The sequence below is a fragment of the Streptomyces sp. NPDC006925 genome (assembly GCF_042869575.1).
In the GTDB taxonomy this organism is placed as follows: domain Bacteria; phylum Actinomycetota; class Actinomycetes; order Streptomycetales; family Streptomycetaceae; genus Streptomyces.
This window is the reverse complement of the sequence record NZ_JBIAGB010000026.1, coordinates 53,949-100,939: the sequence shown is the minus strand read 5'-3', so window position 1 is coordinate 100,939 and position 46,991 is coordinate 53,949. Positions and strand designations below refer to the sequence as shown.

46 protein-coding genes and 1 rRNA gene (1 of these 47 only partly in view) are annotated in these 46,991 nt (G+C 71.7%); 17 read left to right on the top strand and 30 right to left on the bottom strand.

Going from position 1 to position 46,991, the window contains the following annotated elements; translation table 11 throughout:
* Positions 1-95, top strand: a 5S ribosomal RNA gene (gene rrf, locus ACFYNS_RS27145); the annotation flags it as partial.
* Positions 96-363: 268 nt separating this feature from the next.
* On the opposite strand, the gene ACFYNS_RS27140 is transcribed toward rrf, so the two are convergent.
* The 7 genes from ACFYNS_RS27140 to ACFYNS_RS27110 form a co-directional block, all read right to left on the bottom strand.
* A complete protein-coding gene (locus tag ACFYNS_RS27140; RefSeq protein WP_388605498.1) occupies positions 364-1,965 on the bottom strand; it encodes a hypothetical protein in 1,602 nt (533 codons plus the stop codon).
* A 122-nt stretch (positions 1,966-2,087) separates the two neighbouring features.
* Positions 2,088-3,533 (bottom strand): ATP-binding protein, encoded by a 1,446-nt coding sequence (locus tag ACFYNS_RS27135; RefSeq protein ID WP_388605497.1) that lies wholly within the window; start codon positions 3,531-3,533, stop codon positions 2,088-2,090.
* A gap of 171 nt (positions 3,534-3,704) precedes the next feature.
* A complete protein-coding gene (locus tag ACFYNS_RS27130) occupies positions 3,705-5,270 on the bottom strand; it encodes an SCO6880 family protein (RefSeq protein WP_360303218.1) in 1,566 nt (521 codons plus the stop codon).
* Positions 5,270-6,598, bottom strand: coding sequence for a hypothetical protein (locus ACFYNS_RS27125; RefSeq protein WP_388605496.1), 1,329 nt, complete (start codon positions 6,596-6,598; stop codon positions 5,270-5,272). Before ACFYNS_RS27125 ends, ACFYNS_RS27130 begins: the two co-directional genes overlap by 1 nt.
* Positions 6,588-7,460: a hypothetical protein gene (locus tag ACFYNS_RS27120; RefSeq protein ID WP_388605495.1), complete on the bottom strand. Its 873-nt coding sequence runs from the start codon at positions 7,458-7,460 to the stop codon at positions 6,588-6,590. Before ACFYNS_RS27120 ends, ACFYNS_RS27125 begins: the two co-directional genes overlap by 11 nt.
* A 280-nt stretch (positions 7,461-7,740) precedes the next feature.
* On the bottom strand, positions 7,741-8,391 hold the full coding sequence (locus ACFYNS_RS27115; protein WP_360303079.1) for an O-methyltransferase: 651 nt from the start codon (positions 8,389-8,391) through the stop codon (positions 7,741-7,743).
* Positions 8,392-8,487: 96 nt separating this feature from the next.
* Entirely contained in the window at positions 8,488-8,796 is a 309-nt protein-coding gene (locus ACFYNS_RS27110) for a hypothetical protein (protein WP_016472248.1), read from the bottom strand.
* 343 nt (positions 8,797-9,139) lie between these two features.
* On the opposite strand from ACFYNS_RS27110, the gene ACFYNS_RS27105 reads away from it, so the two are divergent.
* Together ACFYNS_RS27105 and ACFYNS_RS27100 are read left to right on the top strand one after the other, a co-directional pair.
* Positions 9,140-10,117 (top strand): NlpC/P60 family protein, encoded by a 978-nt coding sequence (locus tag ACFYNS_RS27105; RefSeq protein ID WP_388605494.1) that lies wholly within the window; start codon positions 9,140-9,142, stop codon positions 10,115-10,117.
* 282 nt (positions 10,118-10,399) lie between these two features.
* Positions 10,400-11,113 carry a phosphatase PAP2 family protein gene (locus tag ACFYNS_RS27100; RefSeq protein ID WP_360303081.1) on the top strand — a complete coding sequence of 238 codons (714 nt, stop codon included), beginning with the start codon at positions 10,400-10,402 and terminating at the stop codon, positions 11,111-11,113.
* Positions 11,114-11,214: 101 nt separating this feature from the next.
* Here the strand turns inward: ACFYNS_RS27100 and ACFYNS_RS27095 are convergent, their stop codons facing one another.
* Positions 11,215-11,457 (bottom strand): hypothetical protein, encoded by a 243-nt coding sequence (locus ACFYNS_RS27095; protein WP_388605493.1) that lies wholly within the window; start codon positions 11,455-11,457, stop codon positions 11,215-11,217.
* Positions 11,458-11,570: 113 nt separating this feature from the next.
* On the opposite strand from ACFYNS_RS27095, the gene ACFYNS_RS27090 reads away from it, so the two are divergent.
* Together ACFYNS_RS27090 and ACFYNS_RS27085 are read left to right on the top strand one after the other, a co-directional pair.
* Positions 11,571-12,443, top strand: coding sequence for a hypothetical protein (locus tag ACFYNS_RS27090; RefSeq protein ID WP_388605492.1), 873 nt, complete (start codon positions 11,571-11,573; stop codon positions 12,441-12,443).
* Between the two features lie 154 nt (positions 12,444-12,597).
* The gene (locus tag ACFYNS_RS27085; protein WP_139141055.1) at positions 12,598-12,822 is read left to right on the top strand and encodes a hypothetical protein; all 225 of its coding nucleotides are present in this window, start codon (positions 12,598-12,600) and stop codon (positions 12,820-12,822) included.
* A gap of 176 nt (positions 12,823-12,998) precedes the next feature.
* On the opposite strand, the gene ACFYNS_RS27080 is transcribed toward ACFYNS_RS27085, so the two are convergent.
* Positions 12,999-13,433 carry a metal-sensitive transcriptional regulator gene (locus ACFYNS_RS27080; protein WP_360292656.1) on the bottom strand — a complete coding sequence of 145 codons (435 nt, stop codon included), beginning with the start codon at positions 13,431-13,433 and terminating at the stop codon, positions 12,999-13,001.
* 206 nt (positions 13,434-13,639) lie between these two features.
* Here ACFYNS_RS27080 and ACFYNS_RS27075 point away from each other — a divergent pair, with 206 nt between their 5' ends.
* Positions 13,640-14,260 carry a DUF47 domain-containing protein gene (locus ACFYNS_RS27075; protein ID WP_026004259.1) on the top strand — a complete coding sequence of 207 codons (621 nt, stop codon included), beginning with the start codon at positions 13,640-13,642 and terminating at the stop codon, positions 14,258-14,260.
* A gap of 6 nt (positions 14,261-14,266) precedes the next feature.
* Entirely contained in the window at positions 14,267-15,262 is a 996-nt protein-coding gene (locus ACFYNS_RS27070; RefSeq protein WP_360292659.1) for an inorganic phosphate transporter, read from the top strand.
* A gap of 509 nt (positions 15,263-15,771) precedes the next feature.
* Here the strand turns inward: ACFYNS_RS27070 and pstB are convergent.
* The 4 genes from pstB to pstS form a co-directional block, all read right to left on the bottom strand.
* Complete coding sequence (pstB, locus tag ACFYNS_RS27065) at positions 15,772-16,548, bottom strand: phosphate ABC transporter ATP-binding protein PstB (RefSeq protein WP_388605491.1); 777 nt, start codon at positions 16,546-16,548, stop codon at positions 15,772-15,774.
* Between the two features lie 13 nt (positions 16,549-16,561).
* On the bottom strand, positions 16,562-17,635 hold the full coding sequence (pstA, locus tag ACFYNS_RS27060) for a phosphate ABC transporter permease PstA (RefSeq protein WP_360292662.1): 1,074 nt from the start codon (positions 17,633-17,635) through the stop codon (positions 16,562-16,564).
* Positions 17,632-18,600, bottom strand: a complete 969-nt coding sequence (gene pstC, locus ACFYNS_RS27055; protein ID WP_360292665.1) for a phosphate ABC transporter permease subunit PstC — start codon at positions 18,598-18,600, stop codon at positions 17,632-17,634. The genes pstA and pstC overlap by 4 nt, the downstream gene beginning before the upstream one ends.
* Before the next feature lie 205 nt (positions 18,601-18,805).
* Complete coding sequence (gene pstS, locus ACFYNS_RS27050) at positions 18,806-19,930, bottom strand: phosphate ABC transporter substrate-binding protein PstS (protein WP_360292667.1); 1,125 nt, start codon at positions 19,928-19,930, stop codon at positions 18,806-18,808.
* Positions 19,931-20,247: 317 nt separating this feature from the next.
* On the opposite strand from pstS, the gene ACFYNS_RS27045 reads away from it, so the two are divergent.
* Together ACFYNS_RS27045 and ACFYNS_RS27040 are read left to right on the top strand one after the other, a co-directional pair.
* Positions 20,248-21,366 (top strand): NlpC/P60 family protein, encoded by a 1,119-nt coding sequence (locus ACFYNS_RS27045; protein WP_360292746.1) that lies wholly within the window; start codon positions 20,248-20,250, stop codon positions 21,364-21,366.
* Between the two features lie 438 nt (positions 21,367-21,804).
* Positions 21,805-23,346: a SpoIIE family protein phosphatase gene (locus tag ACFYNS_RS27040; RefSeq protein ID WP_360292669.1), complete on the top strand. Its 1,542-nt coding sequence runs from the start codon at positions 21,805-21,807 to the stop codon at positions 23,344-23,346.
* 266 nt (positions 23,347-23,612) lie between these two features.
* Here ACFYNS_RS27040 and ACFYNS_RS27035 read toward each other — a convergent pair whose 3' ends face one another.
* The 3 genes from ACFYNS_RS27035 to ACFYNS_RS27025 all read right to left on the bottom strand — a co-directional run bounded on the left by ACFYNS_RS27035 (position 23,613) and on the right by ACFYNS_RS27025 (position 25,413).
* Positions 23,613-23,957 carry a DUF2516 family protein gene (locus ACFYNS_RS27035; RefSeq protein WP_388605500.1) on the bottom strand — a complete coding sequence of 115 codons (345 nt, stop codon included), beginning with the start codon at positions 23,955-23,957 and terminating at the stop codon, positions 23,613-23,615.
* Between the two features lie 193 nt (positions 23,958-24,150).
* Entirely contained in the window at positions 24,151-24,855 is a 705-nt protein-coding gene (locus ACFYNS_RS27030) for a hypothetical protein (protein WP_388605490.1), read from the bottom strand.
* Positions 24,856-24,984: 129 nt separating this feature from the next.
* Positions 24,985-25,413, bottom strand: a complete 429-nt coding sequence (locus ACFYNS_RS27025) for a helix-turn-helix transcriptional regulator (RefSeq protein WP_360292674.1) — start codon at positions 25,411-25,413, stop codon at positions 24,985-24,987.
* 378 nt (positions 25,414-25,791) lie between these two features.
* On the opposite strand from ACFYNS_RS27025, the gene ACFYNS_RS27020 reads away from it, so the two are divergent.
* Together ACFYNS_RS27020 and ACFYNS_RS27015 are read left to right on the top strand one after the other, a co-directional pair.
* On the top strand, positions 25,792-26,262 hold the full coding sequence (locus tag ACFYNS_RS27020) for a DIP1984 family protein (protein ID WP_360292751.1): 471 nt from the start codon (positions 25,792-25,794) through the stop codon (positions 26,260-26,262).
* 276 nt (positions 26,263-26,538) lie between these two features.
* Positions 26,539-26,955 carry a DUF5958 family protein gene (locus ACFYNS_RS27015; RefSeq protein WP_360292677.1) on the top strand — a complete coding sequence of 139 codons (417 nt, stop codon included), beginning with the start codon at positions 26,539-26,541 and terminating at the stop codon, positions 26,953-26,955.
* 18 nt (positions 26,956-26,973) lie between these two features.
* Here ACFYNS_RS27015 and ACFYNS_RS27010 read toward each other — a convergent pair whose 3' ends face one another.
* The 4 genes from ACFYNS_RS27010 to ACFYNS_RS26995 form a co-directional block, all read right to left on the bottom strand.
* The gene (locus tag ACFYNS_RS27010; protein ID WP_360292679.1) at positions 26,974-27,249 is read right to left on the bottom strand and encodes a hypothetical protein; all 276 of its coding nucleotides are present in this window, start codon (positions 27,247-27,249) and stop codon (positions 26,974-26,976) included.
* Between the two features lie 179 nt (positions 27,250-27,428).
* Entirely contained in the window at positions 27,429-28,859 is a 1,431-nt protein-coding gene (gene rox, locus ACFYNS_RS27005; protein ID WP_388605489.1) for a rifampin monooxygenase, read from the bottom strand.
* Positions 28,860-29,445: 586 nt separating this feature from the next.
* Positions 29,446-29,853 carry a RidA family protein gene (locus ACFYNS_RS27000; RefSeq protein ID WP_360292685.1) on the bottom strand — a complete coding sequence of 136 codons (408 nt, stop codon included), beginning with the start codon at positions 29,851-29,853 and terminating at the stop codon, positions 29,446-29,448.
* Positions 29,854-30,232: 379 nt separating this feature from the next.
* Complete coding sequence (locus ACFYNS_RS26995; protein ID WP_388605488.1) at positions 30,233-30,871, bottom strand: TetR/AcrR family transcriptional regulator; 639 nt, start codon at positions 30,869-30,871, stop codon at positions 30,233-30,235.
* A gap of 514 nt (positions 30,872-31,385) precedes the next feature.
* Between ACFYNS_RS26995 and abc-f the strand changes: the two genes are divergently transcribed.
* The gene (abc-f, locus tag ACFYNS_RS26990; RefSeq protein WP_388605487.1) at positions 31,386-33,032 is read left to right on the top strand and encodes a ribosomal protection-like ABC-F family protein; all 1,647 of its coding nucleotides are present in this window, start codon (positions 31,386-31,388) and stop codon (positions 33,030-33,032) included.
* Complete coding sequence (locus tag ACFYNS_RS26985) at positions 33,029-33,997, top strand: virginiamycin B lyase (RefSeq protein WP_360292691.1); 969 nt, start codon at positions 33,029-33,031, stop codon at positions 33,995-33,997. The genes abc-f and ACFYNS_RS26985 overlap by 4 nt, the downstream gene beginning before the upstream one ends.
* Before the next feature lie 563 nt (positions 33,998-34,560).
* Here the strand turns inward: ACFYNS_RS26985 and ACFYNS_RS26980 are convergent.
* Positions 34,561-35,718 (bottom strand): FAD-dependent monooxygenase, encoded by a 1,158-nt coding sequence (locus ACFYNS_RS26980; protein ID WP_360292694.1) that lies wholly within the window; start codon positions 35,716-35,718, stop codon positions 34,561-34,563.
* A gap of 75 nt (positions 35,719-35,793) precedes the next feature.
* On the opposite strand from ACFYNS_RS26980, the gene ACFYNS_RS26975 reads away from it, so the two are divergent.
* Positions 35,794-36,405 carry a TetR family transcriptional regulator C-terminal domain-containing protein gene (locus ACFYNS_RS26975; RefSeq protein WP_360292697.1) on the top strand — a complete coding sequence of 204 codons (612 nt, stop codon included), beginning with the start codon at positions 35,794-35,796 and terminating at the stop codon, positions 36,403-36,405.
* Between the two features lie 198 nt (positions 36,406-36,603).
* On the top strand, positions 36,604-37,383 hold the full coding sequence (locus tag ACFYNS_RS26970) for a class I SAM-dependent methyltransferase (RefSeq protein WP_360292699.1): 780 nt from the start codon (positions 36,604-36,606) through the stop codon (positions 37,381-37,383).
* Positions 37,384-37,614: 231 nt separating this feature from the next.
* On the opposite strand, the gene ACFYNS_RS26965 is transcribed toward ACFYNS_RS26970, so the two are convergent.
* From ACFYNS_RS26965 to ACFYNS_RS26950, 4 genes are all read right to left on the bottom strand, one after another.
* Positions 37,615-38,034 carry an ankyrin repeat domain-containing protein gene (locus ACFYNS_RS26965; RefSeq protein WP_388605486.1) on the bottom strand — a complete coding sequence of 140 codons (420 nt, stop codon included), beginning with the start codon at positions 38,032-38,034 and terminating at the stop codon, positions 37,615-37,617.
* Positions 38,035-38,153: 119 nt separating this feature from the next.
* Positions 38,154-38,927: an HAD family hydrolase gene (locus tag ACFYNS_RS26960; protein WP_388605485.1), complete on the bottom strand. Its 774-nt coding sequence runs from the start codon at positions 38,925-38,927 to the stop codon at positions 38,154-38,156.
* Positions 38,928-39,057: 130 nt separating this feature from the next.
* A complete protein-coding gene (locus ACFYNS_RS26955; protein ID WP_388605484.1) occupies positions 39,058-40,317 on the bottom strand; it encodes a phosphotransferase in 1,260 nt (419 codons plus the stop codon).
* Positions 40,318-40,419: 102 nt separating this feature from the next.
* Positions 40,420-41,286, bottom strand: coding sequence for a GntR family transcriptional regulator (locus ACFYNS_RS26950; RefSeq protein ID WP_360292709.1), 867 nt, complete (start codon positions 41,284-41,286; stop codon positions 40,420-40,422).
* 234 nt (positions 41,287-41,520) lie between these two features.
* Between ACFYNS_RS26950 and ACFYNS_RS26945 the strand changes: the two genes are divergently transcribed.
* Complete coding sequence (locus ACFYNS_RS26945; protein ID WP_019354313.1) at positions 41,521-41,703, top strand: hypothetical protein; 183 nt, start codon at positions 41,521-41,523, stop codon at positions 41,701-41,703.
* Positions 41,704-41,904: 201 nt separating this feature from the next.
* Here the strand turns inward: ACFYNS_RS26945 and ACFYNS_RS26940 are convergent, their stop codons facing one another.
* The 3 genes from ACFYNS_RS26940 to ACFYNS_RS26930 all read right to left on the bottom strand — a co-directional run bounded on the left by ACFYNS_RS26940 (position 41,905) and on the right by ACFYNS_RS26930 (position 44,902).
* On the bottom strand, positions 41,905-43,179 hold the full coding sequence (locus tag ACFYNS_RS26940) for a GNAT family N-acetyltransferase (protein WP_360292713.1): 1,275 nt from the start codon (positions 43,177-43,179) through the stop codon (positions 41,905-41,907).
* 74 nt (positions 43,180-43,253) lie between these two features.
* A complete protein-coding gene (locus ACFYNS_RS26935; RefSeq protein ID WP_360292716.1) occupies positions 43,254-44,204 on the bottom strand; it encodes an asparaginase in 951 nt (316 codons plus the stop codon).
* 146 nt (positions 44,205-44,350) lie between these two features.
* A complete protein-coding gene (locus ACFYNS_RS26930; protein ID WP_360292719.1) occupies positions 44,351-44,902 on the bottom strand; it encodes an ABC transporter substrate-binding protein in 552 nt (183 codons plus the stop codon).
* Positions 44,903-45,053: 151 nt separating this feature from the next.
* Between ACFYNS_RS26930 and dtd the strand changes: the two genes are divergently transcribed.
* Positions 45,054-45,479, top strand: coding sequence for a D-aminoacyl-tRNA deacylase (gene dtd / locus ACFYNS_RS26925; RefSeq protein WP_360292722.1), 426 nt, complete (start codon positions 45,054-45,056; stop codon positions 45,477-45,479).
* 88 nt (positions 45,480-45,567) lie between these two features.
* Here dtd and ACFYNS_RS26920 read toward each other — a convergent pair whose 3' ends face one another.
* On the bottom strand, positions 45,568-46,581 hold the full coding sequence (locus ACFYNS_RS26920; RefSeq protein ID WP_360292725.1) for a glycine cleavage T C-terminal barrel domain-containing protein: 1,014 nt from the start codon (positions 46,579-46,581) through the stop codon (positions 45,568-45,570).
* 32 nt (positions 46,582-46,613) lie between these two features.
* A protein-coding gene (locus ACFYNS_RS26915; RefSeq protein ID WP_360292728.1) for a transcriptional repressor crosses the window boundary here: on the bottom strand, positions 46,614-46,991 show its 3' portion. Its footprint extends 78 nt past the window's final position; 378 of the gene's 456 nt are visible here — the last part of the coding sequence; its start codon lies beyond the right edge, outside the window; the stop codon is at positions 46,614-46,616.

Sequence of the window (46,991 nt, the reverse complement as noted above, 5' to 3'; positions counted from 1 at the left end):
AAACGCCCGGTCACATTTCGAACCCGGAAGCTAAGCCTTTCAGCGCCGATGGTACTGCATGCGGGAGCGTGTGGGAGAGTAGGACGCCGCCGAACTCCTTGTGGGGAAAGCCCCGTCGGATGTATCCGACGGGGCTTTCTCACGTTCAGAACTCTTCGTCGGGACCGCGCTGTGTCGCCCATGGTGGGCAAGGGCGATGGGGGCGACGAATGCTGCTGAGGCTGTGCCACCGGGCCACCCGCGCAGCCCCAACCTGGACAGCAGAGCCAACGCCGACAGTGGAGTGCCGGGCTCCAGGCCGACCGAGGCCGTCCAGGCCCTCTCCGGCTCCTCAGGCCGTCAGGCCGTCAGGCCGTCAGGCCGTCAGGAGAGCGTCGCCGGCAGATCCAGGATCGACGTCAGTGGTGGGTCGAGCCGACCGTCAGATGACCGTGCGGCCATGCGGCGGCCGTGCTCGACCACGCTCTGGGTGAGCGCGTTGAGGATCGGAAGGACGTCCGGGTCCTCGCCCACTACATACAGCGTGCCCGCTTCGGCGACGAAGGATTCCAACGCGAGGCGATCGGCTCGCTCCGCCGAGCAAGCGTTGCGGACATGCAACTGCCCGAGCGGTGACAGCGAACGGCGGATCAGGGCGAGCGCGTCGGCGCGCAGCTGCGGATGGCCGGCGAGCGCGGACTCCAACTCGCCCGCGGTGCCCGAGGCGGCGCGGGGGTGGGAGCGCAGAATGCGTACGGCGTCCGCGGTCTGTCCGGTCGCAAGTGCCCAGCGGTGTACTTCGCGGAAGGAGCGCTTCTCCAGAGCCGCGGCGTGCAGCCAGCAGCGCAGCAGGGTCTCCGCGGTCGCGTGGATCGTGGCGTCGATCGGGCGCGGCGACCGCAGCGGAGCCAGCAGCGCGGTGGCACGGGACGCGGCTGTGGTCCGGTCGGCGCAGCCGTGGTGCGGGGACCAGCGCAGGCGGTCGGGTGTGTCGCACGCGTGCGTCGGGTCGAAGACGTGGACGGGGCCGAGTTTGGCGCGTGCCGTTCTGGTGGCGTTCCACAGCTCGGGTGTACCCGCGCTGACGAGCACGGCGCCGGGGGCCTCCAGGATCCGCGCCACCGGATCGTGGTCGGCTGCCGTGCCGCCGAGGCCCGGGAATGCGCTTTCGGGGCTTCCCGGGCCCTGGCGGGACCCTTGTGAGGGGACTCCTGGCACCGCGGGGGCGGAGAGGACCGCGGGGGTGGGCGGTTCTGCGGAGGGCGGCGCACGGTCGATCGGTGCCGCGGGTTCTCCAGGCCGGGGGTTGGTATCCGACGGTGCGAGGAGCGTCGCGGGCTCGGGGTCCTGGCCCGGGCCGGAAGCCTGCGGCCGGGGAGCCGGGGCCGGGTGCTCCAGGTGCTCCGGAGTCCGCGGCCTGGATGCCGCGGTTTCTGGATGCCGCGCAGCCCCCTCGGGAAGCCTTCGCTCAGGTGCCTCGGGCGATGCCGGGACCTCGGGCGACACGGCTGCCTCGGCTGCGGTACGACGGCGCTCGTCCCGGATGCGCCGGGCTCTCCGCACGGCGCGGGCCCGGGCGACGGTGCCCATGACGAAGACGGTGAGCACCATCAGCACCAGGATCTGGCTGATGAAGAGGCCCCAGAACAAGCCGTAGCCGGAGAGCTGGCTGCCCGGGGTCGCGGGCCAGGCGCCCTCGATGTCGTGCGGCTCGGTGACCAGCTGCCGTACGGCCAGCGGCGTCCTGGCGAACGTGACGCCGTCCGGCCAGGCGCCGTGGGCGAGCAGCCCGGCGAGTCCCGTCGCCGTCCACACGAACACGGTGAGGCCCAGCAGGAAGGCGAGGACGCCCACCAGGAGGCCGTCGGGGATGCCGCCGCCCCCACCGGGCGCGCGGCGCGGTCGGTGGGGTGGGTAGTCCGGGTCCGCGTCCGGGTGGCCGTCCGGGAAGCGGCGGTGACGTTCGTGAGCGTCGTCGTATGGCATCGGTACCGATATTCAAGCGGGGCCGGTCGGTTGCGGCAAGATCCCCTGCGCGGTGGCACCGTGCGGGGGTTCCACCGGGCGGTGTCCTCCGGTCGGGTGCGCGCGGCACCCGCGGGCACCGGTCAGGCGACTCCCGAGCCGGGTGCCGCCCGCCCGGAGGGGGCGCGTTCCATGGCCAGGGCCCGGGCCTCGGTCTCCGCCTCCAGGTCGGCGTCCAGCCCGGTCTCGAACGAGGGCCCCTCCACCAGTCCGGCCTCCACGGCGCTCTCCGTCATGGCGCGGTCGGTGAAGACGAGTGGGCGTTCCGCCTCGGTCACCAGATGCTTGACGACCTGGACGTTGCCGTTGACGTCCCAGACGGCGATGCCGGGCGACAGGGTGGGGATGATCTCCACCGCCCAGCGGGGGAGGCCCAGGACCTTGCCGGTGGCCCGGGCCTCGTCGGCCTTCTGGGCGTAGATCGTCCTGGTGGAGGCCATCTTGAGGATGGCGGCCGCCTCCCGGGCGGCCGCGCCGTCGACCACGTCCGACAGATGGTGGACGACGGCGACGAAGGAGAGGCCCAGCCGGCGGCCGAACTTCAGCAGGCGCTGGAAGAGCTGGGCGACGAACGGGCTGTTGATGATGTGCCAGGCCTCTTCCACCAGGAAGATCCGCTTGCGCCGGTCGGGGCGGATCCAGGTGTGTTCGAGCCAGACTCCGACGATGGCCATCAGGATGGGCATGGCGATGGAGTTGCGGTCGATGTGCGAGAGGTCGAAGACGATCAGCGGCGCGTCCAGGTCGATGCCGACCGTCGTAGGACCGTCGAACATCCCCCGCAGGTCGCCGTCGACCAGCCGGTCGAGGACGAGCGCGACGTCCAGACCCCAGTCGCGGACGTCGTCCAGGGCGACGTTCATCGCCTCCGCCGACTCCGGCTTGGGGTGGCGCAGTTGCTCGACGATGTCGGTGAGCTGCGGCTGCCGGTCGGTGATGGTGGAGTTGACGTAGGAGTGCGCGACCTTCAGCGCGAACCCGGAACGCTCGTCGAGACCGCGCCCCAGCGCGACCTCGATGATGGTGCGCAGCAGCGCGAGCTGGCCGGTGGTGGTGATGGCCGGGTCCAGCGGGTTGAGCCGGATGCCCTGGTCGAGCGCCGCCGTGGGGTCGAGGCGGATCGGGGTTATGCCCATCTCCTCGGCGATCAGGTTCCACTCGCCGACGCCGTCCTCACCCTGCGCGTCCAGGACGACGACCTGACGGTCGCGGAAACGCAACTGGCGCAGCACGTAGGTCTTCTCGAGCGCCGACTTGCCGTTCCCGGACTCGCCCAGCACCAGCCAGTGCGGTGCGGGCAGCTGCTGCCCGTAGAGCTGGAACGGGTCGTAGATGTAGCCCTTCCCGCTGTAGACCTCGCGGCCGATGATGACGCCGGAGTCGCCCAGCCCCGGTGCGGCCGTCGGCAGGTAGACGGCCTGCGCCTGGCCCGTGGACGTACGGACGGGCAGGCGGGTCGTCTCCGTCTTGCCGAACAGGAAGCTGGTGAACGCTTCGGTGAGGGCGGACAGGGGATCGAGCGCGGCCATGCTGGCTACCTCCGGCCTGGAGCGGCGGTGCGGGGGTGGAGCGGTCGGTCGACGGTGCGGGGGCGGAGCGGTCGGACGGTGGTGCGGAGGTGGAGCGGTCGGACGGCGGTGCGGGAGCGGTGGAGCCGTGGGGCGGCGGCGCGGCGGCGGACGGGAAGCACGGAACCCTCCTCAGCGCCGGATGCCGGTGGCGAAGGGAAGGGTGTTGACGAAGGCACGGTGGTGTTCCCTGTCGCACCATTCCAGCTTCAGGTAGCTCTTGCCCGCTGAGGCGCGGATCGTGCGCTTGTCCCGCGCCAGCGCCTCCGGCGAACGGGAGGAGACGGTCAGATAGCCGACCAGGTTGACCCCCGCCGCACCCGAGGCCAGGTCCTCACCGCGCTGGTCGACGCGGCCGTGCGCGGCGATGTCGCGCGGGTCGACCGTGCGGTTCATCTTCGCCGAGCGGCTGGCCTCCGCGTCGTCGTTCGTCTTCTCCGTCAGCATCCGCTCGATGGCCAGTTCGGTAGGCTCCAGATCCATCACGACGGCGACCGTGCGGATCACATCCGGGGTGTGCACCAGCAGCGGAGCCAGGAAGTTGACCCCCACCGGCGTCATCGGCCACTCCTTGACCCAAGCGGTGGCGTGGCACCAGGGCTCGCGGGTGCTCGACTCGCGGGTCTTGGCCTGCAGATACGTCGGTGCGACAGCGTCCAGCTCGGCCGGCCAGGCGTTGCGCTTGGACATGGCCTGGATGTGGTCGATGGGGTGATCCGGGTCGTACATCGAGTGGATCAGCGAGGCGAGCCGGGCCTGCCCGAGCGGCTGCCGCACCCGGATGTCCGCCTCGGCGAGCCGGGCGCAGATGTCCGTGAGCTCGCGGGCCATCACGATGGCCAGCCCCTCGTCCTTGGTCAACTTGCGGCCCGCGGTGCGCCGGGCGGCCTTCGCGATGGTGGCGCCCTCGGTCGCCAACTCCCGCCCGTAGGGCATGCACGCGATCAGATAGGCGCGGTGCTGCTCACTGGAGGTGGACACCATGGACTGCAGCTGGTCGTAGGAGGTGCGTAGCCATCCGGCGGCCCGCTCGTTGCCGCGCTGGGTCACGTCCTTGGCGTGCGCGTCCGGGTCGGCAGGGAGTGTCCGGGCCAGCATCTGGAGCCGCGTCACATAGCCGTCGCCGTTGGCCACATGCTTCAGCAGGGTGCCGAACCGCTCGACCAGGGCCTCCTGGTCCTCGCTGTCGCGCAGCCCGACGCCCGGGCCCTCGATCTCGATGGCCGCGGTCACCGTACGCCGGTCGGCATGCAGCAGCACGGCGATCTCGTCGGGACCGAAGGGCGCCGACAGCCAGTTGATACGGCCCACCCCCGGGGGCGAGCCGATCTCCACCTCACGGCCGTCGAGCGTCGTGCCCGCCTCGGCGGCGTCGGAACGGAACGTCGTACCGCGGCGCAGCAGCCGCTTGTAGGAGCGGTTGATCTCGAACCACCTGTAGAACGTACGGCCCTTGTACGGCACGTAGACAGCCGCCAGCGCGAGCGCCGGAAAGCCGACCAGGGCGGGGATACGGAACGAGAGGACGGGGATGAGCAGGCCGCACATCATGCCGAGGAAGGCACCGACGACGATCACGCCGATCTCGCCCGTTTCGCGGTTCTTGCCGACGATGGCGTTGGGCCTGGCGCGGCCGATCATGTAGGTGCGGCGCGGTGTGCCCGGGCCGGAGCCTGCCGTGTGGGACGGGGTCGTCATCAGCGGTCACCTCCCGAGCTGTGCGGCGGGCCGGACGGCGACCGGCCCGCCTCCGAGGAGCCCTGCCGGGGCGGCCGGGCCGAGTGCGGGGTGGTGGCGGCCGGTGCGGGCGGCTGCTGCCGCGGCGCCGACTCCTCGCCGCCCGAGCGGGAACTGTGGGCGGCCACACCGCCGGACACGTTGGAGCCGGAGGCGCCGCCGCCCCCGCCGGAGGACGCGTTGGCGGTCGCGGGGGCGCTCTGGCCGCCACCCCGGCCGCCGTGGGTGTTGATGCCCTGCCGGACGAGCGCGGCGGGCGAGGCCACCACGGCGGCGGCGGACCGGGAGGAGGCGCGCACGGCATTGCGGTGGGCGGCGATGTCGTCGCCGAAGCCCGGGACGAAGCGGTAGATCATCCCACTGGCGAAAATGGCCAGCAGGATGATGGCCAGCCCCGACACGATCGCCGAGACCGAATCGGGCCCGTCGCCGCCGGCCAGCGCGCCCGCGAGACCGAGCACGATCACGATCACGGGCTTCACGAGGATGACGGCGATCATGATGCCCGCCCAGCGGCGGACGTGGCCCCACAGGTTCTTGTCGACCAGCCCCGCATAGACCGCGGTGCCCAGCAGCGCGCCGACATACAGCAGGGCGGCGCGCACCACCAGCTCCAGATACAGCACACCCGCCGCCAGCACCGACACCAGGGAGACGACGATCAGCATGATCGGCCCGCCGCCGATGTCGTCGCCCTTCTTGAGCGCCTTGGAGAAGGTGCCGAAGAACGCGTCGGTCTTGTCGGAGGTGCCGGAGGCGATGACCTCGGTGACCGAGTCGGTCGCCGAGACCACCGTGTAGAGGATCAGCGGAGTGAAGGCGGAGGCCAGCACCGTCAACCAGAGGAATCCGATCGCCTCGGTGAACGCCTCGGTGAACGGCACCCCGCGCACCGCCCGCTTGGCGACCGCCAGCAGCCACAGGGTCAGCGTCAGGATCGTGGACGCGGCGAACACCACGGCGTACTGCCTCAGGAACTCCGTGTTCGTGAAGTCCACCTTCGTCGTCGAGTCGACGAGCTTCGCCAGCTTGTCGACCGTCCACGCCGCGGCCTCCGCGCAGCCTTTGGCGAGGGAGGAGAGGGGATCGGCAGCGGCTGTGGGGTCGTCCAGGGGGTTGCTCGGGGTGTCGGTGTCGGAGTCACAGAATCGCCTGGAGGGGCCCGCGACATCAGCACAGTCGTCCTTGGGCTCCGCTGTCGCCTTTGCGGCGACGAACAGCATTGCCGTGGGCACACCGCTGAGCAGAGTGATGAGTCGGACGGCGTGCCGCTGATGGCTAGCGCGCATAGGTGAAGCCTCCGAACTTTTCCGCTGCGTCGCCGATCTCGTCGGCACCGGAGATGACGTCGTCCCCGTTGACGGGCGTAGGGCCGTCCTTCTGCTTCATCTCGATGACTTTCCAGTCCCCGTCCTGCCAGCTCAGCTCGAGCGTCATGGTGAACCATGTCGTCTTGACCGGCTTCGTCGAGTCTTCGGAGGCCAACCCGAACAGGCTGGTGCACCAGACGGCCACCGTTGCCTTTCGCGATTTGTAGTCCCGAGTCGTGGTGCCTACCGGAATGGATCTGCTGACGAAGGTCGCCTTGGAAGGTGCTTTTCCTTCTTCGGAGAGACCGATGTTCTTGTTCAGCTTGGCGGTGAAGTAGGAATCGAAGCGCGACTGGAGCTTGTCCTCCGCCGACGGGGCAGCGAGGGCCTGCACAATGTCGCGGCGACGGTCAGGGGTGTACATCCCGTCCCCGCCCAACGCCACCGCGTAGTTCGCCGCGGCGCTCTGCGCTCCCTGCTCGTCGTGGGCGAAGCCGGAGGCGAGGGCGCCGGGGGAATTCTTCACAGGTTTTTCACCTGAGGGGGCCGTGGGGCGGGTGCCGGCGGCGGTGTCGTTCTTGTTGTCGGAGGCGGTACCGCCTCCGCCGCCTCCGCCCTCGCCGCCGCCACCGCGGTTGGCGAAGGCGATGGCGGCGATGAGCAGGACGACTACCGCGACGACCGTCACCAGGCTCCGGCCGGGGCGGTTGGACGGGCGGTTACCGCCGCCGTCGCCGCCGGGCAGGCGTGTTCGAGTCGTTGTCCGTGCGCCTTCACGGGCGCCGGGCACGCCTTCGCTGGTGCGGGTACGTGCGTCGTACTCGCCGCCGCCGATGTTCATGCCGGCCTGGCCCCCTCGACCTCTGTCGCTCAACTGCCGTCACTGCATTGTCTCCTCAGATGACGGTAGCGGGGTCGCGCCGCGCATGTGCCGTCTGCAAGCCAGGTGGATGGCAGCATTTCGAACGCCGCACCGGTGCGCCGCCCGGGACCGGGCCGCTCACGGGGCGGTTCCGGGCGCGGGATGTGGAAGGTCCGCGCGTCGGTGCGCCCCCGGTGCGCAGGCCGCTGCGTGGCCGCCGCGTCGGCCCGCCGTACCGGCCGCTGCCGTCCTGGTGCCGCTAGCCGCGCTTGCGGGCGAGGGTGACGCCGTCGCGGAGGGGGAGCATGACGGACTCCATGCGGGCGTCCGCGGTGATGGTGTCGTTGATCCGGCGGATGGCCAGGTCCGCGTCGTCCTGGGCGGCGGGGTCCACGACCCTGCCGCCGCGCAGCACGTTGTCCAGCACGATCAGCCCGCCGGGGCGCAGCACGGGCACCAGCGCCTCGTAGTACGCCGGGTATCCGACCTTGTCCGCGTCGATGAACGCGAAGTCCACGAACGGCTCCTGGGGCAGCCCGGCCAGGGTGTCGACGGCGGGCGCGAGGTGCAGTTCGATGCGGTCGGAGAGGCCGGCGCGTTCCCAGTAGCGGCGGGCGATGGACGTCCACTCCTCGGAGACGTCGCAGGCGATCAGCCGGCCGTCGGCGGGCAGGCCGCGGGCGATGCAGAGGGAGGAGTACCCGGTGAACACGCCGATCTCGACCGCGGTCCTGGCGCCCGTGAGCCGCACGAGCATGGTGAGGAACTCGCCCTCGTCGTGCGTGATCTGCATGGTGGGGTAATCGGGCACCCGCGCGTGGGTCTCCTCGACGAGGTCGCGCAGGATGTCGTCGGCCGGCGTGCAGTGGGCCAGCAGGTAGTCGTCGAGGGCGGGGTTCACGATGTCCATGGGGCTCCTCGTGTGCGGGCGCGGGTGTGCGGGCGCACGGGGCGCCTGTGTGTCGGGTGCGGAGCGGCTTCCGGAGCGCTCCGCGGTGGTCGGCCCTCAGACCGCCATGCCGTAGACGATGGTGAACAGGGTGCCGAGCGAGCCGATGATGAAGACGCCGGTGAGGCCGGCGACGATCAGGCCCTTGCCCTGTTCGGCGCTGAAGGTGTCGCGGAGCGCCGTGGCGCCGATCCGCTGCTTGGCCGCGCCCCAGATGGCGATGCCGAGGCAGAGCAGGATGGCCACCGCCATGATGACTTCGATCATCACCCTGGCTTCGTGGCCCAGCGAGCCGAACGGGCCCCAGTCCGGGGCGATCCCGCCGATGATGGTGGTGATATCGCCTTTGTCAGCCGCCAGGAACATGGTGAACTCACCGCCTAGTTTCAAGGTTTGTCTCTGACGGATTGTGCCACGGCCCGGTGACAGCCGGAGCGTCCCGCTTGCCCGAAGTGGTCCCGGATCGGGCCGCTCCGCGCGCTCGGTGGAGCGGCGCGGGCTGTTCCGGGTTCCGAGGCGCTGTTCCACGGACTGCGGGCGCACAGGTGTGCCTCTGTGCGCCCCTATTGGGCCGAGGACGGGGTGGGGCGGTGGCCGGGGTCCAGCTCCGCGCCCGCTGTCCGCCGTTCCGCTCGGGGGATCGGCCTGGAATGATGGTGACGGATGGTCGGCGTGGACGAACTGGTTGCCTGTGGGGGAGGTTTGGGGAGTGCGCCGTAGAAGAGCACTGCTGCTGGCGGTCGGTGGCGGAGGGGGGCTGCTGTCCCTGTTCGTCGCGCTGCTGGTGGTGGGTACGTACGCGGCCTCGGCCAGTCTGCTGGCCGGGGGCGGCGCCGTCTCCCTCGCCAAGGGGGCCGTGCCGGCCGCCTACGCGCAGCTCATCGACAAGTGGGGCAACAAGTGCCCGGCGCTCAACCCGGCGTTGCTGGCCGCGCAGCTCAAGCAGGAGAGCGGGTTCGATCCGGATGCCCAGAGCCCGGCGAAGGCGCAGGGCATAGCCCAGTTCATCCCGGGTACCTGGGCGACGCACGGGCTGGACGCCAACGGGGACGGCAAGCGGGACGTGCACGACCCGGAGGACGCCATTCCGTCGGCGGCGAGCTACGACTGCAAGCTGGCCGCGAACGTCAAGCATGTGCCGGGCAACGCCTCGGACAACATGCTGGCCGCGTACAACGCGGGTCCGTATGCGGTGATCAAGTACGGCGGGGTGCCGCCCTACAGCGAGACGAAGAATTACGTGGCCACCATCCGCAGGATGGAGCAGAGCTTCGCCGCGCCCACCGGCCGGCTCAGCCCCACCAAGCAGGGTGCGGGAGCGATCAGCTTCGCCCAGAGCAAGCTGGGCACCCCGTATCTGTGGGGCGGCAACGGTACGGCGGCGCAGGGCGGCCGGTTCGACTGCTCCGGTCTGACGAAGGCGGCGTACGCGAAGGTGGGCGTCGAACTGCCGCGGGTGGCCAACGACCAGTACGACTCCGGTCCGCACCCCAAGCGCGGTGAACTCCTCCCCGGGGACCTGGTGTTCTTCGCCTCCGACCTGACCAGCTCGCGCTCCATCCACCATGTGGGCATCTATGTCGGGGGTGGCAAGATGATCAACGCTCCCTACACGGGGGCCAAGATTCGCTACGACCCCATCGACACTCCTGACTACTTCGGGGCGACCCGGCCGGGCGCCGGGTGACCCGGAGTGGGCGCGGTCCCGGTGCACGTGTGTGCACGGCTCGGCGGGCGCTTGTGTGCGCAGTGCACGGATTACGTCAACAATCCGTGAGGCACAGGCCCTGAGCTGCGTATACGGGTCACCCTTGGGTAACGTCCTGGTGATCTTTCGGTAAGAACGGAACGGTTCACCTGACGCAGCGCGTTTTTCTCCACGGAATGGGACTTCCGCACCGCGACCACGGGGGGTCGTCAGCGCAGATCCAGCGACGAGCACACAGCCGAAGTGAGGGGCCGCACCACGATGGCACTCTGGGACAACCCTGATGTCGAACTGCTCTACGAGATCAACGGGCTGGCCAAGGACGCACCCACCTGGGCCGACCGGGTCATGGAGTACATCGGGGAGTACGGCATCGCCGCTGGACTCGTCGTCCTGGCCCTGTGGGCCTGGTGGGGCGTCACGCGCAAGCGGGAGAGTCGGGAGGAGGCCCTCGGCGGCTTCGCCGGACTGATCTGGGCCCCGGTGGCGGCGCTGATCGCGCTCGCGGTCAACATCCCCATCCGCGGCCTCGTGGAGCGGCCGAGACCCTTCCTGGAGCACAAGAGCGTGGAGCCGCTCGTCGCGGGCAAGACGGACTTCTCCTTCGTGAGCGACCACGCCACGCTCACCATGGCCATCGCCGTCGGCATCTTCATGGTCCAGCGCAAGCCCGGTCTCGTCGCGATCGCGCTGGCCCTCCTGGAGGGCTTCTGCCGCGTCTACATGGGAGTGCACTACCCCACGGACGTCATCGGCGGACTCGCCCTGGGTACCGCCGTGGCGCTGCTGCTGGCTCCGGTCGCGATGTGGGCCCTGACCCCGGTGGTGCGGGGCGCGGCCCGGAACTCCCGCCTGGAGACACTGCTGTGGGCGGGCGCCGCTGCCGCCGCCGTCGGTGCCGCGGGCAGCCGGGCGGTGGACCGCCGGAGCCGGGAGGAGCCGCGCCGCACCAAGGACCGCGACCTGGCGGCCTGAGCCGGACCTGCGGCCCGGCCCGAGGTGCCCTGCGGCCCGCAGCGGTCCTGAGCCGTCCGGGTCGACCGCACCGCCGTGGACCGGTCCCCGAAGCGAAGCTTCTACAGCGCCCCCGCCGCACCGTCCGGCGGGGGCGCCGGCGTGTCGGCGGCGCCGTGGTCCCGCAGATGCGCGTGGCTGTCCTCCCGGGCGCGGTCGCGGGCCCGGCGGGCGGGACCGCGCCAGCCGCAGGCGCACGCGGCGGCGCAGAAGGAGCCCCGTTCCGTCAGCGACGTGCCGTGCGGCGCCGCGGCGGTCGGCGGATGTGCCGGGTCCGGCTGGTGTTCGGGAGCTAGCTCTCGCACGTGACCACCGTACGCGGACCGTGACGGGCTTCCCAGGGGGCTCGTTGAACGGTCGGATCCGGACCGGCCCGCGAAACCGGTACGGCGGCGACCGGGAGCGAGGGGTCGGCTAGATGGCAGTGCGTCGGCACATCCGAGGGGGCAGGGTGCCCGCCCCGCTCGCGGTGGTGGCGCTCGGGGCGATGCTGCTCTCGCCGGTGGGGTGCTCGGGCGAGGGCGCGGTGCTGACCGCGGGGCCGCCCGCTGCCGGGCCCGCGCGGCCCGGCCGTGCCGCTGTGGTGGCGGCGGCCGACGAGTTGGCCCGCGCGGGGACGGCGCGGGTGCGGACGGCGATGGAGATGGTCAGCGGCCACACCCGGGTCACCATCGAGGGCAGCGGCGCGTTCGATCTGGCGGCCCGTACCGGGCGGCTCCGGGTCACGCTGCCGTCCGGTACGGACGGGGCGCTGCCGGGGGAGCGCAGGCGGGTGCGTGAGCTGATCGCGCCGGGCGCGCTCTACATGCGCAACCGCGCGGGGGTGCCGGCCGACAAGTGGGTGCGGGTGGACACCACCGGACTGCCGGACGGGAATTTGGTGACGGGCGGTGCGACCGATCCGGTCACCGCCGCACAACTGCTGCGGGGCGCGCGCCGGGTGGCCTACGAGGGGGTCACCGAACTGGGCGGCACCCGGGTGTGGCACTACAGCGGCCTGGTCGACATCGAGCGGGCGGCGGCGGGGGCACCACCGCGGGCGCGGCGCCAGCTGCGGGCGGCGGAGAAAGGGTTCTCCGGCCACACGGTGCCGTTCGACGCCTATCTGGACGCGCAGTCGCGACTGCGGAAGGTGCAGCACCGCTTCGACTTCGCCGCGGATCCGGACAGTCCTCCGGACGCGGACTACACGGTCACCTCGACGACGGAACTCCACGACTTCGGTACGCGGGTGCGGATCAGGATGCCGGAACCCGGCGACATCTGGACGGGCCGGATCGCCGCGCCGTAGCGGTCGGCGGGCGGGGCGCATGCGATGCCGTACCGGTAAATGATTCGGAAGTGCCATGCGCCCGGGCGGCCGCCTCCCTAGGCTGGGGGGCTGGGCCGAGGCCCGGCCGCGGCGCTCCGCCCGGTGGATCCGTGCAGCACGGGAGGTGATACGTGTGCCCGTACCGAAGCGTGACGGCAGGGGCGACGGCCGTGGGGGCCGCTGCCGACGGCGTTCGCTGATGCAGGACCACGTCGCTCTCGCCGAGATCGAGCTGTGCGGCGAGCTGATGATCGCCGCGTCCGCCGCCGAGGGGCCGCTGAGCGCGGCCCGGATCGACGAGGTGCTGCGGCGCGCGGCGGACGGGTTCGACGAACTGCCCCGCTCGTCCGCCTGCTGACGAAGGCGTCCGCCAGCTACCGGGGACGTCCGCCCGCTGACGGGGACGTCCGGGCGTCCCGGTCCCCCCGCCCGCAGCGTTCGGGTTCCGGCTTCTCCGGGCCCGGCTCACCGGTTCCCGTCCCCTGGTGGTTCCCGTCGGCTCGGCGCGGGCGCAGGGGCGGGGACGGCGGTTGCTCAGGTGCGCAGCAGGCGGGCGATGGCGGCGGTGGCCTCCTCGACCTTGGCGTCCATCTCGGCGCCGCCGTCCAGCGCGGCGTGGGCCACGCAGTGCCGCAGGTGCTCCTCGAGGAGCTGGAGTGCGAAGGACTGCAGGGCCTTGGTGGACGCGGAGACCTGGGTGAGTATGTCGATGCAGTAGACGTCCTCGTCCACCATGCGCTGCAGGCCGCGGATCTGGCCCTCGATGCGGCGCAGTCGCTTGACGTGAGCTTCCTTGTGCTTGGTGTAGCCGTGCTCGCCGGTGGCCGCGTGGGCCGAGCAGCACTGCGAGGTGGCCTGGGCCACGGTCCCGGGGTCCGTCGTCGCGGCGTCGGAGCCCGCCGGGCCGGTCGGGTCCGTGTCCGGCGTCACGGTCTCCGGCGTGTCCGGTGTGGTCTGCGGCGACGTCATGCGGTCCTCCCGGGTGGGTGGTGCGGGGCGGTCGGGCCCTGACACCGAGGGCTTGATACCCCTGACGGGTATATGATACCGGACTTCTCGGAGCCCGGTTCGGAGCGCGAGTCTCCATGGGTGACACTGGGGACGCCGGTTCGCCGTGGCCGGATGATGCGCCTAGCATCAACGAGACCGTCATCGATGCACCCCGAGGACCCCCAGTGCGCTTTCGTCTGACCCCCAGGGAGACGAGCTTCTACGACATGTTCGCGGCCTCCGCGGACAACATCGTGACCGGCTCCAAGCTCCTCATGGAACTGCTCGGCGCTGAATCCTCCGCGCGCACCGAGATCGCTGAACGGATGCGCGCGGCGGAGCACGCGGGGGACGACGCGACGCACGCGATCTTCCACCAGCTCAACTCCTCCTTCATCACGCCGTTCGACCGCGAGGACATCTACAACCTGGCGTCCTCCCTCGACGACATCATGGACTTCATGGAGGAGGCCGTCGACCTCGTCGTCCTCTACCAGATCGAAGAGCTCCCCAAGGGGGTCGAGCAGCAGATCGAGGTGCTGTCCCGGGCCGCCGAGCTGACCGCGGAAGCGATGCCGAACCTGCGGACGATGGACAACCTCACCGAGTACTGGATCGAGGTCAACCGGCTGGAGAACCAGGCCGACCAGATCCACCGCAAGCTGCTGGCCCATCTGTTCAACGGCAAGTACGACGCCATCGAGGTCATGAAGCTCAAGCAGGTCGTGGACGTGCTGGAGGAGGCCGCCGACGCCTTCGAGCACGTGGCCAACACCGTCGAGACCATCACGGTCAAGGAGTCCTGACGTTCCGTGGACACCTTCGCGCTGATCGTGACCGTCGGTGTCGCGCTCTTTTTCACGTATACGAACGGCTTCCATGACTCCGCGAACGCCATCGCGACGTCGGTCTCCACTCGGGCGCTGACCCCGCGGGCTGCCCTGGCCATGGCTGCGGTGATGAACCTCGCGGGCGCCTTCCTCGGCAGCGGCGTCGCCAAGACCGTGAGCGAGGGGCTGATCGAGACCCCGCACGGCGACAGCGGCATGGCCATCCTGTTCGCCGGCCTGGTCGGTGCCATCGTCTGGAACCTCATCACCTGGTATTACGGACTGCCCTCGTCCTCCAGCCACGCTCTCTTCGGCGGTCTGGTGGGCGCGGCGCTGGCCGGCAGCATCGCGGTGCACTGGTGGGGGGTCTTCGGGAAGATCGTCGTCCCGATGTTCCTCTCGCCGCTGGTCGGTCTGCTCGTCGGCTATCTGGTGATGTGCGCCATCATGTGGATGTTCCGCAAGGCGAACCCGCACCGTGCCAAGCGGGGATTCCGCATCGCGCAGACCGTCTCGGCGGCCGGAATGGCGCTCGGACACGGCCTCCAGGACGCGCAGAAGACCATGGGCGTGGTCGTCATGGCGCTCACCATCGCCGATGTGCAGCAGCACAACGAGATCCCGATCTGGGTCAAGTTCGCCAGCGCCGCCATGCTGTCGCTGGGCACCTACGCGGGCGGGTGGCGCATCATGCGGACCCTGGGCCGGCGGATCATCGAACTCGACCCGCCGCAGGGTTTCGCGGCCGAGACCACCGCGGCCTCCGTGATGTACTCCGCGTCCTTCATGTTCCACGCGCCCATCTCGACCACCCACGTGATCACTTCGGCGATCATGGGTGTCGGCGCCACCAAGCGGGTCAGCGCGGTGCGCTGGGGAGTCGCGAAGAACATCATCCTCGGCTGGTTCATCACCATGCCGGCCGCCGCCTTCTCGGCGGCGGTGATCTACTGGGCGATCAAACTCGTCTTCGGCTGACGGCTGACGGCTGACGGCTGACGGCGGGCCTGGCCCGGTGGCCGACGGGGCGCGGTGTGCCGCCGACCGCGGTCGGCTCGACCGCCGGCCCGCTTGGCGGCCGCGCCGCCCGACCGCCCGCCATGCCGTGCCCCACGTGCCCCACGGGCCCCGACCAGCACCCAGCCCCAGGCAGCCAGCCCCAGGCACCCAGGCGCCGGCCCCGGAACCCGCCCGGAGGCCCCCGCCCCGACCCGCCCCGACCCGCCCCGGTCCGGTCCTGGCCTGGCGCAGGCCTTCAGCAATGCGCCGCCCCCGCCCCGCGTCTCCCCGCAGCGCGGGAAGGGACGGGGCGGGGGCGGAGGGCCCGCGGTGGCACCGCCATGCAGCACCGCGGGCGGTCGGTGACCCACCCGGGCCCGGCAGGGCCGGGTGGGATCAGCCGCAGCGGCCGGATCGACCAGCCGCAGCAGCCGGGAGCGACGGGCGGAACCGGCCGGAAGGCACCAGCCGGAGCCCGGCCGGCCGGATCAGCCGAAGCGGCCGGAGATGTAGTCCTCGGTCGCCTGGACGGTCGGGTTGGAGAAGATGCGTTCCGTGTCGTCGATCTCGACGAGCTTCCCGGGGGCGCCCACCTCGGCGAGGTTGAAGAAGGCGGTGCGGTCGGAAACGCGCGCCGCCTGCTGCATGTTGTGCGTCACGATCACGATGGTGAAGCGCGACTTCAGCTCGCCGATCAGGTCCTCGATCGCGAGGGTGGAGATCGGGTCGAGCGCCGAGCAGGGCTCGTCCATCAGCAGCACCTGCGGTTCGACGGCGATGGCCCGGGCGATGCACAGCCGCTGCTGCTGCCCGCCGGAGAGGCCCGAACCGGGCCGGTTCAGCCGGTCCTTGACCTCGTTCCACAGGTTGGCGCCCTTGAGGGAGCGCTCGACGACCTTGTCGAGGTCCTTCTTCCGGTGGTCGCCGTTGAGCCGCAGGCCCGCCGCGACGTTCTCGTAGATCGACATGGTCGGGAAGGGGTTGGGCCGCTGGAAGACCATGCCGACGGTGCGGCGCACGGAGACGGGGTCGACGCCCGGCCCGTACAGGTCCTCGTCGTCCAGCATCACCTTGCCCTCGACGCGGCCGCCGTTGTTGACCTCGTGCATGCGGTTGAGGGTGCGCAGGAAGGTGGATTTGCCGCAGCCGGAGGGGCCGATGAAGGCCGTCACGGAGCGGGGCTCCACGGTCATGGATATGTCGTCGATGGCGCGGAAGCTGCCGTAGTAGGCGGAGAGGCCGCTGACGTCGATGCGCTTGGCCATGGGAATCACTCTCTTAGTGCTTGGGGGCCTTCCAGCGGGCGATGCCGCGGGCGACCAGGTTGAGGATCATCACGAAGGCGATCAGGACGAGGGCGGCTGCCCAGGCGCGGTCGTAGGACGCCTCGTTGCCGAGGGCCCACTGCTCGTAGATGAAGTACGGGAGCGAGGACTGCGCGCCGTCGAAGGGGTTGTTGTTGATCTCGGCGGAGCCGAAGACCAGCAGCAGGATCGGGGCCGACTCACCGGCGATGCGCGCGACGGCGAGCATGATGCCGGTGGTGATGCCGCCGACCGCGGTCGGCAGCACGACCTTGATGATCGTCTTCCACTTCGGTACGCCCAGCGCCAGCGACGCCTCGCGCAGCTCGTTGGGGACGAGCTTGAGCATCTCCTCCGTCGAGCGCACGACGATCGGCATCATCAGGATCGCCAGCGCCATGGCGCCCGCGAAGCCGGAGTAGCCGAAGTCGAGAATGATGATCCAGAACGAGAGGATGAACAGACCGGCGACGATCGAGGGGATGCCGGTCATGACGTCCACGAAGAAGGTGATGGCCTTGGCCAGTCGGCCGGTGCCGTACTCGACCAGGTAGACCGCGGTCAGCAGCCCGAGGGGCGCCGCGATCAGAGTGGCCAGACCGACCTGCTCCAGGGTGCCGATCAGGGCGTGGTAGATGCCGCCGCCCGGCTCCAGCGTGATCACGCCGCTCATGGAGTGGGTCAGGAAGTAGCCGTCCAGGACCTTCGCGCCGCGGACGAGCGTCTCCCACAGCAGCGAGGCCAGCGGGACGACGGCCAGCAGGAAGCAGACCCAGATGACGCTGGTCGCCAGCCGGTCCTTGGCCTGCCGGGTCCCCTCGACGGTGCCCGCGAGCACCGCGGTGAGGCCGAGGTAGAGGACGGCGGCGATCAGTCCCCACTGCAGGCGGCTGTCCAGCCCGCCCACCAGTCCGATTCCGATGCCGAGCACGGCGGCGACGGCGGCCAGGCCGAGCGGGGCCCAGCGCGGCAGCCGCGGCTGCCGCAGGGTGCTCACCGGCGGTGCCGCCCTGTCGACGGGGGCGTCGGCCACAGCGGTCCGGCTCATGCGTTCGCTCCCGAGTACTCCTTGCGGCGCGCGATGATCAGCCGGGCCGCACCGTTGACCAGCAGGGTGATGACGAAGAGGACCAGGCCGGAGGCGATCAGTGCGTCCCGGCCGGTGGAACCGGCCTCCTTGAAGCCGGCGGCGATGTTCTGCGCGAAGGTGCCGCCGCCGGGCTCCAGCAGGCTGGCCTTGATCAGGAAGCTGGGGGAGAGGACCGTGGCGACGGCCATCGTCTCGCCCAGCGCGCGGCCCAGGCCCAGCATGGAGGCGCTGATGACGCCGGAGCGGCCGAAGGGCAGCACCGACATGCGGATGACCTCCCACCGGGTGGCACCCAGTGCGAGGGCCGCCTCCTCCTGCATCTTCGGCGACTGCCGGAAGACCTCGCGGGAGACGTTGGTGACGATCGGCAGAATCATGATCGCGAGCAGGATGCCGACCGTGAAGAGCGAGCGCGCGGCGCCGCCGTGGTAGGTGAAGAGCCCCGTCCAGCCGAGGTAGGTGTCCAGCCAGGTGTAGAGGCCGGTCAGGTGCGGGACGAGGAAGAGCGCACCCCACAGGCCGTACACGATCGAGGGAACGGCGGCCAGCAGGTCGATGACGTAGCCGAGCGGCGTCGCCAGCTTGCGTGGCGCGTAGTGCGAGATGAACAGGGCGATGCCGACGGCGACCGGCACCGCGAGCACCATCGCGAGGAGGGAGCTGGCGACGGTGCCGAAGGCGAGGACGGCGATGCCGAAGCGGGGCGGGTCCGCGTTGGCGTCCCATTCGAAGCTGGTGAGGAAGTTGGCCTCGTCGGCGCCGATGGCGAGGGCTGCCCGCCAGGTCAGGAAGACGGCGATCGCTGCCATGATCGCCAGGAGGGTGATTCCGGATCCCCGGGAGAGCCCGAGGAATATTCGGTCACCCTTGCGTGTGGCGCCCTTCGCGGAGGCCGCTGTCGCGGGAGGGGTTTCGGTAGCCATGGTCTCTCCGGTCTGACGGTGCGGGCCGTTGTGCGCGGTGTGGCTGCGCGGCACGGCCCCTTGGCGGTGCACCGGATCGTTCGCACCCCGAGTATCGGGACTTTCGTGATATTCAGGGCGCGGGTTTGCGTGGGGGAGTGGACGGCGGTGCGCGGGGCACCGCCGGTCCACACCGTCGGGGTCCCGCCGTGGCGGCGGGGTCTGCTCAGCTCAGGCCGTCGATGGTCGAGCGGACCTTGGTGACGATCTCGTCGGGGATGGGGGCGTAGCCCTTCTCCTTGAGGGCCTTCTGGCCGTCCTCGCTCGCGGTGTACTTGAGGAAGGACTTCGTCGCGTCCAGCGACTCCTTCTTGTTGCCCTTGTCGCAGGCGATCTCGTACGTCACCAGGACGATCGGGTAGGCGCCCTCGGACTCGGTCTTGTAGTTCAGCTCCAGGGAGAGGTCCTTGCCCTGGCCCACGACCTTGGCGTCCGCGATGGCCTTGGAGGCGTTGTCGGCGGTGGCGTCGACGGGCTCCTCGGCACCGGTGTCCAGCTTGACCGTGTCCAGGTCGTTGCCGGTGGCGTAGGAGAGCTCCGCGTAGCCGATGGAGCCGTCGTTCTGCTTGACGTTGGTGGCGATGCCGGAGGAGCCGTCGGCGCCCTGGCCGCCCTTGCCCGCCCAGGCCTTCTCCGGCTCGTGCTTCCAGGAGGAGGGCGCGGCGGTGTTGAGGTACTTGGTGAAGTTGTCCGTGGTGCCCGACTCGTCGGACCGGTGGAACGCCTGGATCTTCTTGCCGGGGAGCTTCGCGTCCGGGTTGAGCTTCTTGATCGCGGGGTCGTTCCACTTGGTGATCTTCGAGTCGAAGATCTTGGCCAGCGTGTCCGCGTCCAGCACCAGCCCGTCGACGCCCTCCAGGTGGTAGGTGACCGCGATCGGGCCGCCGACCATCGGCAGGTCGATGCCCTGGCCGCCCTTGCAGACCTTCTTGGACTTGGCGACCTCGTCCGGCTTGAGCGCCGAGTCGGAGCCCGCGAAGGCGGTCTTGCCCTGCAGGAACTCCTGGATGCCCGCGCCCGAGCCGGTGGGCTTGTAGTTGATCTGGGTGTTGCCGCAGGCGGACTGGTAGGTCTGCGTCCAGATGTCCATGGCGTTCTTCTGGGCGCTGGAACCGGAGGCGAGGAGGTTGCCCTCGCCCTCGCACTTGATCTTGCTGGCCGCCTTCGTCGTGTCGCTGCCGGAGCCGCCGGAGTTGTCGTCCGAGCCGCAGGCGCTCAGGGCCAGGGCGCCACAGACCGTGAGGGCGCCGACGGCGGCGGTGCGGAGCCGGAGTGTGCGCTGAAGCTTCACTTTCGTTCAGTTCCTTCCTGGGCCCGGGAGCGACGGCCGGCCGGCCGTCGGGTTCTCTGGCTACGGGGCGCGGTTCCTGAACCAGGCTGTGCCGCGCGCTTGGTAAGGCCGAAATTAGACAGATCAGGTGAAGCGGCTGACGGAGCTGAGTGAACGCCGAGTGAACCTCGGCGGTCAGCCCGGTGCCCCTCCGAGGGGGCCGCTCCGTGGCGGCGCCTGTGGATACTCGTCAGTACATTCCTCTGTTCTCTTCCGGCCGGGCATGGCACTATCACGCTGCGTCGGCCAAAGTTGACCACATTCAGGGGGTGGCCCGGGTGATACGGCCGCAGACCAGCTCGACCCTCCCGTCCGTCCGGTACGGGCTCGTGGCGGCCTGCACCATGGCGCTGCTGGCCGGACTCGGACCGGGCACCGCGTACGCCGCGCCGGGGAAGCCGGATCCCGGCGGCACCCGGCCCGGTTCCGGGGCCGAGGCCGACGAGCCGGGCGGCACCGGCAAGCCGACCCTCGAGCAGATCCGCAAGCAGATCGAGAAGCTGCACGACAAGGCCGGTTCGGCGACGGACGCCTACAACGCGGCCGAGGCCGCCGTCGACAAGCAGCAGAAGCACATCGTCAAGCTGGCCAAGCGCATCGAGTCCACCCAGGGCGAACTGGACGAACTCAATAAGTCGGCCGGTGCCATGGCCCGGGCGCAGTACCGCAACGGCGGCATGCCGGACGCCGCCACGCTGATGCTCGGCGACGATCCGGAGAAGTTCCTGCAGGGCGTCTCCCTGGCCCGCAAGGGGCAGCACGCCACACGCGGGCTCCTCGGCTCCCTGACCAGGACCCGCGCCCGGCTCCGCGGGTACTCGGCGGACGCCACCGACGAGTGGGAGAAGCTGGAGCGGAACCGCAGGAAGAAGGCCGCGGCCAAGAAGAAGATCACCGCGCAGTTGAAGCAGGCCGAGAAGATCGAGTCAGGCCTGAAGAAGGAGGAGCGGGAGCGGCTGCGTGAGCTGCAGGACGAGGCCGCCAGGGCGCGACAGGCCGAGTGGATCGGGTCGGGAGTGCTGAAGGGCCTCGACGGCAAGGCGTCCCCGGCCGGGCGGCGCGCCGTCGAATGGGCCACCAAGCAGCTCGGCAAGGACTACGTCTGGGGTGCCGAGGGCCCGGACACCTTCGACTGCTCCGGACTGACCATGCGGGCCTGGGAGGCGGCGGGGGTGCGGATCCCGCGCACCTCGCAGGAGCAGTGGAAGCAGTTGCCGCACGTCCCGGTCCGGAAGATGCGCCCCGGTGATCTGATCATTTATAAGAAGGACGCCAGTCACGTGGGGATCTACGTCGGTGACGGCGCGTTGCTGCACGCCCCGCGCACCGGTCGGCAGATCACCGTCGAGGGTGCGGGGAGCATGCCGATCCTGGGCGTCGTCCGTCCGGACAAGTAGTTCCACATCCGTCCGATCGGGCCGGGCCTCTCCTCGCCCGACGAAAGGGCGCCTTGTCCGGATTTCGCAGGCCGCTCGGCAGTCATAAGGCGCTCTTTGCGCGGACGGAAGGGTGTTCACCGCGAAAAGCAGGACGGGCGGGCACATGCCGGGCGAGGTGTGGGGCCGGCGCGGTCGGCCCGTTTTCCAGCGCGTGAGCTTGGTCATGTGGGGGCGGGGAAAACGGGTCCATAGCGGCGTGAATTCCCGTCGAGGCGTGGGCATATGACAGTGACGGATTATCGTCGGCCATTCCGTCCATCCGCAGGCGGACGCTAAGGTCCTGTCCGACAGCCCGGGATGACGAGCGCCCACCACCGCGCGCCGTTCCGGGCTCACCCATGGTGGCCGCCGTTCGGCGCGCACACCACGCCCTCGGGGGAGGGAGAGGTTTTCAGCATGCCCGTAAGCGCGCCCCAGGCCGGGGCGGTGGCACAGGCCGCCGACGCGTCGGCCCGGCAGGCCGCGCAGGGACCCGGCAGCAGCCTGACCCTGCTGGTCGTCGAGGACGATCCGGCCGGTGCGCTGAGCGTGCCCCGCATGCTCGACGCGTACGGTCGGCCCGTGCGGGTCCGTACCGCCCGCAACCTCACCGAGGCCGCACGGCTGCTCACCGACGACGTCCACTGCATCCTGCTGGACCTCGCACTGCCGTGCGAGCTTCGCGGGCAGGCGGAGGAGGCCCCGTTCGAGGGTCCCGCAGTCGAGACGGCGCAGACCGCGCCCGTGCCCGAGCCCGGCACCCCCGGAGACGCGGGAGCGGGCGCCGCCGCCGCTGAGGCCGGGTCCGGTGCCGCGGCGGGGGCCGGTGCCGCATCCGGCGCACCCGCACCCGCATCCGCATCAGCATCCCAGGGTTCCGGAGCTTCGCCCCTTCCCGGTTCCGGACCGGCTCCGGACTCCGACGAGCTGCACATCCTGCACCGCGTCCTGCGGATGGCGCCGCGGCACGCCGTCCTGGCGCTCACCGACGGCAGTGACGCGGAACGGGCCGCAGAGGCCGTCCGGGTCGGTGCCCAGGACTATCTCTTCCGCGACGAACTGGACGGCAGACTGCTGATGCGCGCCGTCCGCTACGCCGTGGAGCGCAAGCGGGCCGACCTGGCCCAGCGCCAGCTCACCGAGAGTCGGCTGCGGGCCCAGGAGAACGCCCGGCTGGAGCGCGGCCTGCTGCCCCGGCCGCTGCTGGAGGGCAGCGACCTGCGGTTCGCCGCCAGGTACCGGCCCGGCCGCTCCCGTGCGCTGCTGGGGGGCGACTTCTACGACACCGTCCGCACCCCGGACGGCGTCGTCCACGCGATGATCGGCGACGTGTGCGGCCACGGACCGGACGAGGCGGCGCTCGGCGTCGAGCTGCGGATCGCATGGCGTGCCCTGACCTTCGCCGGACTGTGCGGGGACGCGCTGCTGAGCACGCTGCAGAAAGTGCTGGAGAACGAGCGGAGCAGCGAGGAGATCTTCGCGACGCTGTGCACCGTCGACATCGCAGCCGACGGCCGCAGCGCGGGCGTCTGCCTGGCCGGGCACCCTTCGCCGCTGTTCGCCGGGGCCGACGCGAGTGCGGCGCCCCGGCTGCTGCCCGAAGGGGAGAACGGCCCGGCGCTCGGACTGCTGCCGCAGGCCCGCTGGCCCCGCCGCCAGGTCCGGCTGGACCGCTCCTGGAGTCTGATGATGTACACGGACGGGCTGATCGAGGGCCGGGTGCACGGCGGCCGCGCCGAGGAGTCCCGCGCCGGGGCGGGCTCCGCCGAGGGCACCGGGCCGAGCCGGGAGCGGCTCGGCCAGCAGGGGATGCTCGACATCGTGGCCCGGCGGATGGCCGAGGGCGCGCAGGGCGAGCGGCTGCTCGACGGGACGATGGACGAGGTGCGCCGGCTCAACGGTGGCGAGCTGACCGACGACGTTGCCGTCCTGCTGCTGGACCGGGGCCGTCATACCTAGTTCCCGGGCCCGTCACGCCTGGCGTCCCGGGCCCGTCACGCCTGGCGTCCCGAGGCCGTCAGGCCTGGCGGCCCGGGCCCGCGGCCGGATCGTGCTCCGGCGCCCCGTCCGGCTCCCGCCGCGCGCGTTTCCCGGGGCTTCCGCCGATCGTGCTCAGGATTCCCCATGGATCTTGCACGGCACCGGACGGCCGCGTCGGCGGCCGTCGCCGGAGACCGGGCCACGAGCGGTCACCTGTCCGCGGGAGGTCACCTGCCCCCGGGAAGTCACCTGCCGTTGAACGGTCCGTACGGACCGTCGCTGCTGCTGCCGCCGCGCGGGCGGCGGTCCCGGCCGTTGCCCATGACCTGCTTGAGCGCCGGACGGGCGTCGACGATGTAGATGATCGTGGCGATCAGCCCGATGATCTGCAGCAGGAACATCTGCACCACGAGGTTCACCAGGACGGCGATCCCCAGGATGATCAGCCAGAACTGCTTGTTCTGCTTGTCCGCGGCCCGGAAGGCGTCCTCGCGCCGGAAGGCGGCGTCCACGAACGTGAACACCGCCAGGGCGAGCAGCGCAATGCTGATCAGCCCGAAGACAGTGGCCTGAAAGCCCGCCAACAGCATGGTGCTCACACTCCCGGTCGGTGTCGGTGCCTTGCTCGGTCGCCTCGGTCGCAGTCGTCGTCGCGGCGGTCACGTAGCTCGGAGGGATGGCGGAGGACTCGAAGGGGCTTGCCGCAACCGTACCGCAGCGCTCGCGGAACGGGCCGGGACCGCGTAGGGTGCCCGGCCCGTTCCGTCCCGGGTGCGGCTCGGCTCAGGAATCGGACTTCGGAGCCGACTTCCGGGTGCCGGAGCCGGTGGAGCGGGCCGCGCCCGTCTTCTTGGCGCCGGAGGATGCGGTGGAGCCGGCCGCGGACTTGGTGCCGCCGCCCGCGGTGCTCTTCGCGCCCGCGGTCCCGGTGCTCTTCGCGGTCGTGCTCTTGCTCGCGCTCTTGCCGGAGGAGGCGGAGTCGGCGCTGCCGCGGGTGCCGTCGGCGGACCCGGCGGAGGTGCCGCGGGGGTCGGCTCCGGAGGTTCCCGCGGTCTCCTCGGCCGGCGGCTCGGCGATCTTGACGGACTGGGCCGGCTCGCGCTCGACGGTCACCTCGGGGGTGTCGCCCTCGCTCTCGCCGCGCCAGTTCTTGACGGCCTCGCGGCCGCGCACGGCCAGCTCGTCGTACGTCTCCCGCGCCTTGACCGCGTACTCCGCGGCGACGCCGACCCCCTGCAGCGCCAGGTGCTGGGCCTGCTCGCGGAGCTTCTTGATGTCGGTGTCCAGCCCGCCGAGGGTCTCGCTCACCTTGACCTGGGTCTCCTTGGCCTGCTGGGTGAGCCGCGCCTGCACCTCCTTGGGGTCCGTCTCCCGGACCGCGGCGAGGGCCTGCGGCGCCTCTTCGCGGAGCTTGTCGACGACGCCCGCGGCGACGTAGAGGGGGGTCGGGTCGGTGAGGGTCTTGCGCAGGTCGTTCGCGATGGGCATGAGGGTTCGCCTTTCGTGGCTCAACTCGCCTGATGAGGCCGTCCGTCGCGAGGGGGCCGACGCCCGCGGTCCGGTGCCGGTGGCCCGCACCGTCGCGGCCCCTCGCTGTCCTTGCTCAGCTTGTTGTGCTTACTCCGCCTGCCGGGGCTCCGTCGCGGGTGCCTGCGCTGCCGCGGGCGGGTCCGCCGCGTCGGGAGCGGCTGCCCGCTGCTGCGCGTTCTCCTTGCGGAAGGACTCGTAGATCTGGAGCAGCGCCTGCTTCTGCTGCTCGTTGATCGTGGAGTCCGCGAGGATCGCGGCCGGAACCTGCAGCAGGTCCTCCCGGTCCCGCTCGTCGAGGATTCCGGCCTGCACGTACAGCGACTCCGCCGAGATCCGCAGCGCCCTGGCCAGTTGCTGCAGGATCTCCGCGCTGGGCTTGCGCAGGCCGCGCTCGATCTGGCTCAGATACGGGTTCGAGACACCGGCGGCCTCCGCGAGCTGCCGCAGCGACAGCTTCGCGGTCCGCCGTTGTTCCCGCAGGAACTCGCCGAGGTTCCCGACGTTGAGCGAGGCCATGCACACAGCATGCACCCGATCGCTAACTATTGCAAGCACCTTGCTTGCAAGTGTGTGCCACGATCTTCGCGGGCTGCTGCGCTGTGACCGGGTGAGACAGGTGTCCGTTCTCAGTAGACGGGGCGAGTCCCAGCACTTCTGGCGAACGACGTGGCGGAGTCCCGGCGAAGCTGGCCGGCCTGTTGTCCTGCCTCGCCGAAACCGGCGGATCCCACTCGTTCTCAGTCGTGCTGTCGGATGCTCTTTCGTAGCGCTCTGAGCGGCTGTCCGCTCTCGCTCCAGTGGCTGGCCAGGGGCCTCCTGTGGATCAAAATCCAAGTGTTGAGCTGGTTCGCACTCGTATACTCGTGCGAGTTCATGGAGGGGGAGGTGGAGACAGTGAAGCTTGCTGAGGCACTGGCAGAACGTGCGGAGGCGACGCGCCGGGTAGAACAGTTGCGAGCGCGCGTCGTCAGCAGTGCGCGGTACCAGGAAGGGGAGGCGCCTGCCGAGGATGCTGCCCAGTTGTTGGCTGAGGCCGGTGAGGTGCTGAGCGCTCTGGAAACGTTGATCCGGCGGATCAATCGGACCAATGCCACCGTGGAGATGGGTCCCGACGGCACGCTCACCGATGCCCTCGCACGCCGGGATGTCCTGCGGTTGCGCCACTCTGTGGTCACCGCGGCGGCGGACGCGGCGGCGGGTAGCGGCGCGCGGGGGTACGGCCGGCAACTCCGGTCCGAGCTGATGATGCTTTCCGCGCTTCCGGTCGCGGAACTGCGAGGTCAGGCGGATGTTCTCGCGCGGGAGATCCGCGAGGTCGATGTGCGGATCCAGCGTACGAACTGGGAGGTGGATCTGCTGGACTGAGTAGTCCAGCAGGCGGGGACGATGTGGAGCAGGTAGCAGCTTCGGAGGCGTGCACACACCGAGGGCCGGCGGTTTCCGGCCCACTCCTGGCGCGTGAAGAGCAACGCAGGGGTTCGATTCCCCGTCAACAGTGCAGCTCAGCACGGCGTACAGGTAAAGGTGCACATCGCACAGCACATCACCACGTGCAGATCCGAAGCGGTGAGGGCGGGTTCGGGGCTTCCCACATCGCAGCACCATGGACAACGGCGATCCGGGCGCAACGGGGGCATGCGAATGGCTGATCCGTACATCACGCTCAACGAGCTCGCCCAGGAGCTTCGGCCGATGTCGCAGGGCATCGAGTGGTTCGAGAGCCTCTCCGCTGAAGAGCAGTCCAACACCCTGCGCCTCCTGTCACATTTCTGCATTCAGGCTCGCGCCACCACCGAGGACGGCCCGGAGAGTATTCGCCGTTCCGGACTTCGCGCCACGCACACACCGGCAGTTCTGATCGCACGAGGGCGGATCGACCAGCAACTCGGGAAGATCGTCAGCCTCACCCCGCACGACGAGCGCCTCAAGTCATTCCGGCTACTGATCGCGGTGCTGGCCGTCGCCGACGGGCGTCGACGGGAGCGCTCTTGCGCCGACGGTTGCAGCCACGAATGGCATCGCCTGTCCGTCGACACCCTTGCCGAAACGCTGACCTGATTCCTCGCGCCGGTGCCCCTACCGGGCCAGCGGCCCCAGGGGAAACACCGCGCTCAGCCGAGGCAGTTTGCGCGCCGCCTCGGCTTCGCTCCGCACCTCCCACTGCTCGCCGAGCGGTCCTCGGCTACGCCCCGCATCGTCCCGCTCGGCTTCGACGGCTTGACAGAAGGCGTCGTCGCAGTCGTGAACACCGGTGAGGAGCCCGTACGCCTCCATGGCGACGTAGCGGCGCCCCGCGACGCCCGTCTGCCGACACCCGATCCGCGGCACCCCGCGACGCCCGTCTGCGGACACCTGAGCAGCCGCGCAGGAACGACCGCCTGTACCCGGGCGTGAGCGGGACGTACCGCGGAACTCCGTCGTGCCCGCGTCCGGGCGCCGCCCGTCGGCGTGACCCCGTCGGCGGGCGGCGTCCCGGCGGGCGCCGGATGCGTGGCGGTCCGCGTCGGTCCGGTCGGTCGCCCGTGCGAGGGTCAGCCGACCGGGGCGCCGAACCAGCGCGGCAGGCGGTCGAGCAGCTCCGCCTGGTCCTCGCCGGCCCAGGCCACATGCCCGTCCGGCCGCAGCAGGACGGCGGGTGCGTCCAGTTCCTCGGCGACATCCACGACGTGGTCGACCCGGTCGGCCCACCCCTTGACCGAGAGGCGGCCGGTCTGGTCGAGCAGCAGCCCGCGGCCACCGTGCAGCAGCGAGTAGAGCCGCCCCTGCTTCAGCTCCACGTCCCGCAGCCGCCGGCCGAGGAGTGCGTGACCGTCCTCGCCGAAGTCGTACCGGACCCCGATGGCGGTGAGCTTCTCGTTCAGGTACCGGTGCACCTCCTCGAAGTCCATCAGTTCCGAGACCAGTTGGCGCACCGCCAGCGGCCCTGGTTCGGTCGACAGCAACACCATCTGCGCACGGGCGTTGACCAGTACCTCGGCGGCCACCGGGTGCCGCTCTGCGTGGTAGCTGTCCAGCAGGCCCTCCGGCGCCCAGCCGTTGACCTCGGCCGCCAGTTTCCAGCCGAGGTTGAATGCGTCCTGGACACCGAGATTGAGTCCCTGCCCACCGGTCGGCGGGTGGATGTGCGCCGCGTCGCCCGCCAGCAGGACCCGGCCGGTCCGGTAGCGCTCGGCCTGCCGCGTGGCGTCGCCGAAGCGGGAGAGCCAGCGCGGCGAGTGCACACCGAGGTCGGTTCCCGCATGCACCCGGAGCTGCTGCTGGAACTCCTCGAGGGACGGCGGGACCGTGCGGTCCTCGGCCACTCCGGCGGCGGGCACGACGACGCGGTACACCCCGTCGGCGAGAGGCATGGCACCGAACAGGCGCTGCGTCTTGCGGACCTCCGTCATCACGCTGTCCAGCGTCTCCGCCGGGACACCCACCTCCATCTCGCCCAGCAGCGTGTCGACCCGGCTGGGCTCGCCGGGGAAGCCGACGCCGAGCAGCTTGCGCACCCTGCTGCGGCCGCCGTCGCAGCCGACCAGATAGCGCGAGCGCAGCCGGGTGCCGTCGGCCAGCTCCGCCGTCACCCCGTGCGCGTCCTGGTCCAGTCCGACCACCTCGCAGCCGCGCCGCAGCTCGGCGCCGAGCTCGACCGCGTGTTCCGTCAGCAGCTGTTCGGTGCGGGGCTGCGGGATGCTGAGGACGTACGCGTGCGCGGAGTCCAGGCGCACCTGGTGCGGTTTGCTGATGCCGGCGAAGAATCCGTTCAGCGGGTACTGCTTGCCCAGTGTGAGAAAGCGCTCCAGCAGACCGCGCTGGTCCATCATCTCGATACTGCGCACGTGCATGCCGAGCGCGCGGACCACCGTGGTCGGCTCCGCCTCCTTCTCCAGTACGACCACACGCACCCCGTGCAGCCGCAACTCCGCGGCCAGCATCAGTCCGGTCGGTCCGCCACCGGCCACGATCACGTCGATCATCGAATCCCCCACTTCCCTGGCTGCCTTCCGGCCAGCCGCTCCTCTGTTCCCGGAGCGCGACGCGACCCGCTGCGGCACCTCCGTGCCGGACGCCCGCCTCGGCGACGGCCTTTCGTGTCCCGCGTCCCGCTGTGGGGCGCACCGACGGCTCGCCCTGCGCGACCCGCCCGGCGACCAGCTCGCGAGCACACCCCATAAGCACACGTACTGCGCGAATCCCTGATTTACCCGGGTTCTGGTCTCGGGACGTGATTCTGGGGCATCACCGGGGCCTTGCCGCAAGGCCCCCACTGCGCTATACGTTGAGAGTGGCGGGGAGTGTGCAGCCTCCTCCGAACTGCGGTCCCGGCGCTGTCCGATGCGTCGTCCCCCACCGTGCGGCACCGTTCCGGGCCGCCTGGTGAACACCTCCCTCGGCTTCCGTTCTCCCTTCTCCGGCCGCTTCCGACCGGGCGCCTGACGGGATGTCGGTGCGGCGCCCGACGGGATGTCGGCGAGGCTCCGGTTCGGCAACCGCTCCGGCCCGGGGAACGTGCGTGACCGCGGAACGAAGGCGACGTGTCCGCCACCCCGCGCAGGCGGCCTGTCAGTCCAGGACCGCGGTGGCCTCGATTTCCACGAGGTGTTCGGGGACGTCCAGCGCCGCGACGCCCAGCAGCGTGGCGGGCGGGGCGGAAGCCGCTCCGGTTGCCGCCGCGCCCCTCGAGATCCCCTCCATGAGCTGGGGCATCTTGTCGGGCGTCCAGTCGACGACATAGAAGGTCAGCTTCGCCACGTTCTCGAAGACGCCGCCTACCTCGGCGAGCGCCGTTCCGATGTTGCGGTAGCACTGCTCGACCTGAGCGGCGAGGTCGCCCTGGCCGAGGGTGGTCCCTTCGGCGTCCCAGGAGACCTGTCCGGCGACGAAGACAAGTCGCGATCCGGATGAGATCGACACCTGCCGGTAGACGTCGATCGCGGGGAGTCCGGCGGGGTTCACGAGAGTGACGGGCATGCTGTGTGCCTCCTTGTGCGCGGGTCCGGGGTCCGCGCGGTCAGACCATGGGCGGTCTCCTACGGATACTCAGGAACCATAAGAGAGTGATGTCTGACGTGGAAGAACGCACTTCTCGGTGCCGTAGGCACCAGAAGGTGACCGTGCAGCTCCCGGCCGGTTCGGCCTTGGCGGTCGCCCTCTTGCTCTTCCCGCCTCCGAGGGTGCGGAGCGCATCACCGGCTTGGGGCCGACGGGGGGGCGGTCGGGTCGGCCGGGACTCCGGCCCCGGCCCCGGTCCGGTCAAGTCCTCGGCCCCGGTCCGGTCAAGTCCCCGGCCCCGGTCCGGTCAAGTCCCCGGTCCGGCCCCGGTCCGGCCCGGGCCCCGGTCCCCGTCCGGTCAAGTTCCGGGCTCGGTCCCGGCCCCCGTCCTGGGCTCGGCCTTCGCCGCGGCCTGATCCGTCGCCCGGCGTCCGGAGGAGCCGCGTGGCGGGCTGCGGAACGCCCCGGCCCGCGCGGCGAGTACCGCTGCGCGGGCCGCCTCTGCGGGCAGTGCCGGGTCGGGCGGGGCGTGCAGCAGTACCCGGTGGTGGTAGACGGGGGAGGTGGAACTCACCACCAGCTTCCGCGCTTCGACGGGCGGTTCCAGCTCTCCCCGCGCCACGGCCCGGTCCACGACCACGATGCAGCGGTCGTAGCGCTCCTCGCAGAACCGCCGCAGCGACCGCGCCGCTTCCGCCGAGCGGAAGGAAGCGGCGATCATGGCCAGTGCGACCGAGGGCTCCTCGGCCAACGCTTCCTGTACCTCGTCGTTCAGCGCCCGCAGGTCGCCCTCCAGGGAGCCGGTGTCGGGCGGACGCCAGTCGTCGTCGCCCGCCGCGTCGAGTGCGTCCGCCAGCAAGCCGCCCACGTCCCGCCAGCGCCGGTAGACCGTGGCGCGGTGCACGCCCGAGCGGGCCGCGACGGCGTCCACGGTCAGTCCGTCGAAGCCGTACTCGACCAGCAGCGGACCGACGGCCTCCAGTACCTTCTCGCGCACGCGCGCCGTGCGTCCGCCCGGCCGCCGGGCACCGGCGGCGCCCCGGGCCGCCCCGATGTCCCTGGGCGGCCCGCCGTCCCTGTCCGCTTCCGCGGCAGCGGCCGTGCCCCGGCTGTCCCGACTGTCCCCGCCCGTGCGGTCCGGCCCCGCTTCGCCGTCCGTGCCGCCCGGCTTCCGTGTGTGCCGGGCCGGCTTCCCCGGCCCGCGCTCCTCCGCTGTCACGTCACGCTCATCCCGCTTCCCCTCGCCTCGGCTCCGGCGACCCGTGTCCGTGACCCGGGTCCGTCCGGCTCCCGCGATTTCCCTCTTTTCCGCCTTGCCGTGACCGCGGTCGCCGTGCCAACATCTTATCGCGACAGGCGTCGCGATAAAAGCCCGCCGATCGCATCCCGAACCGTCACCCGTCGCGCACGCCGCGACACGGATGAGGAGTTGCCGATGCTCGACCAGAGCGTTCACCCGGTCCCGCGGTCCCCCTTGGCCGCTTCCTTCCTGATCGCTTTGGAGAACACGCATGGCTACCCGGATCACGGCTTCGGCCGTCACCAAGTCGTACGACGGCCGCACGGTTCTGGACGGAGCGAGCTGCTCCCTCTCGGCGGGTGAACGAGCGGGAATCGTCGGGGAGAACGGTTCCGGCAAGACGACCCTGCTCCGTCTGCTCGCGGGCCACGAGAAGCCGGACGTGGGAGAGGTCGTTCTGCACACCGAGGGAGGTGTGGGCTACCTCGCTCAGGATGCGCCGCTGCCTGCGGAGCTGACAGCCCAGCAGGTCATCGACGGCGCGCTGGGCGAGCTGCGCGCCATGGAGCGACGCCTGCGCACGCTGGAAGCGGCGATGGCGGAGGGCGAGAAGTCGGTCCTCTCCGAGTACGGGGACCTGCTGACCGCGTTCGAACTGCGGGGCGGATACGACGCCGAGGCCCGCGTCGAGCGCGCGCTGCACGGTCTCGGGCTGGGGCTCCTGCCCCGCGGCCGCACCGTCGGCGGCCTCTCCGGTGGCGAACGGGTGCGGCTCCGGATGGCCGCGCTGCTGGCCGCGAGCCCCGAGGTGCTGCTGCTGGACGAGCCCACCAACCACCTGGACGACGCCGCGCTTCGCTGGCTGGAGGAGCATCTGCGGACACGCCGCGGCACCACCCTCGCCGTCTCGCACGACCGCACCTTTCTGGAACGGGTCGCGACGACACTGCTCGAGGTGGACGGCGATCGCCGCACAGTCGTCCGCTATGGCAACGGCTATGCGGGCTATCTGGCGGAGCAGGCCGCAGCCCGCCGCCGCTGGGCCGAGGCGTACGAGCGCTGGCGGGCCGAGGCGGAACGGCTCCGGGAGGCCGCCGCCACGACGGCCCGCAGGGTGGCGCCCGGTAGGGCGATGAAGGACGGCAACAAGATGGCCTACGACCGGGCCGCCGGGCGCGTCCAGCATTCGCTGGCCGGACGGGTCCGCAATGCCGAGGAACGGCTGCGCCGACTGCTGGCGGACCCTGTGCCGCCTCCGCCGGTGCCGCTGCGCTTTGCGCCGGAGCTACGCGCCGGGGGACTGCGCGGCACGGTGCTGACGGCCGAAGGAGTCGCGGTCCGGGGCAGGTTGCCGCGGACCGACCTGGCGCTCGCGGCGGGCGAGCGGCTGCTGGTGACGGGGCCGAACGGCGCGGGGAAGAGCACACTGCTGAACGCCCTCGCCGGGAAGCCGGTACCGGACGCCGGCCGGGTCGCGCACCGGGGCACGATCGGCCACCTGCCCCAGGAGCCCGAGATCCCCGGCGGATCGGAGCAGACCCTGCTGGAGGCGTACGCGCACGGCCGTCCCGGGCCGCTTGCCGAGCACACCCGGCGGCTGCTGGCGCTGGGTCTGTTCGCCTCGGAGCGGCTGGAGGTGCCCGTCGCCCGGCTCTCCACCGGCCAGCGGCAGCGCCTGGCCCTGGCCCGGCTGGTGACCACGCCGGCCGACATCCTGCTGCTGGACGAGCCGACCAACCACCTGTCTCCCGCGCTGGTCGAGGAGTTGGAGGAGGCCTTGCACGCCTACGAGGGGGCGTTGGTCGTGGTGAGCCACGACCGCAGGCTGCGGCAGCGCTGGCGGGGTGCGCGGCTTGCACTGGAGGAACCGAACGCGGCGCTCCCCGAGGAAGCGCCGGGAAACAGGAGCTGTCGATGAGTCAGGACCCGGCGGGCACCGCGCACGCACCGCATTCCATGTCCGACCACGGGAGGGAGCCGACCTCGTCGGCGCCGCCGGTGGCCGTGGCCACCACGGCGGCCTTCGGCCCCGGAACGGGCCCCTACGGCATCGCCACCGGCCCCGACGGGGGACTGTGGGTCACCCTCGTGACAGCGGGCGCCGTGGCCCGCGTCACGCCGGAAGGCCGGGTGACGACCTGGCCGCTGGACGCGGCGGATTCGGGCCCGACAGCGATCACGCCAGGGCCCGACGGAGCCCTGTGGTTCACTCGCACCAGGGACCATCGCATCGGCCGGATCACCGTCGACGGGGAGACCGCTTCCTTCGCCCTCCCGACACCGGAGTGCGGCCCGTACGGCATCGCGGCGGCCGCGGACGGGGCGCTCTGGTTCACGGAGACCAGCGCCCATCGCCTCGGCCGGATCACCACGGACGGCGAGGTCACCGAGTTCCCCCTGCCGGTCGACGGCTGTTTTCCCTCCGCGCTGGTGGCCGGCCCGGACGGGGCCCTGTGGTGCACGTTGAACCAGGCGGATGCGATCGCCCGGATCACGCTCGAGGGCAGCGTCACGTTGTACGAGCTGCCCAGCGCGGGAGCGGCACCGGTGGGTATCGCAGCCGGGGCGGACGCGCTGTGGTTCGCGGAGATCGGCGCCGGTCAGCTCGGACGGATCGACATGGACGGCCGGGTCCAGGAATTCCCGCTGCCCGACCGGCAGTCGAGGCCGCACGCGGTGGCCGTCGGCCCGGACGACACCTGCTGGGTCACCGAGTGGGCCGGCAACCGCGTGGCCTCCCGGGCCCCTTCGGGTCATATCGTGGAGCATCCGCTGCCCACACCAGGATCGGAACCGCACGGCCTGACCCTCGGCCCGGACGGCGCCCTCCATGTTGCCCTGGAGCGGGGAGAGGTGGTGCGGATCAGCACATTGCGGCCCTGACGGCCCTGTCCCGCGACCGTCCCTTGATCGACCCTGCCCTGCTCTGACCGTGTCCGGAGCAGTCGGAGCGGGCCTGGCCGTTTCGGGCAGCCGACCCTCCCTGACCTGCGCCCCGGCACTGGTACCTGCACCGATACCGGTGTCGGCGCCAAACGGTGGTACTGGCATCGGCGCCGACGCCGGTACCAGCACGGCTCCGGCCCGGAGCCCCGGCCCGATCTGCTGGAGACCGACCCGGAGCCCCGGCCCCGGTCTCCAGCCCGGGCCTTCGGCATTGACTCCGGCGCCGGTACCAGCACCTGCCACGGGCGCCGGCCCCAGTACGGGGTGTCGGCGCCGGTTCGGTCCCCGCACTGGTACCGGTGCCGAGCCTCGGGACCGGCCTCCTCAGCCCCCGCGGTCCGGCATCGGCCCGCGGTCCGGCATCGGCCTCCGACTCGGGGCCCGGCGCCGGAGGCCGGGTCGAGCGCCCGGTCCTGGTGCCGGCTCGGGTCCGCGGGCAGGGGCGGGGACCTGCGGCGGGGCCCGCGGGGGCCACCGGGGAAGGTGCAGCCCCGGGTGGGTCAGGTCAGCCGGGGTGGGATCCAGGCGTGGTGGCGGAGGACCATGCGGGTCGTGATCCGGGAGGGGGTCAGCCGCATCGCCGTGTTCCGGAGGGCGACGGCCAGGGGATGGCAGAGCTGCTGGCCCATCCGTCCGGCCTGCCGGGCGGCTCCGGCGACGGCCTGAGCGCGCGGTCGGCGCTCGGCGTCGTAGCGGGCGAGTGCGGACTCGGTGGTGGGCTCGGTGCCGAGCGAGGCGGCCAGCACGACCGCGTCCTCCAGCGCCTGGCAAGCACCCTGTCCGAGATTGGGGGTCATCGCGTGCGCCGCGTCGCCGAGGAGCGCGACTCGGCCGACGGTGTACGAGGGGAGCGGCGTGCGGAGTTCGTGGACGTCGTGGTGCAGCACATCCTCCGCTCGGGTCGCCTCCAGCAGGGCGGGTATCGGATCGTGCCAGGTGCCGAACCGGTGGCGCAGTTCGGCCAGCGGGTCGGCGTACCGCGTTCCGGCGGGGGTGCTGAGCACGGCGTGCCACTCGGCTCGCCCGTCTCTGAAGGCGATGTGCCCGAACTCCATGCCCTGCCCCCAGGTCAGTTCGAAGTCGGTGGGCAGGTCGACCGGGTGCTCGGTGATGGCGCGCAGGACCGTCGAACCGCTGTGGACCGGGCCGGGATGGTCCGGGAAGAGGCTTCCGCGGATCGTGCTGCCGATGCCGTCGGCCGCGACGACCAGGTCGGCCTCCAGGGCCGCTTCACCGCAGTCGACGTGCACCGTCGCGGGGCCGGTCTGCACGACGCCGGCCGCTTCGGAGCCGATCAGCAGGGAGTCGGCGGGCAGGGAGTCGCGGAGCAGCCGGTGCAGGGTGGAGCGGGGGATTCCCGTGATCGGGGTGCCCACCGCTCTCTCCAGCGCCGCACCGTCCATCCGGGCCAGCCGACCGCCGCGCGGTGTACGGGTGCCGCCGAGGTACTGGCCTCGCGAAGCGGCCCGTACCGCCTCGCCGACGCCGAGTTCGTCCAGTGCCCGCAGGCCGTTGGCGGCCAGCGAGATACCTGCCCCCGCGTCGTCGAGCACGGGTGCGCGCTCGAGGACCGTCACTTCCCATCCGCTGCGGTGCAGGCCGATCGCTGCGGCGAGTCCGCCGATACCCCCTCCGACCACCACTGCTGTGCTGCCCATGCCGAACCTCGATCCAGTCTTCTACAGGCGTAGAAAGCGATCCTATCCGGTGCTCTACAGGTGTAGAAAGGAGGTATGGCTTCGGACCGGCGCACTCTCCTGGCGGACACGGCGATCGACGTACTCGCCGAGGAAGGGATCCGCGGCCTGACCCACCGCGCGGTCGACCGCAGGGCGGCCCTGCCGACCGGGACCACCTCGGCCTACTTCCGTACGCGTGCCGCGTTGCTCAGCGCTCTCGTCACCCGCCTGGTCCACCTCGACCAAGCCGAACTGCAGGCCGCGGCCGAGGCGCTGCCACCTCTGCGCACCGCCGAGGAACTGGTGAACGGCATGGCGCTGCTCATCGGGCAGCGCCTCACCGGCGAGGGCCGCCGCCGCTCCCTCGCCCGCTACGCCTGCGCCGTCGAGAGCGTGCGCGACCCGGAGCTCCGCGAGATCCTCGTACCCCGCGACAACGCCGGGCGCGAGGCCGTCCGGTCGTTCCTCGCCACGCGCGGTGTGCCGGACGTCGAGAGCCGCACGCATACCCTGTTGACCTGCATCGACGGGCTGGTCTTCGATCACCTCGTCAGCGGTGGCGAAGTACGGCGCGACGCCCTGGACGGCTTGGTCGCCGCCGCACTGCGGGAGGACCCGGGCGTTCGGCAGGACCGGGGTGTTCGGCAGGACCCGGGCGTTCGGTAGGACCGGGGTGTTCGCGCTCGGGTTCGAACCGGCCGACAGCGCCAACTGCCCCCGCCGCCTCCCGAGACGCTCACCGGCCGGGGCCGGGGCCGGGGCCGGGCCAAGGCGGCGCGAACAGCCGGAGGCACAGCGGGGGCCAGGACCGGAGCCGGGGGAAACCGGTTGGCGGTGGCGCGGCCGAACCACGAGGATGACGGAATGGCGCGCTCGTTCGATGAACTGGTGGCGGAGGCCGCTTCCGTCTCCGTCGAGGGCTGGGACTTCTCCTGGCTGGACGGCAGGGCGACCGAGGCGCGGCCCTCCTGGGGGTATCAGCGGCAGATGAGTGCCCGGCTCGGCACCGCCTCCGCCGCGCTCGACATCCAGACCGGCGGCGGTGAGGTGCTCGCGGGGGCGGAGCTGCTGCCGCCGGTGATGGCCGCCACCGAGTCATGGCCGCCGAACGTGGCCAGGGCGACCGCGCTGCTGCGCCCGCGTGGCGTGGTCGTCGTCGCTGATAGGGACGAGGCTCCGCTGCCGTTCGCCGACGGTGCGTTCGACCTCGTGGTCAGTCGGCATCCGGTGCGGGCCCGGTGGTCGGAAATCGCCCGGGTGCTGGAGCCGGGCGGCAGTTACCTGGCTCAGCATGTGGGCCCGGCGTCCGTGTTCGAACTGGTGGAGTATTTCCTCGGCCCCCAGCCCGAGGCTCGGCGGCTGCGGCGGCCCGAGGACGAGCGGGCGGCGGCCGAGGCGGCGGGGCTGGCGGTGGTGGACCTGCGGTCCGAGCGGCTCCGTATGGAGTTCTTCGACGTCGGAGCGGTGGTCTACTTCCTGCGCAAGGTCGTGTGGATGGTTCATGACTTCAGCGTGGAGCGCTACCGCGAACGGCTGCGGGAGCTGCACGACCGGATAGAGCGCGAGGGGCCGTTCGTCGCCCACTCGGCGCGCTTCCTCGTCGAGGCCCGCAAGTCCGTAGGCGGAGCCGGTGAGTCATCCTGACCGCCTGACCGCCTGACCGCCTGACCGCCTGACCGCCTGACCGCCTGACCGCCTGACCGCCTGACCGCCTGACCGCCTGACCGCCTGACCGGATGGTCGGATGGCGGGCAGGCCGTGGCCGTCCGGCCGCCCCGATCGCGAACGCCGTGAGCGAATGGCCCCGCGGCGGGCCCGTGGAGGGGGCCGGTCGCGCGGTGCGACCCGCACCCGTGGGCCGGGACCGGCCGGGGACTACTGCTCGCCGAAGAGTTCCAGCAGCTCCCGCTTCTCGAACATCCGGGCGGTCTCCATGGCGGACGGCGTCCCCGCGCGCGGATCGGCGCCCGCCTCGACGAGGACCCGCACCACCGCGTCCTCGCCCTTGAAGACCGCGCCCGCGAGCGGGGACTGCCCCCGGTCGTTGGTGCGGTCGGGGTCGGCGCCCTGCGCCACGAGGGCGCGCACGGTCTCGGGGTGACCGTGGTAGGCGGCCAGCATCAGCAGGCTGTCGCCCTTGTCGTTGGTCAGGTTCGCCGGGACGCCCGCCTTGACGTAGGCGGCGACGGTGTCGGTGTCGCCGTGCCGGGCCAGGTCGAAGATCCGCTGCGCCAGTTCGAGGACCTCGGGGTCGTGTGCCGGTTCTTCGCTCGCGGGGGTGGGTGCGTCACTCATGGGGCCAGCGTACGGACCGCCGCGCTGACCGGACGGATTGCCGGGGCCGTCCGCCCTCCTCCGGCGGTCCCGCAGACGTCTCCGCGGCCGTTCCCGCAGATCTCCCCGCGGCCGTTCCCTCAGACGTGCGCCAGGGGGTCGACCGTGAGCAGGATCTCGCGCAGTGAGCCGACGACCCACTCGGCACCGGCCGCGCGCAGCTCCCGCGCCTTGCGCTCGTTGCGTGCATAGCCCACGAAGCCGACCCCGGCGGCTCGGGCGGCTGCCGCGTCCTGCGCGGAGTCCCCGATCATCGTCGTGACGGCCGCGTCCGCGCCGGTCGACTCCAGGGCACGCAGCACGCAGTCCGGGTCGGGCTTCAGCCGCAGGCCGGTGCCGTTGCACACCCGCCCGCACAGCCGTTCGCCGAAGGGCTCCAGCAGATTGCGTCCGGCGAGGTAACGCCGCACCGCCTCGGCGGAGTTGTCGGTGGCGACGGCCACCGTGCGGCCCGTGGCGTGCAGGGTGCGCACGAGGGCGTCCGCGTATCCGGTGGGGAAGGCGACCGCCGCGGCGGCGACCTCTTCGCTCGACAGGGACTGCTCCATCCGCCGCGCGCTTTCCGGCGGCAGCAGCGTGCCGTCGTCGAAGGCGGCGGTCAGCAGCCGCAGCGGATCGGAGGTCTCCGGCCATCCGGTGGCCGGGCCGTCGGGGCCGTCGGCGTAGGTCGCGCGCAGCGTGTCGGCCACTGAGGCGGCGGTGCGCCGGGCGAAGAGGTGGCACAACGGGCCGTCGAAGTCGAATATCACGCTCTCTGCCGAGCTGATCCGAGCCGAGCTGATCTGAGCCGAGCTGATCCGAGCCGAGCTGATCTGAGCCGCGTTGTTCTGAGCCGCGTTGTTCTGAGGCTGCACTGCCGCCACCATCCTCCGTGTCCCCGTTCGTGGGCCTCGGCCGCCCCGTTGCCGGGGCAGCGCCGTCGGCCGGGCAGGCAGTGATTGTCGCAGGCGTGTCCGGGGGGTGGGCAGCGGCCGCTGCTCCCGGTCAGCGGAGCCGCGCTGCCGTGCACAGTTCGGCGTATGCCAGCTCGATCACGCCCGGGCTGGGCACGTCGGCCAGCTCCAGCGGTTCGGCGGCGCGGACGAGGACGTCGTGCACGAGCTTGGCGGTACGGCCGAGCTGCTCGGCCCGCGCCGGGGTGCCGTGGGCGGTGTCGATCGCGACGGCCTGCCGGACCACGTCGGCGAAGACGGACTGGGCCCGCTTGTAGGCGAGGTAGCGGGGGAGGTCGTCCGCGAGTCCGGCGTCGGCTCCGGGCAGCACCGCGGTGACGGCCTGCCGCCACTCCGCGACGACCCGGGCGCGCTGCCGGGGCGGGTAGTCCATCAGGTAGAGGTGTGTCGCCAGGTCGTAGAGCGGGTCACCGAACGCGGCCAGCTCCCAGTCGATGGTCCACAGCGTGTCGGCCGGGTCGACGATGAAGTTGGCCCGGTGCAGGTCACCGTGGAGCAGACAGCTCGGTCGGTCGGTCAGCCGTGCGGCCTCGGCCGCCAGCCGGGAGTGCGGTCCCAGCACGTCCGGCGGGATGCCGAGGCGGGCGAAGAGCGGGCCGAACTGCGGCAGGCGGGCGCGGTGTGCGTGCTCCCTGGTGAAGGCGAGGAGTTCGCGGAGGAAGCCCGCACTGCTCCCGCTCGGATCGTGTTCCTCGTCCGCGTGCCGCCCGTCCTCTCCGCGGCTCTCGTCCTTCCCGTGCTCCCGGGACGACTCGCTCCGGCCGGGGTCTGTTCCGCGCGCCGCGGGTACCCGCGGCGCGCGGCCGGGCTGGGCGGGGGTGTCCTCCGCGGCGGGGGCGAGGGGGGCGCCGTCGCGCTCCGGCGTCCTGCCGGGGGAGTCCCGGAGCCGGCGGGCGTGCAGGTCCCCGGGGCGCAGCCGGCTCAGGGAGGCGAACCGTTCGATGATCTGCCGCAGGTGGCCGGGGGCGACCGGGTGGCCGCGCGGGCTGAGGGACGCCAGGGTCCGGCCCTCGACGAATCCGTGGAAGACCGTGCCCGACCGGCGGACCCGGTGGACGGGGGGTACTCGGGGTACGCCGAGTCGGGCCAGGTCGAGCAGTACCTCGTCCTCCGAGGCGAAGGACCGCCGGTCGAACCACAGGGCGTTCTCCCGCGGTTCGCCGATCTTGACCCGGCCCAGTCCGGTCAGCTCGCCCTGGGGCCGCACCACGTACCACTCGCGGTGGTACCCCGCCAGGGGGCCGTCCACGGAGCCGATCGCTTCGGCCTGCTGGAGGGCGGGAGAGGTCATCGGGGAGCTGTCCTCGGGGCGGTGGGTCCGGCCTCGGAGATCACCGGGGTGCCGGAACTTTACCGGGCGCTGCCGATCCGGTTCTCGCGGCGTCCTCGCCGGTCACCCGAAGGGGGTGGCGATGGTGTCCCACAGGGAGTCGAAGAACTGCTGCGACTCCGCCACGAAGCTGGCTTCCTGCTCGTCCCGCGCCTCCGGGCCCCGCGCCGAGCGGAAGAGCTTGGCGGTGAGGCCGAGGACGTCGTAGAGGGCGAGCTGCTCGCCTCGGAAGGCGGCCTCCTCGTTCTTGACGACCTGGTAGTAGCCGATGAGTGCCTCGTCCCCGTTGAGGAGGTAGAGCTTGTGGGTGGGGGTGAGCGGTACGGCGCGGACCGTCAGCGTCACCGCGGTGCCGAACGGGGCCAGGGAGTGCAGGGAGTTGCTGAGCGCGTCGATGTAGGTGGTCTGCATCCGGTGCAGCCGTTCGCGGGGTTTGGGGTCATCCGGGTCGTCGATGAGCCGCGGGAGGGCCAGCCTGGCCTGGAGGCTGGGTACGAGGACGCGCGCGGTGACCGAGCGGGGGGTGAGCTGGTGGTCCATGACCTGGCGGACGGGCCAGGCCAGCGCGTTGTTGAGGGTCTCGGTGGTGAGGGAGAACGCGTCGATGGTGAGGTGCTCGGCCTGGAACGCCTCGTGCAGCCGGTCGGCCAGCTCCACTCCCGCACTGCGTGGGGCCTCCGCGTGGTACGTGGGTTCGGCGACGGTGGGGGAGGCGCCGCGTCCCACGTTCTCCAGGAACCCTTCCTGGGCGAGGGCCGCCAGGGCTTCGCGGACGGCGCTGCGGCCCACGGAGAACTCCGCTTCCAGCTCTCGCTGGGTGGGGAGGCGGGTGCCGGCCTGGAGTCTTCCGGTCCGGATCTGCTCGCGGAGGGTGTCGGCGACCACATCGCGCGGGCGGCGGCCGCTTGCGGACGTCGGCTTCCTGGTCACGCGATGACCATACAACTTCGCTCCACAAGCCGTCAGTTGTCCAGGAGATGTTTCCAGATGGTGGACAACTGGGAAGACAGTGAGTGAGTTGGTCGCCAACTTTCAGATCTGGCAGACAACCTTGCCGGTTCTTTCTCCAGGTCGGCCCCGAGCCATCAGCCCGTCCGACGCCGTGCGGGCACCCGGTACTCCCAGCACAGCCGTTCCTCTCGCGCCCGAGAAGGAGGGACCGCCATGCCGTTCTTCGCGCTCGCCGTAGCCATCGCCGTCGTCGCCTTCGAGCAGTTGGTCCAAGTGCGCTACGGGGTCCTCGGCCTCGTGGGCTTCCTGCTGCTGAGCATCGGCCTCAAAGCCCGGCACACCGGATGCAGCACCGCCGGGGCCCTCGTACTCGCCACGCTGCTGCTGCATCCCTGAACTCCGGACGACCGGCGGGGGGTCGTCCGGACCGTGCGCACAGCGCCGCGCGGCGACCGCCGTCATGCCGCCTTCCCCACCCATCAACCCACGCCACGGGGAAGGCGGCTTGACGACGGCATCCCGGGCTCCGGGCCCCGGAGTCCGGTGGGGAATCGCCCGGCAGCCGCCGCCCGGACCCGGCCGCCCGGACCCGGCCGCCTAGAACATGTCCTGGCACCACGGCCGCCGCGCCGTACGGAACAGCGCCTCCGCCCGCTCCGCCGCCCCCTCGCGGTGCTCGGCCAGCCGTCCCAGCGCCGCCAACCGCACGGCCGACTCGTCACCCAGGAAGAGGGTGCCCAGCTCGCTGACGTCCAGCGACACCTCCGGATCCTCCCGGGTGGCCGCGCAGCGGGCCCCGCCCCGTGGCCCGCCGGTCTCCAGCGCGAAGCGCCCGTTCGCGTAGCCGTCCTTGTCGCGCACCTCCAGCACCAGCGTGTCCGCGGCCGCGTAGTCGCGGGCCGCCAGCATCCGCGGCACGTCCAGCGGCCGCAGCCACAGCCAGTCGGCGTGGGTGACGGTGCGCGCGGCGCGCGGGTCCGGCAGCAGCATCGGCAGGATGTCGTCCGGGGCGCGGCAGCCGGTCCGTACCCGCAGCACCCAGTCGACGGCCAGGACGAACCGCCACAGCGCCGTTTCCCCGGCGGTCGTGGTGGCGAACAGGTCGCGCACGGTGAGGGTCTGTTCGGGCTGCTTGGCCTGCCAGACATCGTCGGAGGTGTAGGACACCCCGCCTTGCGGCTGCCCGTCCGCGTCGCGGTAGACGGCGTGGAACGCGGGGGTGAATCCGTCGTCCGGGAAGCGCAGCGCGCCGGTCGCCGTGCGCCACCACTTCGCGCGGCGGTCGATGGCACCCTGCCGGTGCCGGCCGGTGCGGAACCGCTCGTGGACGGCAGGCATCAGGGCCCGGAACTCCGCGGCGTCCACCAGGTCCACCCGGCCGCCGTCCCCGAGGTCGGCCGGTCCGGCGTAGCGCCGGTCCAGGCCCGTGCGGGCGACGAGGACCTCCCGGTCGGTGGTCCAGGTCGCGGGGCCGAAGCCGTACCGCCCGTAGATCGGGTACTCGGCCGCGACCAGGGTCGCGCACACCTCGCCGCGCTCCTTGGCCGCATCCAGCGCGTTCGCCGTCATCCTGCTCAGCAGCCCGCGCCGCCGGTGCGTGGGCGAGACGGTGACGCTGGAGACCGCGCACGCGGGCAGGAGCGCGCCGCCCGGCACGGTCAGCGACTGCGGCAGCGTGCGGAAGGTGCCCACGCAGCGCCCGCCGTCGTAAGCGCCCTGGATCCGGTCGAGGTCCGTGTCCAGCGCGCGGACCGCCACCTCCTGCTCGCCGACGGCGCCGGGGCCGCGGAAGAAGCCGGTGGAGACGGCGCGCAGCCACTCCGGATACGCGTCGGGACCGGCCAGGGTGCGGACGTCGAGGGGGGTCGGCATGGGCTCACGCTAGGCCGTGCCCACCCGGCTCGCACCTGGATTTCGCCCCGGGTGCGCGGCCTCGCCCCGCGGGCTCAGAACGCCGCGCGGACCTCGCCGACCCGGGCGCCGCCGCCCAGGATCGGTACCGTCGCGAGCCGGTCCAGCACCGCGGAGCTGACTCCCATACGAGTGGAGAGGGCCCGGGCCACCACCGGCCCCAGGGCGCGCTCCGCGCCGTCCTCCACCTTGAGCGCGAGGGCGCTCCCGTCCGGCAGCGCGATCCCCTGCACGGCCTCGGCGCCCATCTTGCTGACCGCCCCGGGCAGTTCCCGCATCAGCCAGGTGTCGTGCCGCCGGGTGCCGCCCACGTGGGCGGGGTGGGCGCGCATCGCCTCGACGACCCGGCCCTCGGGGCTCTGCGCGGAAGCCAGCGCCAGGGCGCGGTATCCGCGCGCCAGCCCGGTCAGTGAGACGGCCATCAGCGGCGCACCGCAACCGTCCACACCGGTGTGCGCCACCGGGTCGCCGGTGGCCTCCTCCAGCGTCTCGCGGACCAGCTTCTGCAGCGGGTGGTCGGGGTCGAGGTAGCTGTCCAGCGGCCAGCCGTTGGCTTGGCAGGCGGCGAGCATGGCCGTGTGCTTGCCCGAGCAGTCCATGGCCAGCGGGGTGCGGGTGTTGCCCGCCGCCAGGAACGCCTCGGCCTCCTCCGGGTCCAGCGGGAGGGAGGCGGGGCACTGCAGGTCCGCGGTGCTCAGCCCGTGCTCGGCCAGCATCGTGCGGACCAGGTCGAGGTGGAAGCCCTCGGCCGAGTGGCTCGCCGCGGCCAGCGCCAGCCGCTCGCCGGACAGCTCCAGCCCCGAGCGCAGCACCGCGGCCGCCTGGAACGGCTTGTTCGCGGAGCGGGGGAAGACCGGCGCCTCCGGGTCGCCCAGCGCGAAGGTGACGCTCCCGTCGGCCGCCAGGACCACCAGCGAGCCCCGGTGCCGCCCCTCGGTGAAGCCGGACCTGACGACCTCGGCGAGCACGGGGAGTATCTCGGGCATCTCGGGACCTTCCGGTGGTGCACGCCCTACGGCGGCGTGCGGAGCAGACGGATATGTGGCCCTTCACCGTAACCGGATGCGCGGTGCCGCAGAACAGACACCCCTGGCCCCTCCCGTCCCGGCCCCGTCCCGGCTCCCGCCCCGCGCTACGGCAGCAGGTCGTCCACCTGCGCTTCCCCTTCCCGGTAGCGTCGGGCGATCTCGGTGCTGCATTCGTCGGCCGTCTGCTGCAGCGACTGGCGGCGCCCGGAGACCTGTTGCTCGTAGCGGATCAGCCGTGCCGTCGCGTCGTGCAGCTCGCCGTCGGTGCGCGCCTTCAGGTCGCTCAGCTCCACCTCGGCCAGCATCTCCTCGGCCAGCGCCCGGTACTCCTCGCTGCGCGGTGCGGCGAGAGTCACATGCCGGGCGGAGGAGCGGTGGCTGGACGGACCGTCCGCGAGGATCTGCGGCAGCAGGTCCAGCAGCGGCGAGCCGGCGGAGGTGCGGCGGGCCAGTTCGGCGCCGAGGATGTCGATCCGCCCCTGCAGCAGTCTGCGCACATAGCTCAGGTCCGCCTCGTCCTGCTGTGCCGAGCGCCGCAGGATCCGCAGTTCGCGCAAGGAGAGCGCGTTCAGATCCGGTCGCTCCGGCTCGCGCAGCGCCTCCAGGGCCCCGGGCCGCCGCGGTGTCCTGGACGGGCCCGCTCCGGTTGTGCTCATGGGCTTGTGTCCCCTCATCCCCATCGCGCGGTACCGGTGAACGCACCGCGTGTGCGCATCGTGCCACTCCGTGTCCCCTGTTCGCACCGATCTCCCCCGGCGGCTTGCGGCCGCGTGCCCGGGCCGGACGGCGGCACGGCATCATGGCGGCATGCGAGCAGTGGTGCAGCGGGTGGACGGTGCGAGCGTCGCCGTGGACGGCGCGACGGTCGGGGAGATAGCGGGTGAGGGCCTGTGCGTGCTGGTGGGAGTCACGCACGACGACACCTCGGAGAAGGCGGCCCAGCTCGCGCGGAAACTGTGGACCGTGCGGATTCTGGACGAGGAGAGGTCGTGTTCGGACACCGGAGCGCCGCTGCTGGTGATCAGCCAGTTCACTCTCCACGGTGACGCGCGGAAAGGGAGGCGGCCGACGTGGAACGCGGCGGCGCCCGGAGACGTCGCCGAACCCCTGGTCGCCGAGGTGGTCGACCGGCTGCGGGCGCTGGGCGCCACCGTCGCCACGGGTGTCTTCGGAGCCGATATGAAGGTCTCATTGACCAACGACGGCCCCTTCACCCTGCTCCTGGAGGTCTGAGGCCGGTGCACCTCCCGGAGGGCTGAGGCGGGGATCAGCCTGGCCGGGGGCCCGCCGCCGCCCGGCCGGGGACCTGCCGGCCGACGCCCTACGGGGCGACGACGACTTCCTGTGCGGCGGCGGTGGCGTCGGGGCCGACGACGAGCTCGGCGTCGGGAGAGGCGTTGCGCTTGACGAGGGCGAGCGCGATCGGCCCCAGCTCGTGGTGGCGCGCCGAGGTGGTGACGAACCCGATCTGCCGCCCCTCCAGGCCCTCGGCGGCGAGCCGGACGGCGTCGCCGTGCGCCGGCAGCCGCACCTCGCTGCCGTCCAGGTGCAGGAAGACCAGGCGCCGCGGCGGCTTCCCCAGGTTGTGGACGCGGGCGACGGTCTCCTGCCCGCGGTAGCACCCCTTCTCCAGATGCACCGCCGAGCCGATCCAGCCCACCTCGTGCGGGATGGTGCGGTGGTCGGTCTCCATGCCGAGGCGGGGCCGCCGCGCCTCGACCCGCAGCGCCTCGTGGGCCAGCACCCCGACGGCCGGCCCGTGCGTGGCGGCGAAGCCGGTCAGCTCGCCGCGGGGCAGGAACAGGTCCCGCCCGTGCGGCGTCTCCCGGACGGCAAGGGCGCTGTCGGGCACGTCGGCGATGGAGCCCGCGGGCAGGTGGACGAGGGCGACCTCGGGGGTGCGGTCGGCGATCTCGACGCGGTAGAAGAACCGCATGCTCTCCAGATAGCTCAGCAGTTCGCCCTGTTTGCCCGGTTCGGTGTGCATCCACACCGTCGTCCCGTCGTCGACCAGCTCAAGCGCCTGTTCGATGTGGCCGTTGGCGGAGAGGATCAGCGCTTCGGTCGCCCGGCCGGGCGGGAGCTGTTCCACGTGCTGGGTGAGCAGCAGGTGCAGCCAGGAGAGCCGGTCCGCACCGGAGACGGTGACCACGCCGCGGTGCGAGAGATCCACGAATCCGGTGCCGTCGGCGAGAGCACGCTGCTCCTTGAACAGGTCGCCGTAGTGGGCGGCGACTCCCTCGTCGGGGGCTTCGGCCGCGACCCCGCCGGGCAGGTTCAGCAGCGGGCTGGGAGTGGGAGCTGCGGCGCTGGCGCGTGAACTGCTGGAGGACATACGCCCAGCCTACGACGGGCTGCGTCGGGCGCTCAGGCGTTGCCCGTGCTGTCGGCTCGGTCGGTGTCGGCGCTCTCGCCGCACTCCGCGCACTGCCCGAAGATCGCGAAGTGCTTCATGTCCGTCTCGAAGCCGAACCGCTCCCGCAGCGCGGTGGCGAACGCCTCGGCGACGGACAGGTCGGCCTCGATCACCTCGGTGCAGTCCCGGCAGACCAGGTGCATGTGGTGGTGCCGGTCGGCGAGGTGGTAGGTGGGCGCGCCGTGGCCGAGGTGGGCGTGGGAGACCAGACCCAGCTCCTCCAGGAGCTCCAGCGTGCGGTAGACCGTCGAGATGTTGACGCTGCCGGCCGTGCGGCGGACCTCGGCGAGGATGTCGTCCGGCGTGGAGTGCTCCAGCTTGTCCACGGC

What these genes read in the sequence shown, in the direction of transcription:
- ACFYNS_RS27140 (WP_388605498.1), bottom strand. Translation starts at nt 1,965, where the DNA reads ATGCCATACGACGACGCTCACGAACGTCACCGCCGCTTCCCGGACGGC.
- ACFYNS_RS27135 (WP_388605497.1), bottom strand. Translation starts at nt 3,533, where the DNA reads ATGGCCGCGCTCGATCCCCTGTCCGCCCTCACCGAAGCGTTCACCAGC.
- ACFYNS_RS27130 (WP_360303218.1), bottom strand. Translation starts at nt 5,270, where the DNA reads ATGACGACCCCGTCCCACACGGCAGGCTCCGGCCCGGGCACACCGCGC.
- ACFYNS_RS27125 (WP_388605496.1), bottom strand. Translation starts at nt 6,598, where the DNA reads ATGCGCGCTAGCCATCAGCGGCACGCCGTCCGACTCATCACTCTGCTC.
- ACFYNS_RS27120 (WP_388605495.1), bottom strand. Translation starts at nt 7,460, where the DNA reads ATGAACATCGGCGGCGGCGAGTACGACGCACGTACCCGCACCAGCGAA.
- ACFYNS_RS27115 (WP_360303079.1), bottom strand. Translation starts at nt 8,391, where the DNA reads ATGGACATCGTGAACCCCGCCCTCGACGACTACCTGCTGGCCCACTGC.
- ACFYNS_RS27110 (WP_016472248.1), bottom strand. Translation starts at nt 8,796, where the DNA reads ATGTTCCTGGCGGCTGACAAAGGCGATATCACCACCATCATCGGCGGG.
- ACFYNS_RS27100 (WP_360303081.1), top strand. Translation starts at nt 10,400, where the DNA reads ATGGCACTCTGGGACAACCCTGATGTCGAACTGCTCTACGAGATCAAC.
- ACFYNS_RS27090 (WP_388605492.1), top strand. Translation starts at nt 11,571, where the DNA reads ATGGCAGTGCGTCGGCACATCCGAGGGGGCAGGGTGCCCGCCCCGCTC.
- ACFYNS_RS27080 (WP_360292656.1), bottom strand. Translation starts at nt 13,433, where the DNA reads ATGACGTCGCCGCAGACCACACCGGACACGCCGGAGACCGTGACGCCG.
- pstB (WP_388605491.1), bottom strand. Translation starts at nt 16,548, where the DNA reads ATGGCCAAGCGCATCGACGTCAGCGGCCTCTCCGCCTACTACGGCAGC.
- pstA (WP_360292662.1), bottom strand. Translation starts at nt 17,635, where the DNA reads ATGAGCCGGACCGCTGTGGCCGACGCCCCCGTCGACAGGGCGGCACCG.
- pstC (WP_360292665.1), bottom strand. Translation starts at nt 18,600, where the DNA reads ATGGCTACCGAAACCCCTCCCGCGACAGCGGCCTCCGCGAAGGGCGCC.
- ACFYNS_RS27040 (WP_360292669.1), top strand. Translation starts at nt 21,805, where the DNA reads ATGCCCGTAAGCGCGCCCCAGGCCGGGGCGGTGGCACAGGCCGCCGAC.
- ACFYNS_RS27035 (WP_388605500.1), bottom strand. Translation starts at nt 23,957, where the DNA reads ATGCTGTTGGCGGGCTTTCAGGCCACTGTCTTCGGGCTGATCAGCATT.
- ACFYNS_RS27030 (WP_388605490.1), bottom strand. Translation starts at nt 24,855, where the DNA reads ATGCCCATCGCGAACGACCTGCGCAAGACCCTCACCGACCCGACCCCC.
- ACFYNS_RS27025 (WP_360292674.1), bottom strand. Translation starts at nt 25,413, where the DNA reads ATGGCCTCGCTCAACGTCGGGAACCTCGGCGAGTTCCTGCGGGAACAA.
- ACFYNS_RS27015 (WP_360292677.1), top strand. Translation starts at nt 26,539, where the DNA reads ATGGCTGATCCGTACATCACGCTCAACGAGCTCGCCCAGGAGCTTCGG.
- rox (WP_388605489.1), bottom strand. Translation starts at nt 28,859, where the DNA reads ATGATCGACGTGATCGTGGCCGGTGGCGGACCGACCGGACTGATGCTG.
- ACFYNS_RS27000 (WP_360292685.1), bottom strand. Translation starts at nt 29,853, where the DNA reads ATGCCCGTCACTCTCGTGAACCCCGCCGGACTCCCCGCGATCGACGTC.
- abc-f (WP_388605487.1), top strand. Translation starts at nt 31,386, where the DNA reads ATGGCTACCCGGATCACGGCTTCGGCCGTCACCAAGTCGTACGACGGC.
- ACFYNS_RS26985 (WP_360292691.1), top strand. Translation starts at nt 33,029, where the DNA reads ATGAGTCAGGACCCGGCGGGCACCGCGCACGCACCGCATTCCATGTCC.
- ACFYNS_RS26980 (WP_360292694.1), bottom strand. Translation starts at nt 35,718, where the DNA reads ATGGGCAGCACAGCAGTGGTGGTCGGAGGGGGTATCGGCGGACTCGCC.
- ACFYNS_RS26975 (WP_360292697.1), top strand. Translation starts at nt 35,794, where the DNA reads ATGGCTTCGGACCGGCGCACTCTCCTGGCGGACACGGCGATCGACGTA.
- ACFYNS_RS26970 (WP_360292699.1), top strand. Translation starts at nt 36,604, where the DNA reads ATGGCGCGCTCGTTCGATGAACTGGTGGCGGAGGCCGCTTCCGTCTCC.
- ACFYNS_RS26965 (WP_388605486.1), bottom strand. Translation starts at nt 38,034, where the DNA reads ATGAGTGACGCACCCACCCCCGCGAGCGAAGAACCGGCACACGACCCC.
- ACFYNS_RS26955 (WP_388605484.1), bottom strand. Translation starts at nt 40,317, where the DNA reads ATGACCTCTCCCGCCCTCCAGCAGGCCGAAGCGATCGGCTCCGTGGAC.
- ACFYNS_RS26945 (WP_019354313.1), top strand. Translation starts at nt 41,521, where the DNA reads ATGCCGTTCTTCGCGCTCGCCGTAGCCATCGCCGTCGTCGCCTTCGAG.
- ACFYNS_RS26940 (WP_360292713.1), bottom strand. Translation starts at nt 43,179, where the DNA reads ATGCCGACCCCCCTCGACGTCCGCACCCTGGCCGGTCCCGACGCGTAT.
- ACFYNS_RS26935 (WP_360292716.1), bottom strand. Translation starts at nt 44,204, where the DNA reads ATGCCCGAGATACTCCCCGTGCTCGCCGAGGTCGTCAGGTCCGGCTTC.
- ACFYNS_RS26930 (WP_360292719.1), bottom strand. Translation starts at nt 44,902, where the DNA reads ATGAGCACAACCGGAGCGGGCCCGTCCAGGACACCGCGGCGGCCCGGG.
- dtd (WP_360292722.1), top strand. Translation starts at nt 45,054, where the DNA reads ATGCGAGCAGTGGTGCAGCGGGTGGACGGTGCGAGCGTCGCCGTGGAC.
- ACFYNS_RS26920 (WP_360292725.1), bottom strand. Translation starts at nt 46,581, where the DNA reads ATGTCCTCCAGCAGTTCACGCGCCAGCGCCGCAGCTCCCACTCCCAGC.